Origin of the sequence: Bradyrhizobium sp. BR2003, assembly GCF_009720285.1 — a bacterium.
Taxonomy (GTDB): domain Bacteria; phylum Pseudomonadota; class Alphaproteobacteria; order Rhizobiales; family Xanthobacteraceae; genus Bradyrhizobium; species Bradyrhizobium elkanii.
In genome coordinates, this window is sequence record NZ_SMYJ01000016.1 from 57180 (window position 1) to 113434 (window position 56255).

Consider the following 56255-nt stretch of genomic DNA (forward strand, 5'->3'; position numbering starts at 1 on the left):
TGCGGTCGAAATAGCTGCGATCCACCGCCACCTGCTTGAACGACTGCACCAGGTCCGCCGCGCGCTTGAGGTTGCCGACAAGCAGCGACGAGGCGCTTTCGACGACCTCGATGAAATCGCTCAGGCTGGATCGCTTCAGCTTGCCGCGCGCGGCCTCGGCAGCGAAGTCGGCGCATTTCTGCTCCAGCACCGAGGCGACGGTGAGACTGGTGCCGACCGGACTGTTGATCTCGTGCGCGACGCCGGCGACCAGCCGGCCCAGCGCCGCGAGCTTTTCCGCCTCGATCAGGGACGCCTGGGTCTCCTGCAGATGGTGCAAGGCCTTCTCGGCTGCATCGCGCGCGGCGCGGATCTCGCGTTCGCTCCGCTTGCGATCGGTGATCTCTTCGGCCGCAACGTTGACGCCGACGATGCTCCCGTTCGGTTCGCGCTGCGGATGCCAATGCGTGATCCAGCATCGCTCGTCATTGTGGCCGGGGCGCTGGCCGTAAACCTCCACGCCGGTGACGGGCTCTCCGGTCTCCATGATCGACCGAACGATACCTTCGACCGCCGAAGCCAGCGCGGGCACGCAATCGTGCACCGTACGCCCGAGGTGGCCTTCGACCGAAATGCCGCAGATCTCGGTGAGACGCTGGTTGATCTGAAGGTAACGGCAATCGGGAGAGAGGTAGGCAAGACCGATCGGCGCAGTGTCATAGATCAGCTGCAGCGCCGGTTGCTTTGGGAACTGAACGTCCTGGACGACGGACGACCTCATGTCCACTACCCCCCGTTGCACCAAGTCTAGCGCTTCACGCCCGGCCCGCAATAGGCCAGCTGAGCCGGAAACGGCGGCCTGGTCTATGCGGATTCGGCACGGGTCGGGTCCGGCAGCGGACCTGGACCGGTGCTTGCGGCGTGCTGACGCAACGTAGACAGCAAGCGGTCCTCAGCGAAGGCCTGCGAAGCGCGCAATTTTAGCTATTCACTGCACCGTGCGGACGAAAATTCTCGACGAAGCGCAGCAGCACCCGCGCGCCGGTGTCGGCATCGGCGAGCTCGACATGTTCGGCCGGATTGTGGCTGATCCCGCCGCGGCAGCGCACGAAGATCATGCCGATATCGGCGACATCCACCATCGCCATGCCGTCATGCCCCGCCCCGCTCGGCAGCTCGAACGCGGCATAGCCCTCGGCCGCGACGGCCTCGGCGATCTGCGTCTTCAGCCACGGCGCGCAGGGCACGCTGCGGTTCTCGTGGGTGACGTCGATCTGCAAGGCGAGGTCGCGGCGGTTTGCGATCGCCTCGATCTGCCGCACGATGTCGGCGACGGCACGCTTGCGATGCATGTCGCTCTGCGAGCGGATGTCCATGGTGAAGGACACCTTGCCCGGGATCACATTGGTGGCGCCCGGCATCGCCCTGACATAGCCGACGGTGCCGACGAGGCCTTGTTCGTCGGACCTGCAAAACTGTTCGATCGCAACGATGCATTCGGCAGCGCCCGCCAGCGCATCGCGTCGCAGCTTCATCGGCACCGTGCCGGCATGGCCGGCGACGCCGGTGAGACTGGCGGCAAGCCGGGTCGCGCCCGAAATCGCGGTCACGACGCCGACCGGCAGCGCCTTCTCCTCCAGCACGGGGCCCTGCTCGATGTGCAGCTCGACATAACCGAGCAGCTCGCGGCGGACGCGCGCCGCCTTGCCGATATGATCGGGCTCGAGCCCGAACTGGATCAGCGCGTCGCGCATCGAGGTGCCGGCGCGGTCGCGCGTGTTGAGCACGCTCTCGTCGAAGGTGCCGGCGACCGCGCGGCTGCCGAGCAGGGTCGAGGCGAAGCGCACCCCCTCCTCGTCCGCAAAGCCCACAATCTCGATCGCGAACGGCAGCCGCTTGCCGCGCCGGTTCAGATCGTCGACGCAGGCGATCGCGGTGATGACGCCGAGCGGGCCGTCCCATCGGCCGGCGTCGCGCACGGTGTCGTAATGCGAGCCGAGCATCAGCGCCGGCAGGCCCGGCCGCTCGCCCTCGTAGCGCCCGCAGACATTGCCGATGGCGTCGAGATGCGGGCTCATGCCGGCCTCGCGCATCCAGGACAGGATGAGATCGGCCGCCTTGCGGTGCTCGTCGGTGAGGAACACTCGCGCCAGATGCTCCGGCGTCTCGGAGATCGCCGCGAGCTGATCGATCCGTGCCACGATCTCGCCGCCAAGGGGGGGCGGTTTTGTCTCGCTCATGCTGTTTCCCATCAGTCCAACCCGGCACCCGAGCCGGTCTCACTCGTAGCAGGCCCGATCCGATTCACCAGCCGGCAAATGACCCTCCGGGCGCCGACCCCGGACGAAGCTCGCATCGGCCCGCCACCGGTTAGCGACTGCTTAACGGCATTGCATACAACGACGATCGATCGCTCATAAAATAGGCAGAACGATCCCGATCGACTTCCGAAGCCTATCAGGTCGTTCATCGTTTCCGTTCGAATTCAATCGCTTACGGCGCAATGATCGCCAAACATGCTCTGGCATGAAGCTTGCGACACTCCGTCCAAGCTCCGCCGTCGGGCGGCTGCGACAAGGACAGGCGGGCCGGACCCGCCGGAGGGAGCAGGCGATGGATTTTGGCAGAATTTCAAGAAGGCATTTGTTGCAGGGAAGCGCGGCATTGGCGCTTGGCAGCACGCTCGGCATTCGCGGCGCGGCGGCAGCCGAAACCACGGTCGGCTTCATCTATGTCGGGTCGCGCGACGACTACGGCTACAACCAGGCCCACGCCCAGGGCGCGGCGGCGGTGAAGAAGCTTCCCGGCATCAAGGTGGTCGAGGAAGAAAAGGTGCCGGAGACCGATGCGGTCGAGAAGACCATCGAGTCCATGATCAATCTCGACGGCGCCACGCTCATGTTCCCGACCTCGTTCGGTTACTACAACCCGCACGTCCTCAAGATGGCGGGCAAGTTTCCAAAACTGCATTTCGAGCATTGCGGCGGCCTGTGGTCCGACAAGGACCCGAAGAATGCGGGCAGCTATTTCGGCTATATCGACGAGGCGCAATACATCTCCGGCATCGTCGCCGGCTATTCGACCAAGAGCGGCAAGCTCGGCTTCGTCGCCGCCAAGCCGATTCCGCAGGTGCTGCGCAACATCAACGCATTCACGCTCGGCGCCCGGCTCGCCAATCCGAAGGCGACCACGCAGGTGATCTTCACCGGCGACTGGTCGATGCCGGTCAAGGAAGCCGAGGCGACCAACAGCCTGATCGACCAGGGCGTCGACGTGCTGACCTGCCATGTCGACGGACCGAAGACGATGGTCGAGAACGCCGCACGCCGCGGCGCCTTCGTATGCGGCTATCACGTCAACCAGTCGCCGCTGGCGCCGAAGGCCTATCTCACCGGCGCCGAGTGGAATTGGGAGGCGCTCTACCCGAAATTCGTCAAGATGATCACCGCGGGCGAAGCGATCCCGAACTTCTATCGCGGCGGTCTCAAGGAAGAGATCGTCAAGGTGTCGCCCTATGGCGAGATGGTCTCGGCAGAAGCGCGCAAGCATGCCGACGACGTCAAGGCCAAGATCATCGCCGGCGAATACACCATCTTCAAGGGCCCACTCGTCGACAACAAGGGCAAGACGGTGATCGCTTCCGGCACTGATCGCGGCCAGCAGGATCCCGAGCTCGAGAAGATGGACTATCTCGTCGAGGGCGTGATCGGAGCTACCGCGTGACGACCGAGGCGGCGGAATCGGTGGAGGCGGCCGGCATCGCTCCGGCCGCCGATCCCGGATTCCTCCAGCGCCACGGCGCGAGCATCGAATACATCCTGATCCCGGCCGCGGCGCTGGTCGGCGCGCTCGCGGTGTTCGGCGGTTTTGTCGCGCTGTACGGCAAGAACCCGCTCGATCTGTATTTCTACATGTATTACGGCGCGTTCGGCACCGCCTTCTCCTGGCAGAACACGCTGACCCGCGCCGCACCGCTGATCCTGACCGCGCTGTGCACGGCGCTGCCGGCGCAGCTCGGCATGGTGATCATCGGCGGCGAAGGCGCGCTGCTGATCGGCGCGCTGTCGGCGACCGCGGCGGCGCTGGCGCTGCAGGGCGCGGCGCCGATCGTGGTGCAGATCGCGATGGTGATCGCGGGCATGATCGGCGGCGGCCTCTGGATCACGCTGTCGGGCGGCCTGCGGCAATACCGCGGGGTCAACGAGACGATCTCGAGCCTGCTGCTGGTCTATATCGCGCTCGCGATTCTGAACCATCTGGTCGAGGGGCCGATGCGCGATCCGGCGAGCCTCAACAAGCCGTCGACGCGCGAGATCGGCGCCGCCAACATGATCGGCACCATTCCCGGCACCGACGTGCATTGGGGCCTGGTGTTCGGCCTGGTCGCGGCCGTTGCCGCCTACATCCTGATCTATCACACCACCTTCGGCTTCGCGGCGCGCGTCGCCGGCGGCAACATCCGCGCCGCCAAGATCGTCGGCCTCAGTGTCGGCAAGCTGATCCTGACCGTCTGCTTTCTCGCCGGCAGCTGCGCCGGGCTTGCCGGCATGATCGAGGTCGCGGCGGTGCAGGGCCGCACCAACGCCAACCTCGCGGCGGGCTATGGTTTCACCGGCATCCTCGTCGCATTCCTGGCGCGGCAGAATCCGCTGGCGATCATTCCGGTGGCGATCCTGCTCGGCGGCATCTCGGCCTCCGGCGGCCTTTTGCAGCGGCGGCTCGGCCTGCCCGACGCCTCGGTGCTGGTGCTGCAAGGCATCATCTTCGTGTTCGTGCTGGCGAGCGACGCGCTCTACGGGCGCATCGGCTTCCTGAAGGGAAAGTCCTGACATGGCGGATACTTCGCTCGGGCTCTGGACCGTTCCGCTGGCCGTGTTCGGCGGCGCCATCCGCGTCTCGACGCCGTTCCTGTTCGTCAGCCTCGGCGAATGCATCACCGAGCGAAGTGGCCGCATCAATCTCGGCCTCGAGGGCACGCTGGTGATGGGCGCGATGAGCGCCTACGGCATCTCCTATCTCTCCGGCTCGCCATGGCTTGGCGTGCTCGCGGCCGGCATCACCGGCGCCCTGTTCGGCGCGCTGCATGCCGGGATCTGCTCGCTGCCGCGCGTCAACGACATCGCGGTCGGCATCGCGCTGATGCTACTCGGCACCGGGCTCGCGTTCTTCCTCGGCAAGCCGCTGATCGAGCCGACGGCGGCACGGTTGCCGGCGATCGATTTCGGCTGGTGGAGCGACGTGCCGCAGGTGCGCGCCGCGCTGCGCATCAACGTGTTGTTCCTGATCGGCGTCGCGATCGCGCCGCTGCTCTATTGGGCGTTCAGGACCACGCGCTGGGGCCTGTTGATCCGCACCGCCGGCGAGAGCGCCGACGCGGCGCGCGCGATGGGTCATTCGGTGCTGCTGATCCGCTTGCGCGCCACCATGGTCGGCGGTTTCCTCGCCGGCATCGGCGGCTCGTTCCTGTCGCTGTTCTATCCCGGCAGCTGGAACGAAGGCCTCTCCTCGGGACAGGGCATCACCGCGGTCGCGCTTGTCATCTTCGCGCGCTGGGACCCGATGCTGTGCCTGTGGGCCTCGCTCGCCTTCGGCGGCGCGGCCGCGCTCGGGCCGGCGCTGCAATCGGTCGGCATCACCTCCGGCTATCATCTGTTCAACGCCGCGCCCTACATCCTGACGCTCGCGATCATGATCATCACCTGCTCGCCGAAGCGCACGCTGACCGGCGCGCCCGCCGAATTGTCGATCACCCGATAGCATCTCGAAAGATCATGTCATGCCCGAGCGCTTCATCAAGTCCGAGCCCTACGCCTGGCCCTACAACGGCGATCTGCGGCCAGAGAATACCGCGCTCATCATCATCGACATGCAGACGGATTTCTGCGGCGTCGGCGGCTATGTCGACAAGATGGGCTACGACCTCTCGCTGACACGCGCGCCGATCGAGCCGATCAGGAAGCTGCTCGCGGTGATGCGCGCGCAGGGTTTTCACATCATCCACACCCGCGAGGGCCACCGCCCCGATCTGGCCGACCTGCCAGCCAACAAGCGCTGGCGCTCGCGCCAGATCGGCGCCGGCATCGGCGATCCCGGCCCCTGCGGCCGCATCCTGGTGCGCGGCGAGCCCGGCTGGGAAATCATTCCGGACCTCGCGCCGCTGCCCGGCGAGCCTGTTATCGACAAGCCCGGAAAAGGCTCGTTCTGCGCCACCGACCTCGAGCTGATGCTGCGGCTGCGCGGCATCGAGAACATCGTGCTGACCGGCATCACCACCGATGTCTGCGTCCACACCACGATGCGCGAGGCCAACGACCGCGGCTTCGAATGCGTGCTGGTCGAGGATTGCTGCGGCGCGACCGACAAGGGTAATCACGATCACGCGGTGAAGATGATCAAGATGCAGGGCGGCGTGTTCGGCGCGGTGACCAGATCCGCCGACCTGATCGGGGCGCTGTCGTGATCATCGGCGAGCCGCCCGCACCGTCCGGCGCGTTCGGCGTCGACGCCATCGCGATGACCATGCGGTTCGGTGATTTCACAGCGCTCGACAATGTCGAGCTCAAGGTGCGTCCCGGCTCGTTCCACGCCCTGCTCGGTGAGAACGGCGCGGGCAAGAGCACGCTCGTGAAATGCATCATGGGCTATTACCACGCCACCGAAGGCGACATCCTCGTCGGCGGCCGCCAGCAGGCGATCGCCAATCCAAAGGACGCGCATGCGCTCGGGCTCGGCATGGTCTACCAGCATTTCACGCTGGTGCCGGCGATGACGGTCGCCGAGAATTTGGTGCTGGCGCGCGACGACGTGCCTGCGATGGTCGACTGGCGCAAGGAGAACAAGGAGCTCGAGGCCTTCCTGGCGCGGATGCCGTTCAAGGTGCCGCTCGACGCAAGGGTCTCCGACATCTCCGCCGGCGAACGGCAGAAATGCGAGATTCTCAAGCAGCTGTATCTGAAGCGGCGCTTCCTGATCCTGGACGAGCCGACCTCGGTGCTGACGCCGGGCGAAGCCGATGAGGTGCTCGGCATGCTGCGCGCGATGGTGGTCGCGGGCGAGCTCACCATCCTGATGATCACGCACAAGTTCCGCGAGGTGATGGCCTTTGCCGACGAGGTGACCATCCTGCGCCGCGGAAAGCTTGCCGGCAGCGGCCGGGTCGCCGAGCTGACGCCGGACGAGATGGCCCGCACCATGATCGGCGCCGAGCAGCTGACGGTGCAGCCGCCGCGCACCGGCGAGACCGGCGCGGCCCGGCTCGAGCTCGACAAGCTCACCGCGCTTGACGATGCCGGCGCGATCGCCGTGCACGGCGTGTCGCTGACCGTGAAGAGCGGCGAGATCGTCGGCATCGCCGGCGTCTCCGGCAACGGCCAGCGCCAGCTCGTGGAGGTTTTGGCCGGCCAGCGCGAGGCCGAGAGCGGCGCGATCCGTGTGCAGGGCGAGACCTATGCGGCGAGCCGCGCGGAGATGCGGCGCCACAGGATGTCGCTGTTGCCGGAAGAGCCGCTGAAGAATGCCTGCGTCGGCGGCATGAGCGTCGCCGACAACATCGCATTCCGCGAGTTCGATCGTGCCCCGTTCGCGCGCGGCGGCTGGTGGCTGAACCGCTCGGCCTTCCGCAACGACGCCGAGCGCAAGATCAACCGCTACAAGATCAAGACCCGAACGCCGGAGACGCCGATCGCGGCGCTGTCGGGCGGCAATGTGCAGCGCGCGGTGCTGGCGCGCGAACTCTCGGGCGACGTCGAGGTGCTGATCGCCGCCAATCCCTGCTTCGGGCTCGACTTCGCGGCGGTGGCGCAGATCCACGCCGAGATCATGGCCGCCCGCAACCGCGGCGCGGCAGTGCTGTTGGTCAGCGAGGACCTCGATGAGCTCCTGGAGCTGTCGGATCGGCTGGTCGTGATGTTCCACGGCACGTTCGTGCATGAAGCCCGCGCCAGCGAGGCCGACCTCACCGAGATCGGCCGGCACATGGCAGGGCATTAAAGCAGATAACTGATCAGTTCGGTGACGCTGTCGCAGTTGCACGCTCACGCGACGGCGCACCGCGCAGAAAGTCCCGGCCAAATCCGTCGGCCGCAGGCGCGAGGATCGCCCGATCGCGCGGCAGCGCCTCCGGCATCTCATCGCGGATGAACGCCAGCAGCTTCTCGCGGATCTCGCAGCGCAAATCCCAGGACTGCGGCGCATTGCGGGCGCTGACCAACGCGCGCAGCTCGATGGTGCGCGGATGAGTATCGATCACCTGCAAATTGGCGACCGCGCCGTCCCAGAGCCGCGACTCCTTGGCCACCTGCTCCAGTCGTTTGCGGATCGCCGGCACGTTGGCGCTGTAGTCGACATGCAGCGCGATTGCACCGATCAGCGATTGCGCGTCGCGCGTCCAGTTCTGAAACGGGCGCTCGATGAAGTAGGACAGCGGCACCACCATGCGCCGCCAGTCCCAAAGCCGGATCACGACATAGGTCGAGGCGATGTCCTCGACCCAGCCCCATTCGTTCTCGATGATGACGGCGTCCTCGATCCGGATCGGCTGGGTGACGGCGATCTGCACGCCGGCGATCAGATTGCTGAGCAGCGGCCTGGCGGCAAGACCGACGATCAGGCCGGCGGCGCCGGCGGAGGCGAACAGGCTGACGCCATATTGCCTGACCGAGTCGAACGTCATCAGCGCGGTTGAGACCGCGATGATGACGATCAGCGTGTCGGTGACCCGCTTGAAGACGCGAACCTGGGTGACGTGCTTGCGCGCCAGGAAATTCTCGGCCACGTCGAGACGAAAGCGATCGAGATACCTTGCCGACGCCATGTCGACGGCGCGGATCGAAATCCAGCCGACCAGCGCGATGCCGGCGACGCCGAAAACATGGCTGAGCGTCTGCCGCAGCAGATCGTCGAGCGGCGCCAGCGGCAAGACCAGCGCGACGGCGGCAAGGCACAGCGCCAGCCGCGTCGGACCCGCTGTCCGGTCAAGCAGCATGGGCGCGACCGCGTTCTTCGGTCCCACCATGCGGTGGACGAGACGCTGCGCGATCGAGTGAACGATGAGCGCGACAACGACTGCCCCCGTGATTACGCCGAGGCCAACGACCCAATCCGGAACCCAACGAAATGTGTGCTCCAATTCGGCAAGAATGTTCCGCATGAAATCCGCCTGCTCCCGCACTGCAGGCGGCTAACGCGCGGAATCGCCGATCGCTTCTGACCTCTGTGCAACGCAGCAATTCACCCGATGCAACTCGGATGCGCGGGATATCGCGTTGGATCGGTGGACGCGGAACCGCGCTAGGTGATCTCGAACGCGTCTTCGGCGAGATGCCTGAGATTGGCGTGCCAGTGCTCGGCGATCTGAAGCCGGGTCGGCACCCAGACGTGCTCGTGCTTCCCGATATAGTCGAGGAAGCGCATCAGCGCGGCGGCGCGGCCCGGACGCCCGACCACTCGGCAATGCAGGCCGATCGACATCATCTTCGGTGACGTCGCGCCTTCGGCGTAGAGCACGTCGAAACTGTCTTTCAAATAGGTGTAGAACTCCTCGCCGCCGCCAAAACCCTGCGCGTTGATGAAGCGCATGTCGTTGGCATCGAGCGTATAGGGGATCACGAGATGCGGCTCGGTGCCGGCTGCCTTGATCCAGTACGGCAGATCGTCGGCATAGGAATCGCAGAGATAGCGCAGGCCGCCCGCCTCCATCAAAAGCCGCATCGTGTTGATCGAGGAGCGGCCGGTGTACCAGCCGAGCGGCCGCGCGCCGGTGGCTTCGGTGTGCACGGCGATGGCGCGCGCGATCTCCTCACGCTCCTCGTCCTCCGACATGTCCTTGTGCTCGACCCAGCGCAGGCTGTGGCTCGCGATGTCCCAGCCCGCCTCCTGCATCGCGGCGACGACGTCCGGATTGCGCTTCAGCGCCATCGCGACGCCGAACACCGTGGCCGGCAGCTTCCGCGCGGTGAATATCCGCCACAGCCGCCAGAAGCCGGCGCGCGAGCCATATTCGAACATCGTTTCGATATTGGCGTGCCGCTGGCCGACCCAGGGCTGCGCGCCGAGCACGTCGGACAGGAACGCTTCCGAGGCGCGATCACCGTGCAGGACGTTGTTCTCCCCGCCCTCCTCGAAATTGACCACGAATTGCACGGCGATGCGCGCCGCGTCGGGCCATTTCGGATCGGGCGGATTGCGGCCATAGCCGCGGAGATCGCGCGGATAGCGGGCCTCGGTCACATCAGATTTCCTCGAAGCGGATGTTCTGCGCGCCCTTCCACAACACGGTCTTGCCGAACGCGGTGAGGTTCTCCAGCCCCGAGGTCAGCGTGATGAAATGATTGCCGGCGAGCTGGCCCATCTTGCTGGCGAAATGCACGCCGCCATAGGCGAGCAGGATCTCGGTCTCACTGATGCCGCCCGGATAGAGGATGATCTGGCCCGGCGCCGGATAGCTGGTGTGGTTCTCGTAGGACACGCCGAAGTCGAGATCGCCGAGCGGCATCCAGACGCCCTCGCCGCTCCAGCGCACGTGGATCGCCTGGCTCTCGAACGGCATCGCCTTGCGGAACGCGGCGACCGTCTTCGGCGCGAGCTGCTCCTCGAAACGGGCGTCAAAGGTGAACTCGCCGGCGCGGACAATCAGTTTGCTCATCGATCTCTCGTGGGTGGGCCAAGAAGTGATGCCCCAACCATTGCCGCCGGCCCGGGCCGGACGCAAGGCCGATTCCGGCCCCGGAAGCCGGTTTTTCGCCGCGCGGCGCCCCCGCAACGCAGATTTGAGCAGAGTTGCATTGCGCCTAGCCTTCCCGTTTGCGAGCCTGCGAGCATACGTCGAACAGGGTGACCAGATGACAACAAGCAGTCTGCACGGACATGTGGCGCTGGTGACCGGCGGATCGCGCGGCATTGGTGCGGCGATCGTCAAGATGCTGGCGGATGCCGGCGCCGCCATCGCCATCAACTACCGTGAACGCTCGGCCGCGGCGGAGACGCTGGCGAAGGGCATCACCGCCGCCGGCGGCCGCGCCGTCGCGATCGCCGGCGACGTCTCGGAAGCGGCCGCGGTCGCCACGCTGCTCGAGCGCGCCAAATCGGAGCTCGGCCCGGTCGACATCCTCGTCAACAATGCCGGCATCGCCATCGTCAGGGGTGTCGACGACCTCACCGAAGAGGATTTCGACCGCACCATCACGGTCAATCTCAAATCGGCGTTCCTGTGCACGCAGGCGGTGCTGCCGATGATGCGCACCCGGAAATGGGGCCGCATCGTCAACATCTCCTCCGGCGCCGCGCGCGGCGCCGGCTCGATCGGGCCGCATTACAACGCGTCCAAGGCGGCCATGGAGGGCCTGACCCGCGGCTATGCCGCACGCCTCGTCAAGGAGGGCATCACCGTCAATGCCGTCGCGCCCTCGCTGATCGAGACCGACATGATGAAGGGACAAAGCGAGCTGGTCAGCCGCATTCCGATGGGCCGTTTCGGCACCGCCGAGGAGGTCGCGCAGGCCGTGATGCTGCTGGTCAACAATCCCTACATGACCGGACAGACCATCGCGATGAGCGGCGGCATGGCGTTCAACTAGGACGCGGACTCGTAAATCCGCCATGTCGGCTCCGCCCTCTAAAACCGGACATTGCCGGGTGACCACGGCATGTCGGTTTTGGGCCAAAAGCTGACCTCAGCCGTCGCGCCCCTTGGTTCATCACTTAGTAACTGAAATCGCCTGCAAGCTCTTCATTGGAGCGGACCTCATCAACCTAAGGCTGCGAAGCTCTGCTATCCTAGGCGCGTCCGCAAACGCTCTTGAGGCCCCAGTGTATACAGACTATGCCGACATACGCAGCCGAATTAAGGAAGAACCATCATGGTTTGATGAGTTCGCAGTTCCGCGCTATGGGCCTTTCAAACCGGACGCGGTTGCGAATTTTTATGCGCGTGAGGCGGCGCTGGTTCTCGCCGCATGTCAATGCTGCGGGCGTCAGTTCCGATTGGCGATTTCACAGCCCTACTTCAAAGACGATCCCGATGTGGCAACTGCTATCTGCCACGGGGGTCTGCATTATGGTGAACCCCCTAACATCGGTTGCTGTCACGCCGGGCTATCGACAACAGTCGTAGAACTTGAAGTCTTGGAATACTGGTGGCGCGTATTGGGGTATGGCTGGAGACGAGAAGTTTCATTCGAGGTCGGCGTCGTTTCCAGTGTGATGAGTGACGACCCACGATACGAAGCCTACTACGATGTGGATCGTAACCCCGAGTATCCGTTGTCGTTCGGTTCCTTGCCGAAAGAGCCAAAGGGCGCACAGTTTGAGGAGCTCGTGACGGAATTGCTGGCGCGCTATCCAGCGGCAACCCGCGAAGCAGCCGAAACCGCTCTGCGTTCCGTCTGGACGGAGCGCATGTTTTCACGACGATGTCTTCAACTCGCTGAAGATGCGCTTGCAGCGTTTCAATGGCCTGCTGTTAGTCCAAACCAGGGCAGAACTTAAGGTCGCTTCGGGTCATTCTCGACCGATTTCAACGTGGCTTCGCGATGTCCGCTTATTCTCCGGAAGCGAACATCGGAGCGCGCAGCCATAGCCTGATCGATACGCCTTGAACGATGGCAAGGTAGCTGGCGACGAGCTTGTCATCGCGCGTCGCAGACGTGTGCATCCCTGCCGGTTCCACCGATTGCTCCGGTGTCCCGTCGCCTGGGTTTGGCAAATGTTCGTTTCATGGGCACGGAACGATTGATTTCGCCGACTGGGAACGCGTTGCCAAGAAGCCACAGCGATTGAAGGGAATGGACATTGGAGGCGTCATTCTCGTGGCGGCCCACGCGCTCGCGGCTTATTTGTTGGGGATCAGATCGGGCAACATGAATCATTTCCAGCCCGGCAGTTTGTTTCAGACGCGTGATTGATCAGAGCTGGAATTGCCATGAGCCAATTCCAGAAGCCATGGAGCTTGTCGCGAAATGAATTTCTATAATCAGACCAGATCGAGTTATTCGAACCGCACACATTCAGCATCAGTGACCTCCGCCGACAAAACCAATGAGGGCCAGGACGGCGAGACACGCTTTGGATTTAGGGCAACGGACTTGATCGTATACCCTGCGCACGGCGTCGGCCAAATTGTAGCGATTGAGGAACAGACAGTGGCCGGGGCTTGCCTCGAGTTCTTTGTCGTCTATTTCGCGAAGAGCAAGATGACGCTACGCGTTCCGACGAGGAAGGCGGCAAACGCCGGAATGCGTCGACTGTCCGATCCCGTTGCCATCGAGCACATGCGACGAATCCTGGGGCAGGCGCCGCACAAGGCGCGGGGTAATTGGTCCCGACTTGCTCAAGAATACGAAAGCAAGATCAATTCGGGCAATATTGTCGCTATCGCGGAGGTCATGCGCGATCTGTATCGGCCCGCGGTCAATTCCGAGCAGAGCTACAGCGAACGACAGCTGTACGCTGCGGCAGTCGAACGCCTGTCCGGAGAAGTGGCGCTCGTTAGCGGCATTACTGAAGAAGAAGCCGTCAAGGAGCTTGAAAGCCTCATAATTGCTGAGCTCAGGCGGAGCGCATAGAGACTGGTCGCACATTCTCGGAACGTCTGCGTCCGGGTCCTGGCGGGCGTTCCGGCGCCGCCGGCCGGACATGATTTCCCAGAGCTCTTCCCGTTCCGATGGAATCGGAACGGGCTCTCGATGCTTGTTTTGACGCGTTTTCTTCACGCGAACCGGTATCCACTTCGCTCGAAAGCGCTCTAGGATGGCCGTTCGACGAAGGCGACGGTCTTGTTGCTATAGGTCCATATCGCGCCGTCGCGTTTGCTGATCCCGAGAAAGGCGGTCTTTGTACCGGCATATTTCATGTCCCGATTGCCCCCGTCGATGCCATAGGCCCACGGGTCGAGGCACAGAAACTCGGTGATCTTGCCGTCGACTCCCGATGTGCGGTGGCCGACGATGCCCACATAATGGGCGCCGCCGAGGGAAGCCCGCACCGGTACCTTGTTTTCGAGATTCTTGATTGTCCAATCCACCGCTTTGCCGGGATCGCGGCCCGCGCTCACCTGGTCGCGTCCGGTCGGCTCGGCCATTTTCCAGCCCATGTAGCGGACAAACACGATCTTGATGATCGAACCGCACCAATATTCATTGTTCACTGCCTTGAGGAAACCGTCATTGTTCTGGTTCCAAGGCAGCTTGCTCTTCTTGTAGTTTTGCATCGACGCGTCAGCGGTCGCCGCCAGGGTGGGAAGGGTGTGCAGCTGTTCATCCACCAGCATTTCATAGACGCGATGGCGGCTGTCCAATTCGTCGCCGGCGTCCTGATTGCTGTAGAATTTGCGATAGGCGGTGGGTGCCTTGGCCGCCGTCGTGACGGAGTGGAAATAGTGCCAGATTAAATCGGTTTTCCACGAGGGATCGCGGACATGGGTGTCGGACATGGAGAGGGTCCATATAGGGCATTCGGCTGCGGCAGCTTCGCGGTCTGGTCCCGCTTGCGGTCGGACCAGCCGCGCTGAATGGTTAGTCCCCGCTGGATCGATGACGGTTCAACGCGGACTTGGTGACGCCCAATCGCGTCCTGGCAGGAACATGACGCATGAACGAATCTCGGTCTCCTGTTGTGCATCGCATGAGCCGGGGCTTGGCCCGAACCGAAGGTCGCTTCAACCATCACAATGTCGGCTCGATGGTACGGATCGGACCTTCCTGTTCTGGCGCAGGCGGCTCAAAAAGCCCCGCCAAGGAGCGCTTTGGTCGCGATGCGCCCGAAAGCGCACGCGTTACTTTGAGTTTTGTCGTTCGTGACCCCAAGGTCGGTTGCCCCCGAACTATCTGCAGCTGCCGACGGCGCACAGCCATATTGCCTCCGTCGAACGGCGGATAAGCCACCGCGTCCTGTAATGGTAGCGCGCGAACCAGCCATCTGAAGCGGATCCAACCGATGAGTCCCCGTCATCCGCACTTTGACAGCATCTTTTGGAGTATTGCCTCAACCGGCTGCGGCGAAATCGCAAGTTCGACAAGGCCAGGCGACGACACGGTATCGATCTCCATCAGCTCCACCTGATTGCGCGTGAGAATCGGGTCCGGGAGTATTTCGAAAGCCCATGCCAGGGCGTGCCAACGGCGAGCGGGATCGGGACCAAGATGGGCGAGCGAAACTGAGTTCGTGGCCGTCGGGGTCAGCTAGGTGGAAGAAGCGCTCACCCCCATTCGGCATCGCGGGGCACAGTCGCCGGCTGGTAACCCACCGCGAGCGCGCGTTCGTAAAGTACGTCAACATCGGTGACGTAGAAGATGACCCGACCTCGCCAGGACCAGCGTCGTTCGGCAGGTTGGTCGATGAGGTTGAGGTAGCTCGGATCTGCTCGAAAGCTAGTGAACGACGACCATTCGCCGCCATGCAGGACCTCAAAGCCCAGGGCTCGGTAGAATCGGACAGCTCGTGGCATGTCACGGGTGCCCAGCGTGAGCGCGCTTATCCTCTCGATCATGGCCAAAAAACTCCCCTGTTCTACCTCCCAACGCTTTCTTGAAGTCGCGGCGCGGAGGTTAACCTCTCATGTGCGTCGAACGGCGAGCAAGTCAACGCAGGCGCCCCTTTCCTTGCGTCGCCGCTCACGGCGAGCGGTAGATGCCCCAAAACTGCTCGAACCGAAAGCTCTGACGCTCTAAGCTCTCCATGGCGTCGGCCAAACATCAAGTCCAGGCGCCCACACAACCAATCGATCCCGGTGGCACCCGCGAAAAGGAGCGGAGCATGAAGGGCGATAAGGACGTTATCGAACACCTCAACAAAGCGCTGCGCCACGAGCTCACCGCCGTGAACCAGTACTGGCTGCACTACCGCCTCCTCGACAATTGGGCCTACAAGATGCTGGCCAAGGCGTGGCGCAAGGAATCGATTGAAGAAATGCAACACGCAGACAAGCTCATCGAACGCATCATCTTCCTCGATGGATCTCCCAATATGCAGACGCTGGAATCCCTCCATATCGGGAAGACCGTGAAGGCCGTGCTCGATAGCGACTTGCAAGCCGAATTGTCGGCGTACTCCCTCTACGCTGAAGCTGCGACCCAGTGCCATCAGGTCAAGGACTACGTGACACGGGATATGTTTGAGCAACTCATGCACGATGAGGAAGAGCATATCGATTTTCTGGAAACCCAGATCGAACTCGTCGCGAGGATCGGCCTCGAGCTATATGCCCAGCGTCATATCGGAGAGCTCGACAAGGACTAAAGTGCAAACGACTGCTTTCGGCCCAAATCGGACACCGCGGCGGCGCGGAATTATGACCGCTGCTCGCCCGTTAGGAATTCGTTAACCATCGCGGCCTAGCCTAACCTCATAGCCTGGTCATCATCAGCCGATTGCCGCTCGGTTCGTTCCAGGAACAGCCAGTGTCCGCCAAGACGCTGACATGCCGCTGACATGCCGCGCCAGGTGCGCGCCTGAAAATCTCGCCAGTGGCCGCTCGTCGCTCGCTAAGCGACTGCGCTTGCCGCGCTCACTTTAGGAGCAAAATCCTGGTGTATAGCTCTCATTCCCCAGCTCGGCAGAGCAATTGTGAGGCAAGAATGACCGATATTTGCGAGATGAAGGCGCGCATTACCGTGTTTGGGGTCGGCGGCGCCGGTGGCAATGCAGTCAACAACATGATCGCGGCCGGGCTGCAAGGCGTCGACTTCATCGTCGCCAATACCGATGCACAGGCGCTTACCATGTCGAAGGCCGAGCGACTCATCCAGATGGGCACGCGGGTGACGGAAGGTCTTGGCGCTGGCTCGCATCCTGAAGTGGGGCGCGCCGCAGCCGAAGAAACGATCGACGCGATCCGCGATTCTTTGACCGGCGCACACATGGTGTTCGTTACTGCCGGCATGGGCGGCGGTACGGGCACCGGCGCAGCGCCCATTATCGCCAAGACCGCGCGCGAGCTTGGCATTCTCACCATCGGTGTAGTCACAAAGCCATTCCACTTCGAGGGCCAGCGCCGCATGCGCCTTGCCGAGGCCGGCATCGCGGAACTACTGAAGGTGGTAGATACTCTGCTGATCATCCCAAACCAGAACCTATTCCGGGTGGCTAACGAAAAGACCACGTTCTCCAATGCTTTCGTGTTGGCCGATCAGGTGCTTTATTCGGGTGTGGCCTGCATCAGCGACCTCATAGTCAAGGAAGGTCTGATCAACCTCGATTTTGCCGACGTTCTCGCCGTAATGCGGGAGAAGGGCAAGGCCATGATGGGCAGAGGCGAGGCTTCCGGCGCAAACCGCGTGGTCACCGCCGCCGTAGCCGCGATTTCAAATCCATTGATCGAGGACCCCTCGATCAAGCGTGCCAGCGGCCTCATCATTTCCATTACTGGCGGCAAGGACCTGATGTTATTCGAGGTCGACGAAGCTGCTACTCGCATTCGCGACGAGGCCGACCAGGACGCCAACATCATCATTGGCGCATCGTTTGATGAAAGCCTGGAGGGTATCGTCCGCGTCTCGGTAGTGGCGACCGGCATCGATAATCTTGACCCGGCACCCCACGCGCAACCAGCGGAAAGCTCACTTACAGAGCTCGCCGGCAGGCTGCGCAACGACAGCCGTCAGGTCGCCGAATCGAGCGCAGTACACCGCTGACCGACGCGCACCGCATCGGCGCGTCGGTCCAGTGCGCGCAATAAAGGAGCGTTTCGGTATCGACCTTGGCTACTCCGAGTCCATGAACGCCGGGCACTCGGCAATTTCCGCTCCTGGCCCGAAGGCGAGGTGCCGCGTTGTCCGCTCCCGCGCCGCTGTTGAAGGCAGACGTCAGGTGGCTGGCTCGCAGCAACCGACTTTATGAAAACGCACCCTGGCTATGCCGTCTTGACCGGATCGCTTGATTGCCTTAGGCCTCACCCATGAACCGCTCGATCCTGATCGCCAATCTCTGGTGGCTCGCCGACTGACAGGCGGGCCGAACGCGTTTATGCATTTCGGGGCCGCCGCATTGGGCGGCCTTTTTCTTTCACTTCATCCGGCCCGCATGCGGTGTCCCCATTCCACCGAATGGAGACAAGCCGTGACCAAACCGATTATCCTCACCGGCGACCGCACCACCGGGCCGCTGCATCTCGGCCATTACGTCGGCTCGCTCAGAAGCCGCCTCGCGTTTCAGGACAGTCACGAGCAGTTCCTGCTGCTCGCCGACATGCAGGCGCTGACCGACAACGCGCACGACATCGGCAAGGTCCGCGGCAACGTCATCGAGGTCGCGCTGGACTATCTCGCCGTCGGCATCGATCCCGAACGAACCTCGATCTGCCTGCAGTCGCAGCTTCCGGCGCTCGCGGAATTGTCGATGCTCTATCTCAGCCTCGTCACCGTCGCACGGCTGGAGCGCAATCCCACTATCAAGGAGGAGATCCGCGCCCGCGGATTCGGACGCGACATCCCGGCGGGCTTCCTGTGCTACCCGGTGGCGCAGGCCGCCGACATCACCGCGTTTCGGGCCACCGTCGTGCCGGTCGGCGACGACCAGGCTCCCCTGATCGAGCAGACCAACGAGATCGTCAGGCGCGTCAACGCGCTCGCCGGTCGTGCGCTCCTGCAGGAGGCGGTTGCCGTCATACCGCGCGCGGGGCGGCTGCCGGGCGTCGACGGGCGCGCCAAGATGAGCAAGTCCGCCGGCAATGCGATCGCTCTCTCGGCCTCGCCCGGTGACATCTCGGCCGCGGTGCGTGCGATGTTCACCGATCCCGATCATCTGCGCGTCGCCGACCCCGGTAAGATCGAGGGCAATGTCGTCTTCAGCTATCTCGACGCGTTCGATGACGATCACGACGCCGTCGAGGCATTGAAGGCGCGCTATCGGCGCGGCGGTCTCGGCGACGCAGCCGTCAAGCGGCGGCTGGAGGACATCCTGCAAGCCCTGATCGCACCGATCCGGGTCCGGCGCGCCGAGCTGGCGACCGATCGCAACTACGTCGTCGACGTGATCAGACGCGGAACCCGAAAAGCGCGCGAGATCACCGAGCGCACCAGGCGCGATGTGATGACGGGACTCGGCGTGTTCCAGCTCTGAATGCGCCGTCATCAAACCATGGCAGGAACTGTGCTTGCCTGTAACAGTTGTCCGCTTGGCGAAAACCGGATTTGGAGCTTGTCGTGATCGATCCGAAAACGCTTCTCGAACGCGCCGCACAATTGACCGATCAGGCCAAGGGCGAAGAAGACGGCGGCATCCGCGAGCGGCTGCTGCGCATGGCCGAGCATTACCGCGACCTGGCCGCGCATGAGGCCTGGGCGAACGAGAACCCGCCATCGGTCGGCGCGATCACCAGTGCGCTCAGCCCCCGCGCCCATTGACCTGTGCTTCGTCAGCTCACGCGAATGCGATAGCCCAGTGACTGCCGCGCGCCCGGCGCGATGTGCATGAGGCCGGGCTTGCCGGCGAACTCGCCGTCGAATTCGACCGGGCTGGCAAAGCCGTGCCACGGCTCGATGCAAAGGAACGCCGCGCCGCCGAGCTTCGACCAGATGCCGAGTTCGCGAAAGCCGCGCCACGACACCTCGATCGCGGGCCCCTCCGCAGCAGCAAGGCGAACCGATGCGCTCGCAACCTGATCGAGGATCATGGCGTCGTCATCGAACAACTGCTCCGACAACGCCAGCACTCTGCCCTTGATCGGACTCGGCTCGGCCTGCGGCCGCATCAGTCCTTCCGTCAGCCGCCGGATCGGCGCCTGCTCATCCTTCTCGAAGGTGCAGCGGCCAGTTGAAGGCGGGATGACCGCCGAGCGAAGCCGGTAGCGTCTCGGCGCCGGTGTTGACGATGTCGAAGGCGACATCGAGATCGGCGCCATCAACGCTATAGGTGACCTCGAGCCTGAACGCGAAGGGATAGCGCGCACGCGTCTCGGCATCGTCGGTGAGCGCGAGCTTGCAGGATCGCGGCCCCTGCTCCGCCCAGGCAAAGCGGCGATCCCGCGCGAAGCCGTGCTGCGTCATCGGATAGGTCTTGCCGTTGTGGCGCAGCGTATCGTTCTTCAACCGGCCGACGATCGGGAACAGGATGGGAGCATGGCGCGGCCATTGCGGACCGGCCTGCCACAACAGTTCGGTGCCCTCGGCATTTCCGAGCGACGACAATTCGGCGCCCTGCGCCAAAATGGTCGCGGCGATTCCGTCGCCGCGCAGCGTGTGACTGTCGCTCATGCCTCGCCTCGCCGGGTTGCGCCATGCCCCGACAGCAGATGTTCGAAGCCGGCGAAGCCGTCAACCCCAAAGCAAGGGGGCCGCCCTTGCGTGGCGGCCCACGCTCCGGGCCTAGCCGGCAATCTTGGAGAAATCGGGCTGGCGGCGCTCGGCAAAGGCGGCAAAGGCCTCGCGTGCTTCCGCGCTCATCAGCCGTTCCTGGAAGATTTCACCCTCGCGCGCCATTTGCGCGCTGATCCTGGCGGGGTCGCGCATCAGCGCCTTGGTATGCTGAAGCGAGCCGAACGGCCGCTTCGCCAGCGCGTCCGCCGCCGCGCGCGCCTTGGCGCGCAGCTCCGCAAGCGGCACGACCGCGTTGGCGAGGCCGATCGAGACCGCAGTCTCCGCCTCGACCGGTTCGCCGAGCGCGAACATCGCATAGGCCCGCGCATAGCCGACGCGCTGCGGCAGCAGATAGGTCGAAGCCGCCTCCGGCACCAGCGCCAGATTGACGAACGGCGTGATCAGCCGCGCGGTCGGCGCGAGATAGACGAGGTCGCAATGCAGCAGCATGGTGGTGCCGATGCCGACCGCATTGCCCTGCACGGCGGCAATAAGCGGCCGCGCCGCCTTGGCCAGGGCGGCGAGGAAGCGCGTCACGTGGCGCTCGCCCTGCACGCCGCGCGACACCGCCGCGAAGTCGGCGAGATCGTTGCCCGCGGTAAAGCTGTCGCCGTCGCCCTGCAGCAGCACGGCGCGGATCGCGGAATCGCCCTCAGCGCGCTCGAGCGCGTCGGCCATCGCGCCATACATCGCATTGGTGATCGCGTTCTTCTTGTCCGGGCGCGCCATCGTCACGGTGAGGACACCGCCGTCCAGCGCTACGACCACTTCACTCATGCTTCACTCCTGTTGCTTGCTTCCTGTTTGACCCGTCTTCTTCACGCGAACCGGTCCCCACTTCGCTTGAAGACGCTCTAGCTGTCCTTGTCTTTCGGAAACTTGTCTTGCAGGCTGGTCAGCCAACGCGCCACCACATCGATTTCAGCGTCCGAGAACCCGTCCATCAGACGGTTGTTGATCACCCTCGTCCGCGTTGCGGCGCGTTTGCCGAGCTCCTGCCCCGCCGCGGTCAGATAGAGCCGCTGGCTGCGCCCATCCTCGCCATCGCGCCGGCGCTTCACGAGGCCTGCACGTTCCATCCGGTCGGCGAGCCCGCTCATCGCCGACGGCACGATGTCGAGCGCCTGCGAGACGTCGCCGATCAGCGCGCCGTCATTGCGCCCGAGAGAGAACAGCACGCCGGCCTGGGCCGAGGTCAGATCGTGGGCGGCCGTCTCCTGATCGATGGCGCGCTGCAACCGGCGATAGGCCACGGTCAGAAGAAAGATCAGCCGATGTTCCGCTTTCATAACGTCGTTATATATTTCGTACGCGAAATATCAAGATATTTCGTGCACGAAATATCCGGCTATCGGCGGAGAGCCGTCATTTGCGTCCGGCGGCCTCAGAACCCCGCACTCACCCAAACAGCACGGCTCGGCCGGAACAAGCCCTTCCCATCGGCGCAACTGCGACATTTTGATCCCGCCGCCCGATCGTTGCGCTGCAGCTCGGCAGAAAACCCTTGATCGATGTCGATCAAACGGGAAGTCTTTGCATCCGGGAGCCGCGTTGCGGCCCTAGCGGGGTCACGAGAGTGTCATGACGTTAGCGGCAAGTCTGGACAGGGAGCGCGTTGTCCGCCCGAAGCGGGCACGCCATCTCAGCGAAGCCATGCGTTGCGAGACCGCCTTTCGCCTGATCCTGTCCGAATGCCTCGAAGAAGTCGCGACCAATCACGAGGCCTTGAGTTCCGGCGATCCGGCCGCGCTCCATCAGACCCGCATTGCACTGACACGGCTGAAAGCCGCGATCGCGTTCTACGGCCCGATGGTGGCGGATAGCGAGTGGACGCGACTGAAATCAGAACTGAAATGGCTGAGCGCACATCTCGGCGCAACGCGCGACCTCGACGTCGCGATCGAGAACAGCAAGGGCTTGCCCGAAGAACGCATGCTCCAGACGGCGCGAACCGATGCGTTCGACGCCCTCAGGGAGGCGTTGCAAAGCGACCGCTACTGGCAGTGGTTCGATGGCATGTGGGACTGGGTCGGCAGCGGCCCCTGGACCACGCGGCAGGATCCCCGTGCCGCGCAACGGCGCGCCGTGCCGGTGTCGGTCTTTCACGCGCGACGGCTGGCGCGGTGGCATGGCAAGCTGTGCCAGAAGAGCCGCGGGCTGCAAGGGATGGGCAAGAACAAGCGGCACCGCGTCCGTCTCGCCAGCAAGCGGCTGCGCTACGCCATCGAGTTCTCGGAGGGCGGCTTGCCCCCCGACGAATACGCGTCATGGCGGATCATCCTGAAGCATCTGCGCAAGGGCCAACAACTGCTCGGTGAATTGAACGACGACGAGGTGCGTCGCGGTTTGCTCGAGAGTGTCGATGCACCCGCGCAGCGCGCCCACGAGCGCAAGGCCAAGCACCAGCGCGTCCACGAGCGGAAGCGCAAGAGCCGGCTGCTGCGCCGCGCCGCGGCGGTCTATCGAAAAATCTCCAGCTGAGCGCGTCAGCGCAACTTCGTCGGCGCGGCAGACGCGGCTCGCGTCAATGACCACGCCTATGAATGATGTATAAAACATCAATTATTGTCCTTGTGCCATTATTACTTGATGTGCATAAATGACATTCAAATAGACGCGACTCCTCACATCGACGGCCATCAATCGATGATCACCGCGGCGCAGCTACGAGCGGCCCGAGCCTTGCTTGGCATCGACCAACGGCAACTCGCCGAGCTGTCCGGACTTTCGGTGCCAACCATCCAGCGCATGGAGGCGAGCGAAGCGACCATTCGCGGCAACGTCGACTCGCTCGTGAAACTGATCGACGCGCTCGGCACGGCCGGCGTCGAGGTCATCAACGAGGGCGCCGTCAGCAGCGGCGGCGGCCGCGGGGTGCGATTGAAGGCCGGATCAGGCTCACCGAAGGTGCCGACATGATCCCGGCGGTCACCCAGCAGATCTGGTGTGTAGCCGCGCTGCTGGGAACGACCGCTCTCGCGATTGCTACGCGCCGATCGCGTCTATCGACAGCCATCGTCTACGGCACGACCTTTGCGATTTCGCTGGTCGGATTGGCCGGAGCCCTGTTCGCGCTGATCGCCCGCACCGGCGCGACGGAACTGATACTGCCGGTCGGCTTGCCATGGCTGGGATCGCACTTCCGCCTCGATGCGCTCGCCGCGTTCTTTCTCGTCGTGGTCAATCTCGGCGGTGCGGCCGCAAGTCTTTATGGCCTCGGTTACGGCATCCACGAATCCGCGCCGCAGCGCATCCTTCCGTTTTTCCCGGCGTTCCTGGCAGGGATGAATCTCGTCGTGCTCGCCGACGATGCGTTCACCTACCTCTTGTGCTGGGAATTCATGTCGCTCGCCTCGTGGGCGCTCGTCATGGCGCATCACCGTGACGCAGAGAATGCCCGCGCAGGCTACGTCTATCTCGTGATGGCAAGCTTCGGGACGCTGGCTCTGTTGCTTGCCTTCGGCCTGCTGGCGGGAGCCGGCGGCAGCTACAGCTTTGCGGCCATCCGCGCCGCCCAGCACACCCCGTCCGAGGCCGCATTGGTGCTCGCGCTGATGCTGCTCGGCGCCGGGTCGAAAGCCGGCCTGATCCCGTTGCACGTGTGGCTGCCGCTGGCTCATCCGGCGGCGCCGAGCCATGTCTCGGCGCTGATGAGCGGCGTGATGACCAAGGTCGCGATCTACGGATTCATCCGGGTCGTGTTCGATCTGCTCGGGCCGCCGAACTGGTCGGCGGGTGTCGCGGTTCTCATCCTTGGCGGCGCGACCGCCGTCATGGGGATCCTCTACGCGCTAATGGAGAAGGATCTCAAGCGCCTGCTCGCCTACAGCACGATCGAGAACATCGGCGTGATCTTCGCAAGCCTCGGCCTTGCGCTGGCATTTCAGGCGAACGGCCTTGGCCTCGCGGCGGCCCTCGCCTTCACGGCCGCATTGTTCCACGTGCTGAACCATTCGTTCTTCAAGAGCCTGCTGTTCTTCGGGGCCGGCGCGGTGCTGACATCGACCGGCGAACGCGACATGGAGAAGCTGGGCGGCCTGATCCACCGCATGCCGCTCACGAGCTTCGTCTTTCTGGTCGGCTGTGTCGCGATCTCGGCGCTGCCGCCGTTCAACGGGTTCGTGTCGGAATGGCTGATGTTCCAGGCCGTCCTGCAGAGCCCCGACCTGCCGCAATGGCTGCTGAAGATCATGGTGCCCGCGGTCGGCGCCTTGCTGGCGCTGGCCGCGGCGCTCGCCGCCGCATGCTTCGTCAAGGCCTTCGGAATCACATTTCTCGGCCGCGCGCGGAGCCCGGCCGCGGAAGCCGCCGGCGAGGTCGATCGCTATTCGCTCGCCGCGATGTTCAGCCTCGCCGTGCTCTGCTTCCTCGCCGGCATCCTGCCCGGCCTGGTGATCGACGCGCTGTCGCCGGTTGCGCAGGCCGTGATCGGCCACCGGATGCCGGTTCAGGCGGACGATCCCTGGCTCTCGATCGTGCCGATCGAGGAGAGCCGCAGTTCCTACAACGGATTGCTCGTCTTTGTTTTCATCACCGCCGCGGCGTCGCTCGCGGTGTACTTCATCCATCGCTTTGCGTCGCGCGCGATCCGGCGCGGACCGGCCTGGGGTTGCGGCTTCGCCGATCCGACACCGGCGGCGCAGTATTCCGGCGTAAGCTTCGTGCAGCCGATCCGCCGCGTCTTCGGCACGCTGGTTTTCCAGGCCCGCGAGCGTGTCGACATGCCCGCGCCGGGCGAACTGCGGCCGGCCCGCCTCACGGTCGATATGCACGACCTGGTCTGGGAGCGGCTCTACACACCCGTGGCTGAAGTGGTGTGGTTCTTCGCCGATCGGCTGAACCAGCTCCAGTTTCTGACCATCCGCCGCTACCTCAGCCTGGTGTTCGCAACCCTCGTCACATTGCTGCTGGCGCTCGCGATATGGTCGTGATCTCGGACATTCTCGTTCAACTGGGCCAGATGGCGCTTGTGCTGCTGCTCGCGCCGCTCCTGACCGGCGTCGTGCGCAAGATCAAGGCTCGCCTGTTGCGCCGGAAAGGGCCGTCGATCTTCCAGCCCTACCGCGATCTGCTGCGGCTGCTGCGCAAGGAGGTCGTGCTCGCCGAAAACGCGTCCTGGCTGTTCCGTGTCACGCCCTATGTGACGTTCGCGGCCATCTGGGTCGCGGCGGCGCTGGTCCCGACATTCGCGACCGGCCTGCAATTCAACTGGAGCGCCGACCTGATCGCGATCGTCGCCCTGCTCGGCAGCGCGCGCTTCTTCCTCGCGCTTGCCGGCATGGACGTCGGCACCAGCTTCGGCGGCATCGGCTCCAGCCGCGAGGTGATGATCGCCGCACTCGCTGAACCGGCGATGCTGTTGATGGTGTTCTGCGTCGCGCTGATTGCCGGCTCGACGCAGCTGTCGACGGTCGCGACCTTCATGGCGTCGTCGGAAGTCGGACTGCGCGTCTCGCTCGGCATGGCGATAATCGCCCTCATCATGGTGGCGCTCGCCGAAAACGCGCGCATCCCGGTCGACAACCCGGCGACGCATCTGGAGCTGACCATGGTGCACGAGGCGATGATCCTCGAATATTCCGGGCGTCACCTCGCCATGATCGAGTTCGGCGCCTTCCTCAAGCTGCTGCTCTACATCTCCCTGATCATCTGCGTGTTCTTCCCGTGGCAGATCACCACGGAAGGCGCGGGGCCGCTGTCCTATCTGGTGAGCGTTGCCGCCTACATCCTCAAGCTTGCGGTCGCGAGCTTCCTGCTTGCCGTGTTCGAGACCGCGACGGCCAAGATGCGGGTGTTCCGCGTCCCCGAATTCCTCGGCGCAGCGCTGATGCTCGGCCTGCTCGGCACGCTGCTTCGGTTCGTGTCACGGGGCTTCTGATGCACAACCTCGCCTTCGACATCGCCCATCTGCTCGCCGGCGGGCTAGTGCTGATCAGCTTGATGATGCTGTACCAGGACCGCCTGTATGCGCTGCTGAACATATTCGCACTTCATGCCGTGGTGCTCGCAGCTTCGGTCGCCTGGCAGGCCTTCATCCAGAATGCGCCGCATCTCTACGTGACCGCAGCCATCGCACTGGTCTTCAAGGCGATCGTCATCCCGGTGGCGTTGCATCGGATCATCAAGCAGCTCGGCATTCATCGCGATATCGAGACCGCGGTGAGTATCGGTCCGACCATGCTTGCGGGCATGGGGCTCGTCGCGCTGTCCATGGTGCTGATGCTGCGCGTCACCGGCGCGGCCGATCCGCTGGCGCGGGAAGACCTCGCCTTCGCGCTGTCGGTGGTGCTGCTGGGATTGCTCGTCATGGTGACGCGGCGCAACGCCGTCAGCCAGGTCGTCGGCTTCATGTCGCTGGAAAACGGCCTGGTGCTGGCCGCGACCGGCGCCAAGGGCATGCCGCTCGTCGTGGAGATCAGCGTCGCCTTCTCGATCCTGATCGCGTTCATCGTGATCGGCGTGTTCCTGTTCCGCATTCGCGAACGGTTCGACACCGTCGACGTCGGCGCGCTCGATGAATTCAGGGGGGAACGGCGATGACTGCCGCGTCGGATGCCGTCACCTGGGTTCTGTTGATACCGATCATCGCCGCGGCGGTGCTGGCCGCGCTGCCCGGCTACCGCTTGACCGCGGGTCTCAATATCGTGGCCAGTCTCGGCACCTTGCTGGCCGCGCTTTCGCTGCTCGTGGTCGAGCGCCCGCAGCCCGGCCAGTACCTGCTGATCGACGATCTCAACATCGTCTTCATCGTGCTCAACACCTTCGTGGGATTCACCACGAGCGTGTTCAGCGCAAGCTATATCGCCCATGAACTCGAGACCGGGCGGCTGACGCCGGGCTATCTGAGATTCTACCATGCCATGTATCAGGTGATGATGTTCGGCATGAACCTCGCATTCGTGTCGAACAATATCGGCCTGATCTGGGTCGCGGTCGAGGTCGCCACGCTCACCACCGTGCTGATGGTCGGCATCTACCGGACCCACGCGGCGCTGGAAGCGGCCTGGAAATACTTCATCCTCGGCAGCGTCGGCATCGCGCTGGCGCTGTTCGGCACGATCCTGGTGTACATGGCCGCGCTGCCGGTGGTCGGCGAGGGTCAGGACGCCATGGTGTGGACGGTGCTGATCAGCCGTGCGGCGACCTTCGACCCGGCGTTGCTCAACGTCGCCTTCATCTTCCTGCTGCTCGGATACGGCACCAAGGTCGGCCTGGCGCCGCTGCACGCCTGGCTTCCGGATGCGCACGCCGAGGGCCCGACCCCGATCTCCGCCGTGCTCTCCGGCCTGCTGCTCAACGTCGCGCTGTACGCGGTGCTGCGCTTCAAGATCCTGCTCGCCGCCAATCCGGATGCGATATCGCCCGGGCCGCTGATGGTGACGATGGGGCTGACCTCGCTGCTGTTCGCGGCCTTCATGCTTTACCGCCGCCGCGACATCAAGCGGCTGTTCGCCTACTCCTCGATCGAGCACATGGGCATCATCGTGTTTGCGTTCGGCATGGGTGGCCCGCTCGCCAACTTTGCCGGCCTGCTGCACATGGTGATGCACAGCCTCACCAAGTCGGGGATCTTCTACGCGGTCGGCCACATTGCACAGGTGAAGGGCACGCAGCGGATCGCCAACATTCGCGGCCTGACCGAGTCGCATCCGGCGCTCGGCTGGAGTCTCGTGATCGGCGTGGTCGCGATCGCCGGCCTGCCGCCGCTCGGTATCTTCATGAGCGAATTTCTCATCGTCAGCTCCACCTTCGCGCGCCAGCCGCTGCTCGCCATCCCGCTGGTGTTCGGCCTGCTGCTTGCGTTCGGCGCGCTGATCCTGCGCCTTACCAGCCTTGCGTTCGGCGAGCCACGCGGCAATGCCGCGCCGGCGGATGCGTCCTATCTGCCGATGTTCGCGCATTTCGCGCTGGTGCTGACTGCGGGCATCTACCTTCCGGGACCGCTGGTCGTCTGGTTCCAGCACGTCGCCAACCTGTTGGGCTAGCGCGAGGGAGAACGGGATATGCCGAGGTTGATCGATCTGATCCGGGCGGGCCACAGGATCGAACGGCATCATCCATGGCCGCGCGCCGTGGTGGACGGCGATACCTGGCGCACCGCCGCTCACGCATTTGCGGATGGCGGCCTCAGCCTGCTCGGGCTGTGGGGTGAGCCGTCGCGCGTGCACCTGGCCATCCTCGACGATCGCACGTCCGATATCGGCGTGATCAGCCTGGATTGTCCCGATCGCCAATTCCCTTCGGTTGCGGCCTATCATCTGCCGGCGCTTCGATTGGAGCGCACCCTCCACGACCTCTTCGGATTGCAGGCCACAGGCACACCGGATCCCCGCCCCTGGCTCGATCATGGTCGTTGGCAAACGCGTTTCCCGCTGGGCGAACGTCGCGATGCATCAGCGGACGCAGCGCCTTATGAATTCCTCCCGGCCGAGGGCGACAGCCTGCATCAGATCGCGGTCGGTCCGGTGCATGCCGGCATCATCGAGCCCGGGCATTTCCGCTTTACCGCGAGCGGAGAGACGGTGGTCCGCCTCGAGCAGCGGCTCGGCTACACCCACAAAGGTGTCGAAGGGCTGATGACAGGCAGCACGATCGAGCAGGCCGCGCGGCTTGCCGGCCGGGTCTCCGGCGACAGCACGGTCGCCTACGGGCTGGCATTCGCGCAAGCCGTCGAGGCCGCGCAGCGGATTGCCGTGCCGCCGCGCGCGCTGTTGCTGCGCGCGCTGATGGCCGAGCTCGAGCGACTGGCCAATCATCTCGGCGATATCGGCGCGATCTGCAACGATGCGTCATTTGCGCTGATGCAGGCGCATTGCGCCGTGCTGCGCGAATCCGTGCTGCGCGCGGCCGACGCAGCATTCGGCCACCGCCTGATGCGAGACCTCGTCGTTCCCGGCGGCGTCGCGCGCGATATCGCCGGCGATGGAGCCGACGCAATCCGGGCCGTACTCGACCGAATCCGCCGGCATTTCCCCGCGCTGGTCGAGCTCTATGACAACACCGCCTCGTTGCAGGACCGCACCGTCAGCACCGGCATCGTGGCCCCCGCACTCGCAAAGCAATTCGCCGCCGGTGGCTATGTCGGGCGTGCGAGCGGCCGCGACCATGACGCCCGACGCAGGCCCGGCTATCTCCCCTATGATGGCCTGCGCTTCGAAGTCCCCGTCCTCGGCGACGGCGACGTCAACGCCCGGGTCTGGATCCGGATCCGCGAGGTTGAGCAGAGTCTCGCGCTGGCGTACCAGATCCTCATTGGCCTCGAGGCCGGCCCGGTGAAAGTGCCGCTGCACGGTGCGGCAGAGCCTTGCGAAGGCATGGCCCTCGTCGAAGGTTTCCGCGGCGACATCCTGGCCTGGCTGCGCCTGAACGGCGATCGGATCGAGCGATGCCATCTGCGCGATCCGTCATGGTTTCAGTGGCCGCTGCTCGAGGCGGCCATCGAAGGCAACATCGTGGCGGACTTCCCGCTCTGCAATAAGTCGTTCAACTGCTCCTATTCGGGGCAGGATCTCTGAGGGCTTGAGGCGATGCGCAAACTTCTGTTCCAGAGCCTGTTTCGCCAGCCATTGACGGAGCAGGCGCCGCGCCCGGACGATGCTGCGCTCGCGGAGCTCGCGACCATGGTCGGCCGCACCGCACGACGACGTCTCGGCCGCAGTCTCTCGATCCGCGAGGTCGATGCAGGCTCGTGCAACGGATGCGAGCTGGAAATTCACGCGTTGAGCAATGCGTATTACGACGTCGAACGGTTTGGAATCCGGTTTGTCGCCTCGCCCCGTCACGCCGACGTGCTGCTGGTCACGGGTCCGGTCACGAAGAACATGCGCGAGGCGCTGGAGCGCACATACCGTGCGACGCCGGATCCCAAATGGGTTGTCGCTGCGGGCGATTGCGCAAGGGATGGCGGATGCTTCGCCGGCAGCTACGCGGTGGTTGGCGGAGTCTCCGCGGTTGTTCCGGTCGATCTCCACATTCCGGGTTGCCCGCCTTCGCCGATCGCCATCCTGCGTGGCCTCGTGAGCTTGCTCGAGGCGGTCGATTCCGGGGTCGCGGCAAGGTGAAGGCACGGAAAGAAGCAAGCACTTCCGCGCGCACCGTTGGCGAGGCGCGCTAGCCGCTGTCGCGCAGCACCAGTTCGAAGCCGAGATCGACGCGGCGCTCGCCGCCGCGCTCCAGCGTCAGCGTCGCGGCGGTGCGGCCGATCGCGTCGCCATGCACGCTGATCGTGCTCAGGGTCGGCGAGATCAACTGGCCCATTTCGAGATCCCCAAGCCCGATCACGGCGACCGGTTGCGCCGATGCAGGCCCGTCGCGCAGCAGCCCAGCCTTGCGCAGCCCGGACATGAAGCCGATCGCATGCGCATCGTTGGCGGCGAACACCGCGTCGACATCAGGCAGGCGGGCATGCGCCGCCACGCTGCCGGAATCCTTGCGGTCCAGGATCAACCGGCGCGGCTCGGCAAGGCCGCTGGCCAGTGCCTCGTCCCTGAAGCCGAACCAGCGGCGCGTTCCGCGCGGATCGTCGCCGCCGATGAAGGCGAGCTGCTTGCGGCCCTGCGCGACCAGATGCTTCGCGACGGCGACACCGGCCTTGTAATTGTCGAAGCCCGCGACCGCGTCGATCGGGTTTGCCGGCAGATCCCAGGTCTCGACGATCGGAATGCGCGCATTGCGCAGCAGCCGGCTGCCCTCCTCGGTCGCCGGCGAGCCGACCATGATGATCGCCTCGGGCCGCCGCGACAGCAGCGCCGCCAGCATGCGGTCCTCGCGCGCCGCGTCATAGCGCGACTGCGCCAGGATCACGGAGAAGCCGAGCGGCTCGAGCTTGTCGGAGAGGCCCTGCACGGTGTCGGCGAAGATCGCGTTGGCGATGGTCGGCACCAGCACGCCGACAGAATTGGTCCGCGCGCTCGCCAGCGCGCCCGCCACCAGGTTCGGGACATAGCCGAGGTCGCGCATCGCCCGTTCGACCCGCGCCCGGGTCTCCGGGGCAACCAGGTCGGGCATCCGCACCACCCGGCTCACCGTGATCGAGGAGACGCCAGCGCGCTTGGCCACCTCTGAAAGGGTGGGCGCGGCACCGGCCGGGCCGGTCCCGGGGGCGGTCAGTTCGGAGCTCATGGGCCGGAGCCTGCCCGATTCCGGGTTGCCAAGCCATGATGTTAGCGCTAGCATCGCCTCATGTTAGCGCTAACATGAAGCAGAATGGAACAATAAAGGGAGAAACGGGATGATTTCGGACGAACAGGCCCAGGCTTACAAGCGCGACGGGGTGATCGTGGTGCCCGAGGTGCTCAACCAGGAGACCCTAGGCAAGGTGCGCACGGTACTCGCCGAGCTGGTGGCCGGTGCCGCCAGTGTGAGCGAGCACACCGATGTCTACGATCTCGAGCCGGGCCATACGCCGGAGACCCCGCGCGTCCGCCGCATCAAGGCGCCGCACAAGGTGCACCCGATCTTCGACGAGATCGTCCGCAGCCCGGCCGTGATCTCGATCCTGACCAAGCTGATCGGCCCCGGCCTTCGCCTGCACGGCTCCAAGCTCAACATGAAGTCGGCGCAATACGGCTCGCCGGTCGAGTGGCATCAGGACTGGGCGTTCTATCCGCACACCAATGACGACATCCTCGCGATCGGCGTACTGCTCGACGATTGCGATATCGAGAACGGTCCGATGCTGGTGACGCCCGGATCGCACACCGGCGACACGATGTGGGATCATCACGGCGAGGACGGCCACTTCGCCGGCCTGATCGATCCGGACCAGATCGCGGACGACATCGAGCGCGCGGTGCCCTGCATGGGCAAGGCCGGCAGCATGTCGTTCCATCACGTGCGCGCGCTGCACGGCTCGGCGACCAACACGTCGAACCGGCCGCGCAACCTGCTGCTCTATGAAGTGGCTGCCAGCGACGCCTGGCCGCTGATGGGCGTGAAGGACTTCGACGAGTTCAACAGCCGCCTGCTGGCGGGTCCGCCGGTGGTCGCGCCGCGGCTCACCGATGTGCCGGTGCGCATGCCACTGCCGCCGGCGAAACGGCAGGGATCGATCTACGAGACACAATCGGCGTCGAAGAAATCCTACTTCACGCGCGCTGCCTGAGACCTGAGACAGTGCCCGCGGCCAGGCCGCGGGCATTGCTGCTTTCACGAGCACGATCCCCCGCGACAAACGCGGAATGCGTTTGCGCGGAGATCGCGCTCGATCAAGACGACCATAAAAACAGACATAACGGGGAAACGAATGACCGAGATGGCAAGAGATGGCGCTCGCACATCGCGCCTGCGTGTGATCCTGGCCGCAAGCATCGGCTCCGCGCTCGAATGGTACGACTTCTTCCTCTACGGCACCGCAGCGGCGCTGGTGTTCGGCGAGCTGTTCTTTCCGAAGAGCGATCCGGTGGTCGGCACGCTGTTGTCGTTCCTGACCTTCGGCGTCGGCTTCGTGGTGCGGCCGTTCGGCGGCCTGCTGTTCGGCATCCTCGGCGATCGCTATGGCCGCAAGCCGGTGCTGGTCGCGACCCTCCTGATGATCGGCATCGGCACCACCGCGATCGGCTTCCTGCCGACTTATGGGCAGATCGGGATCTGGGCGCCGCTGCTGCTGGTGGCGATGCGTGTCATCCAGGGCCTCGGCGCCGGCGCCGAATATGGCGGCGCGGTGATCTACCTGGTCGAGAACGCACCGCCGAAGCATCGCGGCTTCTGGGGCGGCTTCGCGCCGCTCGGCGTCTCCGTCGGCAATCTGCTCGCCGCCGGCGCCTTCGCGCTGGTGACCATGCTGCCGCGCGAGGATTTGATGAGCTGGGGCTGGCGCCTGCCCTTCCTGGCAAGCTTCCTGCTGATCGTCGTCGGCATCTTCGTCCGCATGCGCATCACCGAGACGCCGGTCTACACCGAGGCGGTGGTCGCGCGCGGCAAGGTCGAGAGCAATCCGGCGATGGAGGCGTTGCGCCGGCACCCGCGCAACTTCTTCGTCGTGCTCGGCGCCCGCATGGCCGAGAACGGGCTCGGCTATTTCTTTCCGGTGTTTGGCCTCAGCTACGTGATCACAACGCTCGGCGTGCCCAAGGCGGAGGCGCTCAGCGCCTTGATGCTGGCATTCACGGTCGAGCTGTTCGCGATCCTCGGCTTTGCGGCGTTGTCCGACCGGATCGGACGGCGGCCGGTCTACATGTTCGGCGCGCTCGCCGGCGTGGCGCTCGCCTTCCCGTTCTTCTGGATGGTCGGCACCAGGGAATGGATCATGATCGCGCTCGCCTTCATCCTGGCGCGCGCCGTGGTGACGGCGGCGATGTTCGGGCCGCAGGCGGCGTATTTCGCCGAGCTGTTCCCGCCGCAACGCCGCTTCGCCGGCTTTGCCTTCGCGCGCGAACTCGGCTCGCTGCTGTCGGGCGGTCCGGCGCCGTTCGTCGCCACCGCACTGGTGGCAGCCTATGGCACCTGGTGGCCGGTCGCCTGCTACGCGATGTTCCTGTCGGCCTGCACCGTGATTGCGATCTGGATCGGGCCCGAGACCTACCAGGAAAACATCGCCGCCGACGCGAGCGAACAGGCCGAGCTGTCCACGGCGATCCCCGCGCGGGCCTGACCGGTGGCGCAGCAGCTGCGTGTCCTGCAGTCGCTCTGGGCGATGGAGCGGCGGCTGGCCGATGAGGGCGAGTGGCCGCTGCATACCCAGCTCGCGATGATCCGCGATGCCGGATTTGACGGCGCCGGCGTTCGCTTCATCGATCCTGCCTTCGCCCGCGAGGTGACGAGCTTCCTTCGCGCGCATGGCATGATCTGGCAGGCGCAATGCTACCCGAAGAGCGTCGACGACCTGAAGCCGGTGCTCGAGCTGGTCGCCAAGCTCGGCGCCGATCATGTCAATTTGCAGCCGGACGTTCGGCCGCGCCGGCTCGCGGATTGCATTCCGCTGCTCGAAGGCTGGCGGCGGCTTGCCGCGGAGGCCGGCGTCGCCGTGCATGTCGAGACCCATCGCGACCGCATGACGACCGACCTGTTCTTCATGCTCGATTTGCTCGACTGCTTTCCCGATCTGCGGCTCACCGCCGATCTCTCGCATTATCTGGTCGGCCGCGAATTCGCCTGGCCGGTCGACGACGCTAATCACGCAATGATCCACCGCATCCTCGACAACGCCTGGGGCATCCACGGCCGCATCGCGAGCCGCGAGCACGTGCAGATCTCGCTCGGCTTTCCGCAGCACCAGGGCTGGGTGTCGCTGTTCATGGGCTGGTGGGACTACGCCATCCGCTCCTGGCGCAAGCGCGCCGGACCCGACACGACCCTGACCTTCCTGTGCGAGCTCGGTCCCCCGCCCTATGCCATCACCGGGCCCGACGGCAGGGAATTGTCCGACCGCTGGCAGGACGCGCTGGTCATGAAGGACATGATCCGCGCGCTGTGGGATCGTATCGCCAACGAGCCGCAAGGCCTGCTCCCGCATTGATTCAAACACGCCGCGGCGGCATCCTGAACGCCACAATCCGGAACGCCGCGAGGATCCGTGCGCGACCGCTGGGCTTATCCGCTTCGATGTCTCATCGCCGTCTCGGCCATGGCAACCTTCGCGCATATGAAGGCGGCCGCGGCAGAGCCGGCCCTGAATGTCGCGACCATGCCGCGCGTCTCGACCATCGACCCGCGCTTTCAGTCCTATAACATCGAGATGGTCGAGGTGACCGGCGGACGGTTCTGGAAGCCTTATGCAACCGCCGCCGCGCGTCGGCGTGCACAAACGGAGCGGTTTGCAGCTCGCGCCCCGATCGACCTGCACGATGGCAGACTGCGCAAGCTCGCCGCCGCGCTCTCACCCGCCTATCTGCGCGTCAGCGGGACCTGGGCCAACAGCACGTTCTTTGCAGATTCCGAAACGCGACCGGCTGCGCCGCCGGCCGGCTTCAACGGCGTCCTGACGCGACAGCAGTGGCGGGACGTGATCGAGTTCTCGCGCGCCGTCGACGCTCCCATCGTCACATCCTTTGCGATCAGCGCGGGCGCGCGTGACCCTGCGGGGCAATGGAGCCCCGAACAGGCCCGGCAACTTCTCGCCTTCACGCGATCCGCAGGCGGGCGGATCGCCGCAGCCGAATTCATGAACGAGCCTGATCTGCCGGACATCGGCGGTGCCCCTGACGGCTACAATGCCGCGGCCTACGGCCGGGATTTTGCAGCGTTCCGCGCCTTCATGAAGGACACCGCGCCCGACGTGACGATCCTCGGCCCCGGCACGATCGGCGCCGGCGCGGAGGCGCAAGCGCTCTTCGCCGCATCGGCAGCCGGCGTCGACACGGTCTCCTACCATCATTATGGCGCGCTGTCGGCGCGGTGCGGCGGCATTCGCACGCCGAAACAGGCGCTGTCGGACGAATGGCTGGCGCGAACCGGCAAGAGCCTCGCCCTCTACGAGACGCTGCGCGACCAGCTTGCACCGGGCAAGCCGATCTGGCTGACCGAGACGGCCGAGACCGCGTGCGGCGGCAATCGCCTGGCCGCAACCTTCGCCGACACGTTCCGTTACCTCGATCAACTCGGACGGCTGGCCAAGGCCGGCGTTCAGGTGGTGATGCACAACACGCTTGCCGCGAGCGACTATGGTCTGCTCGACGAACGAACCCATCTGCCGCGGCCGAATTATTGGGCGGCGCTGCTGTGGCGAAGGCTGATGGGGACCATTGTGCTCGATGCCGGTGTCGCCGAGCAATCCGGCTTCCATGTTTATGCGCATTGCGCGCGTGACGTGCCTGATGGAATAGCCCTGCTCGTCATCAACAATGATCGGCGAAAACAGCGCAAGCTCATGCTGCCAGCCGCCTCGCTACGCTACACGCTGACGAGCGCCAGGCCTGCCGACGGCAACGTTCAGCTCAATGGCGCGACGCTTTTGCTTGGAGCCTCTGACAGGATCCCGGCCCTGGACGGCGACGCGGCTGTCGCCGGAACGATCGTCTTCGCACCTCGAACGATCACGTTCCTGACCGTCGCCGACGCCGGCAACGCCAATTGCCGTTAGCGGCCTGACGTCGCCTTACGCCGCGTCGCGGCTGGCGTCGGAGGATTCCGGCGGGCGCGCCACAAGATGGCCGAGCATGATGGCGGTCATCAGCCGCTCCATCTCGAGCCGTGCGGTGACGTGCGACATGGTCGGCCGGCCACCGAGTGCGAGCTGGCTGGCGTCGTCGATCGCGGTCAGTCCGCGCGGATAGAATTCGCGGAAGATCACGCGTTCGGCAAGGCCGTCGACCAGGCGGAAATTCAGCGTCTTGGCCAATTCGCTCAAGGCTTCGCCGACCAGACGCTTGTTGCGTGAACCGAGCATGGAGAGACGGTTGCGCAGCACCACCCACTCGAATGCCGGCTGATCGTGTGCGCTGCGCTCGCGCCGCGCCTCCTCCACCATCTTCGAATAATGGCTGATGCCGGTCACCTTGAAGTCGTTCGGATCGACGGTGCCGAGCACGTCGAAATCGAGGAAGCTGTCGTTCAGCGGCGTGATCAGCGTGTTCGCCAGCGAATGTGTGAACGTCGTCAGATAGGTGTCGTGGCCGGGACAGTCGATGACGACGAAATCGTGCGACCGGCCCAGCCGCTCGACGATCTCGGCAAGCGCGCTGCGCCCGAGCGTCTCGACCTCGCTGCTCCTGCCGCTCACCGTCTCGAAGCACATATGCGCGGGAATGCCGAGATCCGGCGAGGTTTCCCGCGCCCAGTCGCGCCGGTTCTCGACGTAGTGCGTCAGCGACTTCTGCTTGTTGTCGAGATCGATGGTGGCGACACGCTGACCCGCCTTGATCAGCGCGATGGCGACGTGCATGGCAATTGTCGACTTGCCAGAGCCGCCTTTGTTATTTCCGACAACTATTACTCGTGCGTTTGTCATGGGAATCCATACCGGACGCTTGAGTGAAAGCAGCACGAAACAGAATTTAATGAATGGCTCGAATCTCCCTGATTCGACGAATCTCGACAAGAGTCGTCGCACGATCGTCGCGATCGAAATTGATGCGGCTGCGACAACATTGTCACAACCGCAATCCGGGCACGTATCGTGAACGCAACTAGCGTCCCTGAAACACAGCCGCGCGGCGCTCCACGAAGGACTTGATGCCCTCGGCCGCATCTGATGTGTTGAGCACGCGTTCGCGGATCTCGGGAATGATCGCGATTGCCGCCTGTTCGCCGGCTTCGATGAACTTGCGGCCCGCCTCCTTGGTCACCTGGATTCCCAGCGGCGCATTGCGCGCGATGATCTCCGCAAGCGTCATTGCACGCTCGACCTGCTGGCCCGCCGGCACGACTTCCTGCACGAGGCCGATCCGATGCGCCTCGGCGGCGGTGAACTCGTCGCACAGCAACAGGTGATACATCGCATCGCCCCACCCGGCGCGGCTGATATAACGGAAATGCGCGCCCGCCAGCGGCGCGATGCCGCGCCTGGCTTCCATCTGGCAGAACCGGCTGTCGTCCGCGGCGATCACGATATCGCCTGCCAGCATCATCTCGATGCCGACGGTGAACACGATACCCTGCACCGCCGTGACGATCGGCTTCCGGCAGCGCTTCGACAATCCGAAGGGATCGACATTGCCCTCCGGCAGCGGCTTGCGCGTCGCCGTCGGACCGAAGAATTTCGGCATGTCGAGACCCGCGGTGAAACTGCCGCCGGCGGCACAGAGCACGCCGACCCAAAGACTATCGTCATTGTCGAGCAGCGTCAGCGCGTCGGACAGCTCAGCCATCATCTCCGGACTGAAGGCGTTCTTCTTCGCGGGATTGTCGACGATGATCTTGAGGATGCGGTCGTGCCGCTCGTGGCGGACCCGCCCTTCGCTCGCGCTGCCGGACATCTGTTCCTCCCTGCTTTGTGACTGGATAATTTCTGGATGATGGTTGTCATCCAGATGCATGATGGTCATAATCCAGAAAGAGAGTCAAACAGGGGCTAACCGAGATGGGCCATTCCCAGGCCGACAAGGCCAGGAGCCGTGAGCGCATTCTGAACGAGGCTGCGTCGCAGATCCGCGGCAAGGGCCTCGACGCGCTCAGCATCGGCGGCCTGATGCAGCAGGTGAAGCTGACCCATGGCGGTTTCTATGGGCACTTCGCCTCACGTTCCGACCTGATCGCCGCGGCGCTGGAACAGGCGCTGAATGCAGGCGAAGCATCGGCTCACGCGGCGCGCGATCCCGACAAGCCGGCCAACATCAACACACTGGCGCGGAGCTATCTCAGTCGCGCCCATCGCGACTCGCCCAAGTCGGGCTGCGCGATCGGCGCGCTGATCTCGGATGTCGGCCGCGCCGACGCGCAGTGCCGCGCGGTGATGGAACCGCACATCGAGTCCTTCATCGCCAAGGTTGCCGAGACGTTCGGCGACGATGACGACGGCCGGGCAATCGTCGCCGTGAGTGCGATGGTCGGGGCGCTGGCGATCTCGCGTGTCCTCACCGACCAGAAGCGTTCCGACGCCGTCCTGCGCACGGTGCGCGACAGCATCGTCGCGATGGCATCCGACGAATGATTTCGCCCGCGCCGCGGCACCTTGAGGAGTGAGCAATGAACGACCGATCCGCTCTCGAGCCGACCGCCGTGCAAGGAAGCGTGCTGATCGCCGGCGTCGGCGCATCCAACGGCCTCGGCGCCGCGATTGCGCGTCGCTTTGCGGCCGGCGGCTATCCCGTCGCGATCGCCGGCCGCAACGCCGAGAAGCTCGCCGCGACGGCGGCCGAACTGGCCGCAAGCGGCGCGACGGTCGCGCACGTGGTCGGCGACGCCTCCAGGGCGGCAGATGTCGCGCGCTTCGTCGAGGCGGCCGAGAGGCTCGCACCGCTCGCGATGGCCGTGCACAATGCAGGCTCCAACCGGCCGGCACCGTTTCTGAAGGTCAGTGAGCAGCGCTTCGAGGAGCACTGGCGCGAACATGCGCTCGGTGGTTTCCAGCTCGCACAGGCCGCGATCCCCGCTTTGCTTGCGCGCGGCGGCGGCACGCTGGTGTTCACCGGCGCCAGCGGTTCGCTGCGCGGCAAGGCCAACTACTCACCGTTCGCCGCCGCCAAGGCCGCGCTGCGCGCGCTGGCGCAGAGCGTGGCGCGGGAATTCGGGCCGCAGGGCATCCATGTCGGCCATGTCGTGGTCGATGGCGGCATCGAGGGCGACCGCCTGCTGAGCATGCGTCCGCAATTGAAGGATGAGCGCGGACCGGATGGCATGCTCAACATCGCGGCCATCGCCGACGCCTATTGGGTGCTGCATCACCAGCATCGCAGCGCCTGGACGCTGGAGCTCGACCTGCGGCCGTGGGCGGAGCAGTTCTGAACGCGCTGCGCCGTCCTTCTCACTCGTGAATATGGGTTGCGATCTGCCGGAACCTTGTCAGCTTATGCGACAAGGTCCGTCGAGATCGCACCCTGTCCCGGGAGAAGGCCATGTCGCAGCCCACGCCGATCCTGCATCATTTCGATCAATCGCCGTTCTCCGAGAAGATCCGCATCATCTTCGGATTCAAGAAGCTCGCCTGGAACTCGGTGCGGATCTCCCGGATCATGCCGCGGCCGGACCTGATGCCGATGACCGGCGGCTATCGCCGCACGCCGACGATGCAGATCGGCGCGGACATCTATTGCGACACCCAGATCATCATCCGCGAGCTGGAGCGGCGCTACCCGACGCCGACGCTGTTTCCGGCGGGCAATGCCGGCATGCCCTGGGCGCTCGGCATGTGGACCGACCGGCCGTTCTTCCAGAACACGGTCAACCTCGTGTTCGGCTTCATCGGCGACAAGGTCCCGCGGGATTTCATCGAGGACCGCGAGAAGTTGCGCGGCGGCAAGTTCGACGTCGCCGCCATGACCGCGGCGCTGCCGCAGATGCGCGACCAGTTCCGCGCCAATGTCGACTGGATCGAGGCGCAACTCGGCGACGGCCGGCCGTGGCTGTTCGGCGAGTTCAGCCTCGCGGACGTCAGCGCCTGCATGAACGTGTGGTACGCGCGGCAGAGTCTCGCCACCATGGACGAGATCATGAAGTCCTTTCCGCGCGTTGCGGCATGGGAGGAGCGCATCCGCGCCATCGGCCACGGCACGCGCACCGAGATGTCGTCGGCCGACGCGCTCGAGATCGCGGCGAAGGCGCGGCCGCAGTCGCCTGTGTTCGGCGACCCCCTGGACCCGAACGGTCGCAAGCCCGGCGACGTCGTTGCCGTGATGCCGGATGACTACGGCAAGATCCCGGTGCACGGCGAGATCGTCTCGCTGTCGGCGCAACACATCGCGATCCGCCGGTCGGATGAGCACGTCGGTGAGGTGGTGGTGCATTTCCCGCGCGCCGGCTTCCTGGTGGTCCCGGGCTGATTGCCGCAGGCTGCTCCCAAGCGGACCTGGAAACGCTGGGTTTCGCAGCGTGACCTTGCCGGCCCCCTGAACCGGCAATAGCTCGAAGGTATCTCCAACCCAAGGCTCCACAGCGCAGGCTTGCGGATCGATCCGCAGCAACCCGACCTTTCGGCCTGCGTGCGATGGGTGGCCCGTGGCGGATGCTCCGCCACGCCGACAACTGGACTGACTATGACGACCTCCGTCGAATTCGGGCTCGATACGTTTGGCGACGTCACCAACAACGACGCCGGAGCGCCGCTGCCCCATGCCCAGGTGATCCGCAACGTCGTCGACGAAGCGGTGCTGGCCGATCAGCTCGGGATCGATTTCATCGGGCTCGGCGAGCACCACCGTGCCGATTTTGCGATCTCCTCGCCCGAGACCGTGCTGGCGGCAGTCGCCGCACGCACCCAAAACATCCGCCTCGGCTCGGCGGTGACCGTGCTGAGCTCGGACGATCCGATCCGCGTCTTCCAGCGCTTTGCCACGGTCGACGCGGTCTCGAACGGCCGCGCCGAGGTGATCCTCGGCCGCGGCTCCTTCACCGAGTCGTTCCCGCTGTTCGGCTTCGACCTCAGGCAATACAACGAGCTGTTCGAGGAGAAGCTCGACCTGTTCACCGAACTGCTGAAGCAGGAGCCGGTGACCTGGCAGGGCAAGCTGCGGCCAGCGCTCGAGAGCCAGTCGGTCTATCCGCCGGTCGAGCGCGGCCGGCTCAAGACCTGGATCGGCGTCGGCGGCAGCCCCGAATCGGTGGTTCGCGCGGCGCATTACGACCTGCCGCTGATGCTCGCCATCATCGGCGGCGACCCCGGGCGCTTCGCACCCTATGTCGACCTGCACCAGCGCGCGTATCAGCAGTTCGGCCGCGAACCGAAGCCGATCGGCGTGCATTCGCCGGGCTATGTCGCCGAGACCGACGCGCAGGCACGCGAGGAGCTGTGGCCGGACTACAAGGTCATGCGCGACCGTATAGGCAAGGAGCGCGGCTGGCCGCCGATGGGCCGCGACGAGTTCGTAGCCGAGGCCGAGCACGGCTCGCTCTATGTCGGCGCGCCGGAAACCGTTGCCCGCAAGATCGCGGCGACCGTCAAGGCGCTCGGCGCGGCGCGCTTCCAGCTGAAATACTCGGCGGGCCCGCTGCCGCACGACAAGCTGATGAAGAGCATCGAGCTCTACGGCAGCAAGGTGGTGCCGATGGTGCGCGACATGCTCGCCGCGTGACGCGCCAGAACCGGTATGACAAAGCAAAACCCCCGGCGTTTTGGCGCCGGGGGCCCTGTTAGATCGCAATCAGATCAACCGGTATTACCAGTTGCGCTGAGCGCGGAGCAGCAACATGTAGGTGTTCTGGTCCTTCAGCTCGTACACAGCGGCCGGCTTGCCGATCCCTGCAGCGCCGGGGAAAGTGAGCGTACCGGCAAAGCTCTGGTCCAGACGGGTGTAGGTGAAGTCGGCCGAGAAGGTCAGGTTCTTCACCGGGGTCCACTGGGTCTGCGTACCGATCTGCGCGATGCTGTAGTCGGGGTTGCAGGACGTCAGGTTGGAAGCGGCACTAAAGAAGTTGCTGAGCGAACCACCCACGCCAGTGCCGGTCGGGCCGCAGAGGTAGCCCTTGGCCGTACCGTTGTAGTTAACCTGGGCCCAGGCACCGTAGATGCTGGTGTTCCAGTTCGGGTTCCAGTTGTGCACGTAGGCACCGCGGAAGCCGTAGGTCGTGATCAGCTGCTGCTGACCGCCGGTCACGAAAATCGAGTCCGGCGCGAGGCCGAAGCCGATGCTCTGGTAGGCACCCGGAACGTTGGTGCCGCCGAAGATGGTGTTCGCACCCGCCGAGCCGGCGAGGTCCTGGATGTTGTAGCGCGTCGCACCGTTGGTGTAGACGCCCTGCAAGTTGATGGTGTCGCCAGGTCCGGTCGGAATGTTCTTGATCGACAGAGCCAACTGACCAGCCCAGCCCCACTTGTCGTCCGGATGACCGGTCAACTCGGTGCCGCCATAGTAGGCCACGTGGTTGTTATGCGCGGCGAACGATGCCTGGAACAGACCCCAGGCCTGGTCGACGCGCAGCATCGCGACGAGGTCCGGAGCGATCGTGCCAGCGTAGTCGCTGAGGCCGAAGGTGTTGGTGTTACCGACAACGCCGAAGGTTGTGGGAGCACCGAGGTTGGCCACACCAGCCTGATAATACTGGGTCTGATCCTGAGCCGACAGAGACAGCGACACGCCGTTGCCGAACTGTGCGGTGTAGGTGAACTGGTTCACACCAGTGATCGTGCCGCCGCCGCCGACGAGACCGTCGTAGCTGTTGCCCGGGTAGTTGGCCCACGGAGCCGAGAACTGCGAGACCGCCTTACCGATGGTGAAGCCGGCGAACTGGATGAAGGCGTAGTAGACGCCGACCGAACCGCCAGCAACTGCGCCAGAGCTGGCGTTGTTCGGAGCCTGAACAGTGCCGATCGGCGAATAGACGGTCGCGCCGTTGCCCTGACCAGCATAGTTGTCCGTCGTCCAAGAGAACGTCGCATCGAAGAAGGTGCGGACCACGCCGTATTCGGTCGCGGTGCGCGTATCGATGTTCAGGTCTTCACGCGAACGCCAGGTGTAGCCGTTGGTGAAGCGGTTGTTCGCACCGCCAGCGCCCGAGGTGTTGCCGGTGTGGTCCGAGTTGGTGTTCGCCAGGACGTCGACGCGCAGGTAGCCGCCCAGCTTGATACAGGTGTCGGTGCCCGGGATGTAGTAGAATCCGGGACCATACAGGGAGCAAACCTTCACGTACTCGACCGCTTTGGCCTTGACGGGAAGATCGGCCGCCTGAGCTCCGCCGACCGCGACGAGAGCCGCCGCTGAGCCGAGGATAAGGCTCTTAACCATCTTCATGTTAAACCTCCAAGTTGCTCTATCTCAGGGAAGGTTCCGGATCCGCCGGGCAGAACACCCTCAGGTTGGTTCCCTTGTCCCTTAAATCCCCGCTTAGTCGCTTCGCGCCTTCGGACACACCCGCATGAACGCGAGGGACTTAAGCGAACCACCTAGAACGGGACGACCTCGGGATGCCCCCCTCCGTCGTAGTTCCATATGAGACAGAAGGCCCCCGATCACGCAACAAAAGACCGCTCGGTTTGGGGCGAGTTGCGGCTGTTTTCGGCCAAATGTTGCACAAATATCACGGGCATTTGAACTGCGACACTTCAGCAAGCCATTGAAATATAAAACGAATATTTGAGTTACCGTTATCGGGCACAAGATTGGGCAACACCGCGCGGAACGGTGTGCAAAACGGGTAGTCTTACGGGGAAAGCGAAAAGCGGAGCCGGCTTCGGCAGTGCCGATTCCGGTATCGGGGCACGGCATTTCGGCCCAAAACGCCGCGATTTGAACAACATAAACCGCCCCGAATACCGTCGACTCGCGCCTGGAAGGGGGCTTTCCGATGGCTCGGAGCAGGCCGAATGACGGCGGGCGGTTTGCCGCGCATGGGCAATAACGATGCTACATGTCACTGGGATGTCAGCGGGCAGAATCGGTCGATTTGTTCTCCGCAGCCCCAGCGCGCTGAAACGTCCCTGCTGTGCGCGGCGCACCCGCAAGGCGCGTCTCCGACGGGACCGCGCCGCACTCACTCGTCCAGAATGTCCAGGAGCTCCTCGATCCGCTCGAAAGGCGGCTCGCGTATGTTGTCCGAATAGAACACGCGATCGCCGTCGCGTTCGAGCGATCGTGCTCTGGATTTGGGCAGCCTCCCGGGGAGAAACGTCGCCGCGACCGCCTCCGGGCCGACATCGAGCCTCACGATACCTCGCCGCTTGCAATCGATCCGAAGCCTCGCCGCGGCGAAGAAATCGCGGGCCGCCGACGGCAGCCTGCCGAAGCGGCGCGAGGTCTCCTCCTCGAGATCTTCCAGATCGTCTTCGCTCCGGCACCTCGCGGCACGGCCATAAATTTCAAGCCGCACGGATTCCGATTGCACATAGCTCCTGGGCAGCAAATCCGCGAGCGGAAGGTTGAGATCGGGCACCCACAGATCGGCGGACCGGTCGTTGGTCTTCTCCGAGGCTTGCTTGAGAAGGTGGCTGTACAGCACCGGCCCGAACACCTGCACGTGGCCGGATTGCCGTTCCGAAAGCAGATCCCCGGCGCCTCTGAGGTCGAGATCCCGCTCGCTGATCGCGAAACCGGCGCCCGGTCTGCTGAACTCCTCCAGAACGGCCAAACGCTTTCCGGATTGTTCCGAACTGGATTCGGTCAGCATGTATGCGAAGGCGCGTGTCCCGCCGCGTCCCACCCGGCCTCTCAGTTGATGGAGCTGTGCCAGACCGAACTTCTCCGGCCAGCAGACCACGATGGTGTTCGCCCTCGGGATGTCGAGACCGCTTTCCACGATGTTGGTCGCCAGCAGAACGTCCGCCTCGCCTTCGACGAAACTCATCATTCGATCGTCGAGTTCGTCGGCGGGCAGCTTGCCGTGCAGGCAGACGATGCGGAGCTCCGGGGCCATCGACTGCACGCGCGCCAGCATCGGATCCAGATCCTGGATACGCGGACAGATCAGGAAGCTTTGCCCGTGACGTCGCTGCTCGCGCAGCAATGCGGCGGCAATGGCAGCGTCCGAGAGCGGCGCGATCCTGGTCGCGACCGGAAGCCGATGAACGGGCGGGGATGCGATCACGCTAAGCTCCCTGAATCCCGCAAGGCCCGCCGCAAGCGTGCGTGGGATCGGCGTGGCACTCATCCACAGCGTATGGGCGCCCTTCGCCAGGCCTGAAAGCTTCACCTTCTCGGCCGCGCCGAAGTGCTGCTCTTCGTCGACAATGACCAGGCTCAGTTTGGCGAACTTCACGTCCTTCGATGCGATTGCCTGCGTGCCGACCACGACCCTCATTTTTCCGCTTCGCAAGCCCTCCTTCGTCTCCTTCATCTCCGGAGCCGACGTCGCCCGCGACAGGCTTCCCACTTCGATGCCAAGCGGGCCGAACCGTTTGCGGAAGGTTGCGACGTGCTGCCTTGCCAGAACAGTCGTCGGCACGACGACGGCAACCTGCTTGCCCGACAACGCAACGGCCGCCGCCGCGCGCAAGGCCACCTCGGTCTTGCCAAATCCGACGTCGCCGCAGACGACCCGATCCATCGGATGACCGGACGCAAGATCATCCAGGACGTCGCGAATTGCCTTCGCCTGGTCGACTGTCGTGAAATAGGGAAAGCGCGCGACGAACCGCTCATATGCGGGACCGGGAGCGACCAGCTTGGGCGCGCGCCGGCGGCGCCGTTGCGCGATGCGTTTGGCAAGCGCCTTGGCGGCAGTTTGAATTTCCTGCTCCGCCTTGGTACGGCGCGTCCACCACGTACTGCCATCGGCCCTGTCCAGTGCCAGCTTGCCGAGCTCCGCGGCATACGGCCAGATCAACGCAAGATCGGCCGGCGGAACGAGGACGGCATCATCGCCCGCAAAGGCCAGCCTGATCATCTCGCGCGATGATCCCTTCCCCATATCGAGGGTCTGCAAGCCATCGAGCACGGCCAGCCCGCGCTGCAGATGCACGACGACCGCGCCGCGCTCCGGCACGTCGGGATGATCGAAAGCCGAGCTCCAGGCTCTGGCCATGGGCTGCGGATGATGCGCCCTGCTGCCGAGCACGTCGGTCGCCGTCACGACGACGAGCGGCTTGCGTCCTGGGCCGATGAAGCCGGTGTCGAAGTCGGCCAACAGCGCGCCTTCGCCGCCCCGCCCCTTCGCCGCCTCGTTCCAGTCGGCGAAGCGCGACGCCTTGATCCCGCTCATTCGCTCCAGCGCGCGCAGATCGTCCTCGACCGCCGCGACAAAGATCAGCCGCGATCCGCCGCGCTGCGTGTCGGCGACAAATGCGCGAAGAGCTTTCCGCGACGAGGCGACCTTCGAGAAGTCAGGCGTGGCGATGAAGGCCGCCTTTCGAGGCAGCGAGCTCATCCGTTTGGCCAGCCGTTTCCAGTCAGCGGGCCCCAGATATTCGCGCTCCGCCTCCCTGCGGCCGGCCGCCTCCTTGATCGTGCTAAGCCAACTATCGGCGTGGCCCGAAACGCCGGCGTCCGCGATCCAGTGCGCGCGCTGGCAATAATCCGGCAGCGCCGCCCGCTGGACCCGCTTGCCTTCCAACGCGATCCGTTCGGACATCGGGTCGATGTGCAGTTCCTCCGCGTCGAACACGACGTCGTGCTCGTCCGGATCGACGCCTGCGATTCTGCGGATCACGCCACCGGAATGCTCGATTCTGAACGGCCCCAGCGCGCCCGCCGGAAATACCTCGAACGTCATTCCGTGGAACAGAGCGCTGCCGGGATAATCCGCCTCTTCGTCGAGATCGTATCCCAGAGCTTCCAGACGATCCTTGAGTTCCTGCTCGGAATAGCCCGCCCCCACCTTCAAGCTGATGCTGAGGCGCGCCGAGCTGGCGGGCAACGGCAACCGCTCCATGATCGCCTCCGCCGTCGATACCAGGAACACCGGCTTCTTGCTCCTGGCGAGGCGCCTCAACACCGAACTGCGCCTGCCGGCGATCTCTCGTGACGGCTCCAGCCCGTCAAAGGGCAAGGTATTCAGCCGCGGAAACACCAGCACCTCGAGCGAGGGATCGAGCGAATGCAAGACGCTGCCGAGGCGCTCGGCCCTGTTCTCGCTGTCGGCCAGGAAAACGATGCCATCCCGTCCGGACTTCTTCCATTGCTCGAGAAGATGGAGCGCCAGCATGCCGAGCGGTGAGGAAGACGAGATCCCGGAACGCGCCGATCCCTTGCTTTTCTTCTTCGCGCCAGCAGCAGCGCGGGCCTTGTTGGTATTCGCCACGTCAGATCCGTCGTTATGTCGTGAGTCATCGCCCGTTGACCTGGATCTCCGGGCGACTCGGGGCTTGTCGCCCGCCGCCATGGAAACGAAAGCGGCACCGATTTCCAGCTGGCCGGCCCAATTCGCCCGAAATGGCGGCGGGGGTCGGCCAGACAAAACCGATTCCTCTCTTGAAATCAATGGCTTGCTTACTGGCTGGGGCGGGAGGGATCGAACCTCCGAATGGCGGAATCAAAATCCGCTGCCTTACCGCTTGGCTACGCCCCAACGCGCCGATCGAGGGCCACGTCGGTCTATAGGGTGAGTCTCGCCATTTCAACAGGGCGGCGATCGAAAAGGCGCGAAAGCCGCAGGATGATGACGATACTCTTATTATAGGGCGACGCCGCGGTGGCCGAAACAGATCGCACGATGTCCGCTCGGCCAGTTGAGGGGCCGCTTGTTTCGTGGGATGACAATTCGCAAACGCCTCGTCGGGAGTAACGCCATGACCTACCGTGCGCCGATCAACGATATCCTGCTGTCCCTCAATCACGGTGCGGGGCTCGCTGCCGCCGTGGAGGCCGGCCACTACGGCGATTTCGACGGTGACATCACCGCTGCGGTGCTGGAAGAAGCCGGCAAGTTCGCCTCCGATGTGCTGGCGCCGCTGAATCGTGTCGGCGACGAGCACGGCATCAAGCTCGACAACGGCAAGGTGACGACCGCGCCGGGCTGGCCCGACGCCTATCAGCGCTGGGCCGCCGCGGGCTGGAACGCGGTGTCGGGGCCGGAAGCGTTCGGCGGCCAGGGCCTGCCGCTCGCGGTCAACGCCGCCTGCACCGAGATCTGGAGCGCGTCGAATGTCGCGTTCGGCCTCTGCCCGCTGCTGACGCTGTCGGCGATCGAGGCGCTCGATGCCCATGGCAGCGCCGAGTTGAAGAAGACCTATCTCGAGAAGCTCGTCACCGGCGAGTGGACCGGCACGATGCAGCTCACCGAGCCCAACGCCGGCTCCGACGTCGGCGCGCTGCGCACCCGCGCCGAACGCGCGGATGACGGCACCTACCGCCTCAAGGGCACCAAGATCTTCATCACCTATGGCGAGCACGACATGACCGACAACATCGTGCATTTCGTGCTTGCGCGATTGCCCGATGCGCCCTCGGGCACCAAGGGAATCTCGCTGTTCCTGGTTCCGAAATTCCTGGTCAACGCCGACGGCTCGCTCGGCGCGCGCAACGACATCCATGCCTCTGGCGTCGAGCACAAGCTCGGCATGCACGCCTCGCCGACCTGCACCATGACGATGGGCGATAAGGGTGGCGCGATCGGTTATCTGATCGGCGAGGAAAACCAGGGCATGCGCTGCATGTTCACGATGATGAACCAGGCCCGCCTTGGCGTCGGCCTCGAAGGCGTCGGCATTGCCGACCGCGCCTATCAGCAGGCACTGGCCTATGCGCAGGAGCGTCGGCAAGGGAAAGCTATCGGCCACAAGAGCGACGGGATGGATCCGATCATCGTGCATCCCGACGTCAAGCGCATGCTGATGCAGATGCGAAGCATGACGGCGGCGGCGCGCACCATCTGCTACGCCACCGCGGTCGCGCTGGACGTTTCGGTGCGCGCCAAGGACGCCAAGGTGCGCGCCGAGGCCGCGGCCCGCGGCGCGCTGCTGACCCCGATCGCCAAGGCCTTCTCCACCGACATCGGAAATGAGGTCGCCTATCTCGGCGTGCAGGTCCATGGCGGCATGGGCTTCATCGAGGAGACCGGCGCCGCGCAGCATTATCGCGATGCCCGCATCACCTCGATCTACGAGGGGACCAACGGCATCCAGTCGATCGACCTCGTCACCCGCAAGCTCGGCGCCAATGGCGGCGCCTCGGTGTGGGCGCTGCTCGACGAGCTCGCTGCCGTCATCAAGCAGGTCGAGACCTCCAACGATCCGGCGTTCGGCACCACGGGCGCCAAGCTGCGCGACGCGCACGCCGCGCTGGAGCGCACCAGCAGATGGCTGCTCGAGCGCCTCGCCTCTGCGCCGAACGAGGCACTCGCCGGCGCAACGCCCTATCTGCGGCTGTTCGCCGCAACGCTCGGCGGCTGCATGCTCGCCGGCGAGGCGCTGGCCGCCAAGGCGAACGGCGAAGCCGAGCCGCAGCGCTACGTCGCACTGGCGCGCTTCTTCGCCGAGAACATCGCCGTGCAGGCGCCGTCGCTGGAAAAGACCGTGACCGAAAGCGCCGAGGCGGTGACCGGTGCGGATGCGGTGCTGGCGGGGTAGGACGCTCTCAGCTACCTCGGCCGTCATTGCCGTGTTCGTGGCATGCCGGTTTGACGCACAAGTTGCGCCTCACTCGCTGTCGTCCCTGCGGAAAGCAGGGACCCATGACCACAGCCTTCCGTTGTTGAAGCGAGCTGTGGCTCCAGCTTTGCAAACCAATCGGCATTAGTGATTGGGTCCCGGGTCGCGCGGAGCCCGTCATCGGGCGGCGCTTCGCGCCGACCCGTTGGCTTGCCGGACGACATCGAGTCTTGTGCCTACCGCCGAGTCCCACGTTTTGTCAGCGATCCGCGCGAAACGCGCGAAACTCCTCGGGGCCCTCGAGCAAGTCGCGCTTGCGCGCCACCTGATCGAACTGGCTGGCGGAATGATCTGCCATTGCGTTAATGGCCGTACCGGCCAGGTTCTGCGCACGTCGCCGTTGATCGTCGTGCCTCGATCGAACATCCCGATCCACGGCTCGCCGACGACAGATCTCATCGAAGATACGTTCCTGGAGGCATCCGTTGCCTCGATAAGATCGCCGCGTCATCTTGCACGATCCTTTCAGCAGGATTGGTCCGGGCTAAGTTTCCCGTGCGCCGCCTGCTTGCTGTGGTGATTGCCTTGGCGCCGAAGGTCTGGACGCCGGGAATTTGGGCTTCCGCGGAGGCGCTGAGATCAATCCATCGCGTATCGCTTGCTTGCGCGCAAGCTTGCGGGCTCGCCGCACGGCCTCGGATTTCTCTCGAGTCCTTTTCTCCGATGGCTTTTCGAACGATCTGCGGCGCTTCATCTCCCTAAAGACGCCCTCGCGCTGCAACCTCTTCTTTAGAATTCGAAGCGCCTGGTCGATGTTGTTGTCCCTGACAAGAACCTGCAACGGATCACCTCTCTCGCGGTACAACGCACACTGAATGAACAAGACGAGAGCCCGCTCTATCGGTGACAGAGCGAGCTGCGCTGCCACTCCAGTACATCCGTGGAACGGCAGCCGACCAACAACGCCGCGGAAGCTTCAGCCGCGGTGCTGCAAGCACGCGTCCTCGCTTTCATCCGACGATGTCTTTGGAAAAAGGTCCCGTGGGACCGATCTACAAGGCTCAAGGCCACAGCTATGCACTTATCTCGGCTGTGCAAGACGCAATCGCAAATCGTGAGAATTATATCCGACGGTTCAAGCAACGCCGGGATCATGACTGAACGGCGATGGCGGCTTGACCGCGAACACGGAGGCGGTTCCCCAAAAATCTCATCATTGCCGAGTAGCAAATTCGCTCCAACAGGCGCAGAGTACGACGCTGCCGGATGAATATTGGGCGTCGGCAACTGAGAGCCTGGGCAGCTCCCGCCACAAAAGGGAGCCGCAGATGGCAACCCGCTTCTATTTCGATATCCGCAACGGCGAGCAACTCTATGCCGACAATCAGGGCATCGAGCTACGCGACGAGGAAACTGCCGCGCGCGAAGCGATGCAGTCATTGCTCAGCATAGCCAAGGAGAACCCGCCTTTGGACAAACACAGGCTGTTGGCGTTTGAGGTCCGGACGGACGAAGGGCCGCTATTTCAGGTCAGTCTCAGTCTGGGCATCACAAGGTGCTAGCCGCCGCGATGCGCAGCCAAACTCAAGAATCCAGCCGGCAACTGCGCCAAGCGATAGCCACCTCAAGCACGGGCCCATCGCCGTCCCGGACCTCGATGGCAATCTGATGGAGACTGTGACCGCGAAAGGAATCTCGAATTACGTCGGCCAAGGCGCGCGCGGCCTCCTCCTGAACCGCACCGAAGTTGGACATCTCCATGCCCTCTTCGTCGATCGCCAGGCCGCCACCATCACGAAGATCGAAATAATAGCGCGTCATCGGCATGGTAATTTACCTCGGCTCTCGATTGTTCCTGCGAAGACCGAGGAAGGTCGCCGGTGAGGACGTGAGTCATGACCGCAAAAGCGAGAGAGTTCCTTGATTTCTGGATTGAAAACAGCGTCCACGCTGCCGAGCAATATGGAACGCCGGGTGCCTCGCAGGACGTTGCCGAGTTGGCGCGCCGGTGCATCGAGATGGCGAGACGGCAAGGGCTGACGGAACAGGATCTGCGTGATGCGGCCGGCGATATCACTGACTACATCAGGATCAAACTGAAGGCCGCGAACAGGAAGGAGGCCGATCGTCCCAAATAGTTCGGGCAACGGTCTGGTTTCGCGGCCTGAACGTAGCGGCCGAGACCGCGACAGGTCCGCTTCAGCAACGTGTCAGCGACGGACTCGAAGATGTGCGTGATTGCGCGGCTTAGCGCACGATACGCTTGACCCGTTTGGTTCTCTTGGCAGCAACAGATGCCGCGCCTGCGGGTGCGGGACCAGCCTGCGCGGCCGCCTCGGCGTCACGCGCTTCACGGAGAGCCCGCAGACGCACCATGTTCTTGCGCACGGCGATCGCATCGCGCTCGACCTCAGCGATTGCCTGCGCACTGGCCTCGGCGGCAAGCCGCTGGCGCTGGGCCTTGGCCAGGCGCTCGGCAGAAAGTTCTTCCGGCTTCTTGGCCATGAGCGATTGAGCCCTTTGAAAAAGCAGCGGGACCCGCTCAATCCATCAGAGGATCGAGCGGGCCGCGGCTATCATCCCAGTACATCCGTGGAATGACAGGTCGACTCACGCCAGCCGAAGATCTTCGGCGCTGGTCTTGCCACGCATCTTGTCGATCTTGAGTTCGAACGACAGCTTCTGACCCTCGGCGAGACCGCCAAGTCCAGCCCGCTCGACAGCGCTGATGTGAACGAACACGTCATTCGTGCCGTCATCGGGCTGAATGAAACCGAAGCCCTTCTGGCCGTTGAACCACTTCACAGTACCTGTAGGCATTTGTCTTCTCCAAAGCGGACGCACGTGAATTCGCGCTAGGTTCCGCATCATCCTTCAACCGACGATGTTCTTTGGAAAAGGGCCGCTTTGACCATTCAACAAGGCACAACGGCAAATCGAACGATGCAAGCATACACACTTAATCCGCTAGGGCAAGCTCGGAAGCGCCGTCGATTGGATGAACGGAGCTATACCGAGCTGTCGTTCCGATAAACCGAACCATATTTTGCCTAAGGGCCTGCGCTGCCGGGCAACTCGGTGATCGATGGCGCGGACGCAAATCGCGATGCGTGGAACTCGTCTGGCGCGGGACCGAACGCTTGCTTTTGCCGCTGCCGGCTCCGTCGATCGCGGCGACCTGCAACGTCGCGCCACCTAATTCCGAAACACCAGGCAGCGCCCACCGACTGCCTCCAATCGGGCGCACAGCTGGTTAGCCCGCTCACGGGTCGTCTCGGCGACCCGGAGCAGATACCAGGTGGCCGAGCCTGGCCCGGCCATGCGCGATCTCAGAACGAGCGGTGCGCGATCGCCGAGCACGGATGCAAATCGTTTCTGAAGTTGCTGGTAGTCGGCGAGGACGCGCGATTGCGACGGGCCGCCGGCCAATTGCAGTCCCCAGGGTCCCCACGCAGCTTGCTGTGCAATTGTCACGGACTCTCTTGGGCTCGCGGGAAGCGCCCGAACGAGCATGCCGCGCACGATGTCACCGCAAGCCATGGCGGCGTCGGTGTGGACTCGGTCCTCAAGCGAACCCTGCGCCCATTCTTCGGCAGACTTGCCCGTGATGATCCTGACATAGGCGCGTGTTTCGCCCGGCAGGTTTCCACGTCCCGCCAACCAATCCTGAACCCGCCGTGGACCACCATTATAGGCAGCCGCCGCAAGGCCGAGATTGCCGAACTGCGCGCGCAGCTCGCGGAGCCAGCGCGCCGATTCCTGCAAGGCAGGCAATGGCTCGAACGGGTCGGCCAGACCGCGCCACCGCGCCGTACCGGGCATGAACTGGGCGATCCCCTGGGCACCGGCCGAACTGACGGAATTGGGATCGAAATTGCTTTCCTGCCAGATCAGCCGGACGAAGAAATCCGGCGGCAAGCCGTTCTCCAATGCAGCCTGCTCCAACGCCTTGCAGTATTGCGGCGGCCCATCGGGCTTAGGACGCAAAGGTGTCGGCGCCGGCGACGGAGCGGATGACGATTGCTGATCGGACGCCGACCGATCGGCCTCGGCGTTGCTCACTCCGGCGTTGGTATCCGGACGAGACGTTTCCGTTTGCGATGTTTCTGTCTGCGCCGGCTCTGCGCGCTGCGCGGCGGGCGTCACGGCTGGATTGCTGAGAGGTTGAGCGCTTGCAACGGGGACGAACAGCAGCAGGCAAGCCGAGCCGATAGCCGCTGGCAAGATCGATCGATGAACCCGCCGCGGCCTGAAAATCGACTGCATAAAGCGATCATCAAATTGGATGCATTCGCGAAATCATATCATCGCCGCCGCGCGGGCGGGCAGAAAATTTGCTGCCTAGCGGTTGGACAGGCTCCCAACGATCGACGCGCGACGAGACAGTTCGATCCAGTTACCATCAGGATCGAGGATCATGGAGATCCGTGCGACCTCGCCAAGCGTCACAGGCGCAAGGCCTTCCCGCACGCCCCTGGCGCGCAGCCCATCATGCACGGCGTCGATATCGGCGACCTGCAGCGTGATGTAGCGCGCCAGCCGCGCGCCTGCCGGATCGGATCGACCGTCGCGGCAGCATCTTCCTCGAGCAGGATCAGGCTGTCGCCGAGGCGGAACGCCGGGCCGCCCGACCATGATTGCTCGGTGAAGCCGAGGATGTCGCCGTAAAATCTGCGATGCGCGGCGAGGTCGCGCACCGCCATCGCGACGGCGATCTGGGTGATGCCGTCATGTCCGGGCGCAACCAGGCAAACCCGGTTGCCGTCGGGATCGTGCATGTGTTGCGGCGTTTCGACGCCCGCGCGCGCAATGACCAGTTCGCGATAGCCGCTCGGCGCCGCATCCGGCAGCGGCTCGACATGATGGTTGAGCTTGATGACCGAACCTTGCGCGTCGTGCCGGTACTGCTTCTGCCCGCGGCGGATCGGCTGCACATGATCGAAGCGAAGTCCGGCATCCTGCTGCCAGAACCGCAGCATCGGCTCGAGATCGTTGGAGGAAAGGCCGACGTCGATCACGTTCTTTGCCAGTTGCATCTGCTGCCGTCCTCGGATGAAGTGCACCACGATGGATTAGCTATGCGAGGATCAAGTCAGCAACGCAAGCACCACGATCGCTGTCGCGGATCGGCCGGCTGGCCGCCGCGCCCGGCTGAAACAGTCAATCCAGTGAGGACCGATATGCAAGCAGGCCTCGTTCAGACTTTTCGCGCTTTTGCGTACAACAATGCCTGGGCCAATCATCGCCTGCTCACGGCCTGCGCCGGTCTGAGCCAAGCGGAGTTCGCCGCGGCGCGGACCGGGTTCTTCCCGAGCCTGCAGGCGACGCTGAACCACATTCATGTCATCGACCTGTTTTATATCGACGCGCTCGAAGGCGGCTGGCTCGGCCCGAAGGCCTGGGCGAACGAGGTGCCCTACCCGTCGGTGGCGCAGCTGAAAGACGCCCAGCGCGCGATCGATCAGCGGCTGATCGTGCACTGCGATGCGCTGACGCCTGAGCGGCTCGAGGACATCGTGAAGGTCAACCGCGACACCTCGGTGCAGACCGAGCGACGCGACCGCCTCTTGATGCATCTGTTTCAGCACCAGATCCATCATCGCGGCCAGGCCCACGCGATGCTGTCGGAGACCACAGTGAAGCCGCCGCAGCTCGACGAATTCTTCGCCGCCGGCGAAGCGCCGCTCCGGGCTGCCGAGTTCAGGGACCTCGGCTGGAGCGAAGCCACCGTGTGGGGCGGCTGAAGGCGAGGTTCCGCCCGCGATCGGGCGGTGCGGGGCGGTTCCCGTTCCGGAACGAGGGCTTGAATCCTGGCGCTTCCACGCTCACCTCTGATGAAACGTGGGGAACTGTATCAATGCCATTCGCCAATCACCGGGGCCAGCGCATCCATTACACCGTCGAGGGATCCGGGCCGCTGATCGTGCTGCAGCACGGTCTCTTGCTCGACGCCGCGAGCTGGAAACAGTGCGGCGTAGTCGACGCGCTTGCCGATCGCTTTCGTGTCGTCTGCGTCGATTCGCTCGGACATGGCCTGAGCGACAAGCCCGCCGATCCGGCACTCTATAATCAGGCGCAGCGCGCCGGCGACATCGTCGCCGTGATCGACGATCTCGGCGGCGAGCGCGCCCATGTGGTGGGACACTCGATGGGCGGCTGGGTCGCGGTCGGTGTCGCCCGGTTTTTCCCGGCGCGGCTGGCGTCGCTGGCGATCGGCGGCTGGGACTTTCTCACCGGACTGCCGCGCGGCAATGCCGGCCCGCTGACCTACGGCGCCTTCATCACCTTTGCCCGTCGCACCGTGCCGGAGCTTGCCGAATGGGTGACGCCGGATCTCGAAGGCGGCGTGCGCGCCTGCTTCAATGCGCTCGGCCAGGTCGACGGCGCCAAGGACGCCGTGCTGTCCTCGCGCGTGCCCGTGCTGCTGTGGAACGGGCAGGACGACGGACCGCATGCGCCGATGCAGCGCTTCGCCGCAGAGAATGGCCTCGATGCGATGTCGGTGC

54 protein-coding genes, 1 tRNA gene and 2 pseudogenes (2 of these 57 cut by a window edge) are annotated in these 56255 nt (G+C 64.5%); 34 read left to right on the forward strand and 23 right to left on the reverse strand.

Features of this window, described 5'->3' with window-relative positions; genetic code table 11:
- Both E2I15_RS11255 and E2I15_RS11260 read right to left on the reverse strand, forming a co-directional pair.
- A protein-coding gene (locus E2I15_RS11255) for an ATP-binding protein (RefSeq protein ID WP_137477184.1) crosses the window boundary here: on the reverse strand, positions 1–760 show its 5' portion. 479 nt of this gene lie to the left of the window's left edge; 760 of the gene's 1239 nt are visible here — the first part of the coding sequence; the start codon lies at positions 758–760; its stop codon lies beyond the left edge, outside the window.
- A gap of 199 nt (positions 761–959) precedes the next feature.
- Positions 960–2219, reverse strand: a complete 1260-nt coding sequence (locus tag E2I15_RS11260; protein WP_170991418.1) for an allantoate amidohydrolase — start codon at positions 2217–2219, stop codon at positions 960–962.
- 373 nt (positions 2220–2592) lie between these two features.
- Here E2I15_RS11260 and E2I15_RS11265 point away from each other — a divergent pair, with 373 nt between their 5' ends.
- The 5 genes from E2I15_RS11265 to E2I15_RS11285 are packed head-to-tail and all read left to right on the forward strand — an operon-like array spanning position 2593 to position 7968.
- A complete protein-coding gene (locus E2I15_RS11265) occupies positions 2593–3702 on the forward strand; it encodes a BMP family ABC transporter substrate-binding protein (protein ID WP_137477186.1) in 1110 nt (369 codons plus the stop codon).
- Positions 3699–4808 (forward strand): ABC transporter permease, encoded by a 1110-nt coding sequence (locus E2I15_RS11270; protein WP_137477187.1) that lies wholly within the window; start codon positions 3699–3701, stop codon positions 4806–4808. Before E2I15_RS11265 ends, E2I15_RS11270 begins: the two co-directional genes overlap by 4 nt.
- Before the next feature lies 1 nt (position 4809).
- Positions 4810–5736 (forward strand): ABC transporter permease, encoded by a 927-nt coding sequence (locus E2I15_RS11275; RefSeq protein ID WP_137477188.1) that lies wholly within the window; start codon positions 4810–4812, stop codon positions 5734–5736.
- A gap of 19 nt (positions 5737–5755) precedes the next feature.
- Entirely contained in the window at positions 5756–6439 is a 684-nt protein-coding gene (gene biuH / locus E2I15_RS11280; protein WP_137477189.1) for a biuret amidohydrolase, read from the forward strand.
- Complete coding sequence (locus E2I15_RS11285) at positions 6436–7968, forward strand: ABC transporter ATP-binding protein (RefSeq protein ID WP_137477190.1); 1533 nt, start codon at positions 6436–6438, stop codon at positions 7966–7968. The genes biuH and E2I15_RS11285 overlap by 4 nt, the downstream gene beginning before the upstream one ends.
- A gap of 13 nt (positions 7969–7981) precedes the next feature.
- Here E2I15_RS11285 and E2I15_RS11290 read toward each other — a convergent pair whose 3' ends face one another.
- The 3 genes from E2I15_RS11290 to E2I15_RS11300 form a co-directional block, all read right to left on the reverse strand.
- A complete protein-coding gene (locus tag E2I15_RS11290) occupies positions 7982–9127 on the reverse strand; it encodes a mechanosensitive ion channel family protein (RefSeq protein ID WP_137477191.1) in 1146 nt (381 codons plus the stop codon).
- A gap of 140 nt (positions 9128–9267) precedes the next feature.
- On the reverse strand, positions 9268–10206 hold the full coding sequence (puuE, locus tag E2I15_RS11295) for an allantoinase PuuE (protein ID WP_137477192.1): 939 nt from the start codon (positions 10204–10206) through the stop codon (positions 9268–9270).
- Position 10207: 1 nt separating this feature from the next.
- Positions 10208–10621, reverse strand: coding sequence for a DUF3830 family protein (locus E2I15_RS11300; protein WP_016843084.1), 414 nt, complete (start codon positions 10619–10621; stop codon positions 10208–10210).
- A gap of 196 nt (positions 10622–10817) precedes the next feature.
- Here E2I15_RS11300 and E2I15_RS11305 point away from each other — a divergent pair, with 196 nt between their 5' ends.
- The 3 genes from E2I15_RS11305 to E2I15_RS11315 all read left to right on the forward strand — a co-directional run bounded on the left by E2I15_RS11305 (position 10818) and on the right by E2I15_RS11315 (position 13538).
- The gene (locus E2I15_RS11305) at positions 10818–11552 is read left to right on the forward strand and encodes an SDR family NAD(P)-dependent oxidoreductase (protein WP_137477193.1); all 735 of its coding nucleotides are present in this window, start codon (positions 10818–10820) and stop codon (positions 11550–11552) included.
- Between the two features lie 232 nt (positions 11553–11784).
- Positions 11785–12462 (forward strand): hypothetical protein, encoded by a 678-nt coding sequence (locus E2I15_RS11310; protein WP_137477194.1) that lies wholly within the window; start codon positions 11785–11787, stop codon positions 12460–12462.
- Between the two features lie 470 nt (positions 12463–12932).
- Entirely contained in the window at positions 12933–13538 is a 606-nt protein-coding gene (locus E2I15_RS11315; protein WP_137477196.1) for a CarD family transcriptional regulator, read from the forward strand.
- 179 nt (positions 13539–13717) lie between these two features.
- On the opposite strand, the gene E2I15_RS11320 is transcribed toward E2I15_RS11315, so the two are convergent.
- Both E2I15_RS11320 and E2I15_RS11325 read right to left on the reverse strand, forming a co-directional pair.
- Entirely contained in the window at positions 13718–14404 is a 687-nt protein-coding gene (locus tag E2I15_RS11320; RefSeq protein WP_137477197.1) for a hypothetical protein, read from the reverse strand.
- 710 nt (positions 14405–15114) lie between these two features.
- Positions 15115–15460, reverse strand: a pseudogene (locus tag E2I15_RS11325) (VOC family protein); the annotation flags it as partial.
- Between the two features lie 266 nt (positions 15461–15726).
- On the opposite strand from E2I15_RS11325, the gene bfr reads away from it, so the two are divergent.
- From bfr to E2I15_RS11345, 4 genes are all read left to right on the forward strand, one after another.
- Entirely contained in the window at positions 15727–16209 is a 483-nt protein-coding gene (gene bfr / locus E2I15_RS11330; protein WP_137477198.1) for a bacterioferritin, read from the forward strand.
- A 338-nt stretch (positions 16210–16547) separates the two neighbouring features.
- On the forward strand, positions 16548–17603 hold the full coding sequence (gene ftsZ / locus E2I15_RS11335; RefSeq protein ID WP_016843076.1) for a cell division protein FtsZ: 1056 nt from the start codon (positions 16548–16550) through the stop codon (positions 17601–17603).
- Between the two features lie 424 nt (positions 17604–18027).
- Positions 18028–19029, forward strand: coding sequence for a tryptophan--tRNA ligase (gene trpS / locus E2I15_RS11340; protein ID WP_137477199.1), 1002 nt, complete (start codon positions 18028–18030; stop codon positions 19027–19029).
- An 83-nt stretch (positions 19030–19112) separates the two neighbouring features.
- Entirely contained in the window at positions 19113–19313 is a 201-nt protein-coding gene (locus tag E2I15_RS11345) for a hypothetical protein (RefSeq protein WP_137477200.1), read from the forward strand.
- 11 nt (positions 19314–19324) lie between these two features.
- Here the strand turns inward: E2I15_RS11345 and E2I15_RS11350 are convergent.
- The 3 genes and pseudogenes from E2I15_RS11350 to E2I15_RS11360 form a co-directional block, all read right to left on the reverse strand.
- Positions 19325–20162, reverse strand: a pseudogene (locus E2I15_RS11350) (aldose 1-epimerase family protein).
- 111 nt (positions 20163–20273) lie between these two features.
- Positions 20274–21041, reverse strand: a complete 768-nt coding sequence (locus tag E2I15_RS11355; protein WP_137477201.1) for an enoyl-CoA hydratase-related protein — start codon at positions 21039–21041, stop codon at positions 20274–20276.
- A gap of 77 nt (positions 21042–21118) precedes the next feature.
- Positions 21119–21553 carry a MarR family winged helix-turn-helix transcriptional regulator gene (locus E2I15_RS11360; protein WP_016843070.1) on the reverse strand — a complete coding sequence of 145 codons (435 nt, stop codon included), beginning with the start codon at positions 21551–21553 and terminating at the stop codon, positions 21119–21121.
- A 292-nt stretch (positions 21554–21845) separates the two neighbouring features.
- Between E2I15_RS11360 and E2I15_RS11365 the strand changes: the two genes are divergently transcribed.
- From E2I15_RS11365 to E2I15_RS11400, 8 genes are all read left to right on the forward strand, one after another.
- Entirely contained in the window at positions 21846–22745 is a 900-nt protein-coding gene (locus E2I15_RS11365) for a CHAD domain-containing protein (protein ID WP_246667940.1), read from the forward strand.
- 165 nt (positions 22746–22910) lie between these two features.
- Complete coding sequence (locus tag E2I15_RS11370; protein WP_170991419.1) at positions 22911–23183, forward strand: helix-turn-helix domain-containing protein; 273 nt, start codon at positions 22911–22913, stop codon at positions 23181–23183.
- On the forward strand, positions 23180–25195 hold the full coding sequence (hyfB, locus tag E2I15_RS11375) for a hydrogenase 4 subunit B (RefSeq protein WP_155262327.1): 2016 nt from the start codon (positions 23180–23182) through the stop codon (positions 25193–25195). Before E2I15_RS11370 ends, hyfB begins: the two co-directional genes overlap by 4 nt.
- Positions 25186–26142 carry a respiratory chain complex I subunit 1 family protein gene (locus E2I15_RS11380; RefSeq protein WP_137477203.1) on the forward strand — a complete coding sequence of 319 codons (957 nt, stop codon included), beginning with the start codon at positions 25186–25188 and terminating at the stop codon, positions 26140–26142. The genes hyfB and E2I15_RS11380 overlap by 10 nt, the downstream gene beginning before the upstream one ends.
- Complete coding sequence (locus tag E2I15_RS11385; RefSeq protein WP_137477204.1) at positions 26142–26804, forward strand: hydrogenase-4 component E; 663 nt, start codon at positions 26142–26144, stop codon at positions 26802–26804. Before E2I15_RS11380 ends, E2I15_RS11385 begins: the two co-directional genes overlap by 1 nt.
- Complete coding sequence (locus E2I15_RS11390) at positions 26801–28249, forward strand: hydrogenase 4 subunit F (protein ID WP_137477205.1); 1449 nt, start codon at positions 26801–26803, stop codon at positions 28247–28249. The genes E2I15_RS11385 and E2I15_RS11390 overlap by 4 nt, the downstream gene beginning before the upstream one ends.
- 18 nt (positions 28250–28267) lie before the next feature.
- Positions 28268–29779: a hydrogenase large subunit gene (locus tag E2I15_RS11395; RefSeq protein ID WP_137477206.1), complete on the forward strand. Its 1512-nt coding sequence runs from the start codon at positions 28268–28270 to the stop codon at positions 29777–29779.
- 12 nt (positions 29780–29791) lie between these two features.
- The gene (locus E2I15_RS11400) at positions 29792–30325 is read left to right on the forward strand and encodes an NADH-quinone oxidoreductase subunit B family protein (protein WP_137477207.1); all 534 of its coding nucleotides are present in this window, start codon (positions 29792–29794) and stop codon (positions 30323–30325) included.
- Positions 30326–30374: 49 nt separating this feature from the next.
- On the opposite strand, the gene E2I15_RS11405 is transcribed toward E2I15_RS11400, so the two are convergent.
- Positions 30375–31385, reverse strand: coding sequence for a LacI family DNA-binding transcriptional regulator (locus tag E2I15_RS11405; protein WP_028339466.1), 1011 nt, complete (start codon positions 31383–31385; stop codon positions 30375–30377).
- A 109-nt stretch (positions 31386–31494) separates the two neighbouring features.
- Between E2I15_RS11405 and E2I15_RS11410 the strand changes: the two genes are divergently transcribed.
- The 4 genes from E2I15_RS11410 (at position 31495) to E2I15_RS11425 (ending at position 36282) form a co-directional block, all read left to right on the forward strand.
- Positions 31495–32367 (forward strand): phytanoyl-CoA dioxygenase family protein, encoded by an 873-nt coding sequence (locus E2I15_RS11410; RefSeq protein WP_137477208.1) that lies wholly within the window; start codon positions 31495–31497, stop codon positions 32365–32367.
- A gap of 141 nt (positions 32368–32508) precedes the next feature.
- A complete protein-coding gene (locus tag E2I15_RS11415; RefSeq protein WP_137477209.1) occupies positions 32509–33855 on the forward strand; it encodes an MFS transporter in 1347 nt (448 codons plus the stop codon).
- Positions 33856–33858: 3 nt separating this feature from the next.
- On the forward strand, positions 33859–34719 hold the full coding sequence (locus E2I15_RS11420; protein WP_137477210.1) for a sugar phosphate isomerase/epimerase family protein: 861 nt from the start codon (positions 33859–33861) through the stop codon (positions 34717–34719).
- A gap of 108 nt (positions 34720–34827) precedes the next feature.
- Positions 34828–36282, forward strand: a complete 1455-nt coding sequence (locus E2I15_RS11425; protein ID WP_137477211.1) for a hypothetical protein — start codon at positions 34828–34830, stop codon at positions 36280–36282.
- Positions 36283–36297: 15 nt separating this feature from the next.
- On the opposite strand, the gene E2I15_RS11430 is transcribed toward E2I15_RS11425, so the two are convergent.
- Positions 36298–37083, reverse strand: coding sequence for a division plane positioning ATPase MipZ (locus E2I15_RS11430; RefSeq protein WP_246667941.1), 786 nt, complete (start codon positions 37081–37083; stop codon positions 36298–36300).
- On the opposite strand from E2I15_RS11430, the gene E2I15_RS38710 reads away from it, so the two are divergent.
- Positions 37082–37321, forward strand: coding sequence for a hypothetical protein (locus E2I15_RS38710; protein WP_170991410.1), 240 nt, complete (start codon positions 37082–37084; stop codon positions 37319–37321). The two genes, E2I15_RS11430 and E2I15_RS38710, sit on opposite strands and share 2 nt — an antisense overlap.
- 6 nt (positions 37322–37327) lie before the next feature.
- Here the strand turns inward: E2I15_RS38710 and E2I15_RS11435 are convergent, their stop codons facing one another.
- Complete coding sequence (locus E2I15_RS11435) at positions 37328–38116, reverse strand: crotonase/enoyl-CoA hydratase family protein (protein ID WP_137477213.1); 789 nt, start codon at positions 38114–38116, stop codon at positions 37328–37330.
- A gap of 104 nt (positions 38117–38220) precedes the next feature.
- Between E2I15_RS11435 and E2I15_RS11440 the strand changes: the two genes are divergently transcribed.
- From E2I15_RS11440 to E2I15_RS11455, 4 genes are all read left to right on the forward strand, one after another.
- Complete coding sequence (locus tag E2I15_RS11440; RefSeq protein WP_137477214.1) at positions 38221–38790, forward strand: TetR/AcrR family transcriptional regulator; 570 nt, start codon at positions 38221–38223, stop codon at positions 38788–38790.
- Between the two features lie 35 nt (positions 38791–38825).
- Positions 38826–39584 (forward strand): SDR family NAD(P)-dependent oxidoreductase, encoded by a 759-nt coding sequence (locus E2I15_RS11445; protein WP_137477215.1) that lies wholly within the window; start codon positions 38826–38828, stop codon positions 39582–39584.
- Positions 39585–39694: 110 nt separating this feature from the next.
- On the forward strand, positions 39695–40618 hold the full coding sequence (locus E2I15_RS11450) for a glutathione S-transferase family protein (protein WP_137477216.1): 924 nt from the start codon (positions 39695–39697) through the stop codon (positions 40616–40618).
- A 213-nt stretch (positions 40619–40831) separates the two neighbouring features.
- Positions 40832–41866 carry an LLM class flavin-dependent oxidoreductase gene (locus tag E2I15_RS11455; protein WP_137477217.1) on the forward strand — a complete coding sequence of 345 codons (1035 nt, stop codon included), beginning with the start codon at positions 40832–40834 and terminating at the stop codon, positions 41864–41866.
- Between the two features lie 84 nt (positions 41867–41950).
- Here E2I15_RS11455 and E2I15_RS11460 read toward each other — a convergent pair whose 3' ends face one another.
- From E2I15_RS11460 to E2I15_RS11470, 3 genes are all read right to left on the reverse strand, one after another.
- The gene (locus tag E2I15_RS11460; RefSeq protein WP_137477218.1) at positions 41951–43522 is read right to left on the reverse strand and encodes a porin; all 1572 of its coding nucleotides are present in this window, start codon (positions 43520–43522) and stop codon (positions 41951–41953) included.
- A gap of 739 nt (positions 43523–44261) precedes the next feature.
- Complete coding sequence (locus tag E2I15_RS11465) at positions 44262–47366, reverse strand: helicase-related protein (protein ID WP_137477367.1); 3105 nt, start codon at positions 47364–47366, stop codon at positions 44262–44264.
- A gap of 288 nt (positions 47367–47654) precedes the next feature.
- Positions 47655–47729, reverse strand: a tRNA-Gln gene (locus E2I15_RS11470).
- Between the two features lie 220 nt (positions 47730–47949).
- Between E2I15_RS11470 and E2I15_RS11475 the strand changes: the two genes are divergently transcribed.
- Positions 47950–49728: an acyl-CoA dehydrogenase family protein gene (locus tag E2I15_RS11475; RefSeq protein WP_137477219.1), complete on the forward strand. Its 1779-nt coding sequence runs from the start codon at positions 47950–47952 to the stop codon at positions 49726–49728.
- Positions 49729–50293: 565 nt separating this feature from the next.
- Here E2I15_RS11475 and rpsU read toward each other — a convergent pair.
- On the reverse strand, positions 50294–50590 hold the full coding sequence (gene rpsU / locus E2I15_RS11480) for a 30S ribosomal protein S21 (protein WP_137477220.1): 297 nt from the start codon (positions 50588–50590) through the stop codon (positions 50294–50296).
- A gap of 487 nt (positions 50591–51077) precedes the next feature.
- On the opposite strand from rpsU, the gene E2I15_RS11485 reads away from it, so the two are divergent.
- Positions 51078–51311 carry a DUF6894 family protein gene (locus tag E2I15_RS11485; RefSeq protein ID WP_137477221.1) on the forward strand — a complete coding sequence of 78 codons (234 nt, stop codon included), beginning with the start codon at positions 51078–51080 and terminating at the stop codon, positions 51309–51311.
- Between the two features lie 22 nt (positions 51312–51333).
- Here E2I15_RS11485 and E2I15_RS11490 read toward each other — a convergent pair whose 3' ends face one another.
- On the reverse strand, positions 51334–51576 hold the full coding sequence (locus E2I15_RS11490) for a DUF6894 family protein (protein WP_137477222.1): 243 nt from the start codon (positions 51574–51576) through the stop codon (positions 51334–51336).
- Between the two features lie 68 nt (positions 51577–51644).
- Here E2I15_RS11490 and E2I15_RS11495 point away from each other — a divergent pair, with 68 nt between their 5' ends.
- On the forward strand, positions 51645–51887 hold the full coding sequence (locus E2I15_RS11495) for a hypothetical protein (RefSeq protein WP_137477223.1): 243 nt from the start codon (positions 51645–51647) through the stop codon (positions 51885–51887).
- Between the two features lie 109 nt (positions 51888–51996).
- Here the strand turns inward: E2I15_RS11495 and E2I15_RS11500 are convergent, their stop codons facing one another.
- The 5 genes from E2I15_RS11500 to E2I15_RS11515 form a co-directional block, all read right to left on the reverse strand.
- Positions 51997–52254: a hypothetical protein gene (locus E2I15_RS11500; protein ID WP_137477224.1), complete on the reverse strand. Its 258-nt coding sequence runs from the start codon at positions 52252–52254 to the stop codon at positions 51997–51999.
- A gap of 105 nt (positions 52255–52359) precedes the next feature.
- Positions 52360–52569, reverse strand: coding sequence for a cold-shock protein (locus E2I15_RS11505; protein ID WP_016844538.1), 210 nt, complete (start codon positions 52567–52569; stop codon positions 52360–52362).
- 375 nt (positions 52570–52944) lie between these two features.
- Positions 52945–54015, reverse strand: coding sequence for a lytic transglycosylase domain-containing protein (locus tag E2I15_RS11510; protein ID WP_137477225.1), 1071 nt, complete (start codon positions 54013–54015; stop codon positions 52945–52947).
- Between the two features lie 75 nt (positions 54016–54090).
- Positions 54091–54246, reverse strand: a complete 156-nt coding sequence (locus tag E2I15_RS39190) for a VOC family protein (RefSeq protein WP_246667942.1) — start codon at positions 54244–54246, stop codon at positions 54091–54093.
- A complete protein-coding gene (locus tag E2I15_RS11515; protein ID WP_246667943.1) occupies positions 54195–54785 on the reverse strand; it encodes a VOC family protein in 591 nt (196 codons plus the stop codon). The genes E2I15_RS39190 and E2I15_RS11515 overlap by 52 nt, the downstream gene beginning before the upstream one ends.
- Before the next feature lie 144 nt (positions 54786–54929).
- Here E2I15_RS11515 and E2I15_RS11520 point away from each other — a divergent pair, with 144 nt between their 5' ends.
- Together E2I15_RS11520 and E2I15_RS11525 are read left to right on the forward strand one after the other, a co-directional pair.
- Positions 54930–55493 carry a DinB family protein gene (locus E2I15_RS11520; protein ID WP_069278642.1) on the forward strand — a complete coding sequence of 188 codons (564 nt, stop codon included), beginning with the start codon at positions 54930–54932 and terminating at the stop codon, positions 55491–55493.
- A 113-nt stretch (positions 55494–55606) separates the two neighbouring features.
- Positions 55607–56255, forward strand: the 5' portion of a protein-coding gene (locus E2I15_RS11525) for an alpha/beta fold hydrolase (protein WP_038386477.1). It continues 80 nt past the right edge of the window; the window shows 649 of its 729 coding nt (coding positions 1–649); the start codon lies at positions 55607–55609; its stop codon lies beyond the right edge, outside the window.

What these genes read in the sequence shown, in the direction of transcription:
- E2I15_RS11260 (WP_170991418.1), bottom strand. Translation starts at nt 2,219, where the DNA reads ATGAGCGAGACAAAACCGCCCCCCCTTGGCGGCGAGATCGTGGCACGG.
- E2I15_RS11265 (WP_137477186.1), top strand. Translation starts at nt 2,593, where the DNA reads ATGGATTTTGGCAGAATTTCAAGAAGGCATTTGTTGCAGGGAAGCGCG.
- E2I15_RS11275 (WP_137477188.1), top strand. Translation starts at nt 4,810, where the DNA reads ATGGCGGATACTTCGCTCGGGCTCTGGACCGTTCCGCTGGCCGTGTTC.
- biuH (WP_137477189.1), top strand. Translation starts at nt 5,756, where the DNA reads ATGCCCGAGCGCTTCATCAAGTCCGAGCCCTACGCCTGGCCCTACAAC.
- E2I15_RS11290 (WP_137477191.1), bottom strand. Translation starts at nt 9,127, where the DNA reads ATGCGGAACATTCTTGCCGAATTGGAGCACACATTTCGTTGGGTTCCG.
- E2I15_RS11300 (WP_016843084.1), bottom strand. Translation starts at nt 10,621, where the DNA reads ATGAGCAAACTGATTGTCCGCGCCGGCGAGTTCACCTTTGACGCCCGT.
- E2I15_RS11305 (WP_137477193.1), top strand. Translation starts at nt 10,818, where the DNA reads ATGACAACAAGCAGTCTGCACGGACATGTGGCGCTGGTGACCGGCGGA.
- E2I15_RS11315 (WP_137477196.1), top strand. Translation starts at nt 12,933, where the DNA reads ATGAATTTCTATAATCAGACCAGATCGAGTTATTCGAACCGCACACAT.
- E2I15_RS11320 (WP_137477197.1), bottom strand. Translation starts at nt 14,404, where the DNA reads ATGTCCGACACCCATGTCCGCGATCCCTCGTGGAAAACCGATTTAATC.
- bfr (WP_137477198.1), top strand. Translation starts at nt 15,727, where the DNA reads ATGAAGGGCGATAAGGACGTTATCGAACACCTCAACAAAGCGCTGCGC.
- ftsZ (WP_016843076.1), top strand. Translation starts at nt 16,548, where the DNA reads ATGACCGATATTTGCGAGATGAAGGCGCGCATTACCGTGTTTGGGGTC.
- E2I15_RS11355 (WP_137477201.1), bottom strand. Translation starts at nt 21,041, where the DNA reads ATGAGTGAAGTGGTCGTAGCGCTGGACGGCGGTGTCCTCACCGTGACG.
- E2I15_RS11360 (WP_016843070.1), bottom strand. Translation starts at nt 21,553, where the DNA reads ATGAAAGCGGAACATCGGCTGATCTTTCTTCTGACCGTGGCCTATCGC.
- E2I15_RS11365 (WP_246667940.1), top strand. Translation starts at nt 21,846, where the DNA reads ATGACGTTAGCGGCAAGTCTGGACAGGGAGCGCGTTGTCCGCCCGAAG.
- E2I15_RS11370 (WP_170991419.1), top strand. Translation starts at nt 22,911, where the DNA reads ATGATCACCGCGGCGCAGCTACGAGCGGCCCGAGCCTTGCTTGGCATC.
- hyfB (WP_155262327.1), top strand. Translation starts at nt 23,180, where the DNA reads ATGATCCCGGCGGTCACCCAGCAGATCTGGTGTGTAGCCGCGCTGCTG.
- E2I15_RS11380 (WP_137477203.1), top strand. Translation starts at nt 25,186, where the DNA reads ATGGTCGTGATCTCGGACATTCTCGTTCAACTGGGCCAGATGGCGCTT.
- E2I15_RS11385 (WP_137477204.1), top strand. Translation starts at nt 26,142, where the DNA reads ATGCACAACCTCGCCTTCGACATCGCCCATCTGCTCGCCGGCGGGCTA.
- E2I15_RS11390 (WP_137477205.1), top strand. Translation starts at nt 26,801, where the DNA reads ATGACTGCCGCGTCGGATGCCGTCACCTGGGTTCTGTTGATACCGATC.
- E2I15_RS11395 (WP_137477206.1), top strand. Translation starts at nt 28,268, where the DNA reads ATGCCGAGGTTGATCGATCTGATCCGGGCGGGCCACAGGATCGAACGG.
- E2I15_RS11400 (WP_137477207.1), top strand. Translation starts at nt 29,792, where the DNA reads ATGCGCAAACTTCTGTTCCAGAGCCTGTTTCGCCAGCCATTGACGGAG.
- E2I15_RS11405 (WP_028339466.1), bottom strand. Translation starts at nt 31,385, where the DNA reads ATGAGCTCCGAACTGACCGCCCCCGGGACCGGCCCGGCCGGTGCCGCG.
- E2I15_RS11410 (WP_137477208.1), top strand. Translation starts at nt 31,495, where the DNA reads ATGATTTCGGACGAACAGGCCCAGGCTTACAAGCGCGACGGGGTGATC.
- E2I15_RS11415 (WP_137477209.1), top strand. Translation starts at nt 32,509, where the DNA reads ATGACCGAGATGGCAAGAGATGGCGCTCGCACATCGCGCCTGCGTGTG.
- E2I15_RS11425 (WP_137477211.1), top strand. Translation starts at nt 34,828, where the DNA reads ATGGCAACCTTCGCGCATATGAAGGCGGCCGCGGCAGAGCCGGCCCTG.
- E2I15_RS38710 (WP_170991410.1), top strand. Translation starts at nt 37,082, where the DNA reads ATGGCAATTGTCGACTTGCCAGAGCCGCCTTTGTTATTTCCGACAACT.
- E2I15_RS11430 (WP_246667941.1), bottom strand. Translation starts at nt 37,083, where the DNA reads ATGCACGTCGCCATCGCGCTGATCAAGGCGGGTCAGCGTGTCGCCACC.
- E2I15_RS11435 (WP_137477213.1), bottom strand. Translation starts at nt 38,116, where the DNA reads ATGTCCGGCAGCGCGAGCGAAGGGCGGGTCCGCCACGAGCGGCACGAC.
- E2I15_RS11440 (WP_137477214.1), top strand. Translation starts at nt 38,221, where the DNA reads ATGGGCCATTCCCAGGCCGACAAGGCCAGGAGCCGTGAGCGCATTCTG.
- E2I15_RS11445 (WP_137477215.1), top strand. Translation starts at nt 38,826, where the DNA reads ATGAACGACCGATCCGCTCTCGAGCCGACCGCCGTGCAAGGAAGCGTG.
- E2I15_RS11450 (WP_137477216.1), top strand. Translation starts at nt 39,695, where the DNA reads ATGTCGCAGCCCACGCCGATCCTGCATCATTTCGATCAATCGCCGTTC.
- E2I15_RS11455 (WP_137477217.1), top strand. Translation starts at nt 40,832, where the DNA reads ATGACGACCTCCGTCGAATTCGGGCTCGATACGTTTGGCGACGTCACC.
- E2I15_RS11460 (WP_137477218.1), bottom strand. Translation starts at nt 43,522, where the DNA reads ATGAAGATGGTTAAGAGCCTTATCCTCGGCTCAGCGGCGGCTCTCGTC.
- E2I15_RS11465 (WP_137477367.1), bottom strand. Translation starts at nt 47,366, where the DNA reads ATGCTGGCGCTCCATCTTCTCGAGCAATGGAAGAAGTCCGGACGGGAT.
- E2I15_RS11475 (WP_137477219.1), top strand. Translation starts at nt 47,950, where the DNA reads ATGACCTACCGTGCGCCGATCAACGATATCCTGCTGTCCCTCAATCAC.
- E2I15_RS11485 (WP_137477221.1), top strand. Translation starts at nt 51,078, where the DNA reads ATGGCAACCCGCTTCTATTTCGATATCCGCAACGGCGAGCAACTCTAT.
- E2I15_RS11490 (WP_137477222.1), bottom strand. Translation starts at nt 51,576, where the DNA reads ATGCCGATGACGCGCTATTATTTCGATCTTCGTGATGGTGGCGGCCTG.
- E2I15_RS11495 (WP_137477223.1), top strand. Translation starts at nt 51,645, where the DNA reads ATGACCGCAAAAGCGAGAGAGTTCCTTGATTTCTGGATTGAAAACAGC.
- E2I15_RS11500 (WP_137477224.1), bottom strand. Translation starts at nt 52,254, where the DNA reads ATGGCCAAGAAGCCGGAAGAACTTTCTGCCGAGCGCCTGGCCAAGGCC.
- E2I15_RS11505 (WP_016844538.1), bottom strand. Translation starts at nt 52,569, where the DNA reads ATGCCTACAGGTACTGTGAAGTGGTTCAACGGCCAGAAGGGCTTCGGT.
- E2I15_RS11510 (WP_137477225.1), bottom strand. Translation starts at nt 54,015, where the DNA reads ATGCAGTCGATTTTCAGGCCGCGGCGGGTTCATCGATCGATCTTGCCA.
- E2I15_RS11515 (WP_246667943.1), bottom strand. Translation starts at nt 54,785, where the DNA reads ATGCAACTGGCAAAGAACGTGATCGACGTCGGCCTTTCCTCCAACGAT.
- E2I15_RS11520 (WP_069278642.1), top strand. Translation starts at nt 54,930, where the DNA reads ATGCAAGCAGGCCTCGTTCAGACTTTTCGCGCTTTTGCGTACAACAAT.